Source organism: Amycolatopsis sp. NPDC049159 (assembly GCF_040648295.1).
In the GTDB taxonomy this organism is placed as follows: domain Bacteria; phylum Actinomycetota; class Actinomycetes; order Mycobacteriales; family Pseudonocardiaceae; genus Amycolatopsis; species Amycolatopsis pretoriensis_A.
Genome location: NZ_JBEZDL010000009.1, coordinates 169,818 through 225,964, shown reverse-complemented (window position 1 = coordinate 225,964; position 56,147 = coordinate 169,818). Strand labels below are relative to the sequence as shown.

At 71.9% G+C, this 56,147-nt stretch carries 54 protein-coding genes and 1 riboswitch (2 of these 55 cut by a window edge); of the genes, 33 read left to right on the top strand and 21 right to left on the bottom strand.

What is annotated here, in order from left to right:
* Both sufU and AB0B33_RS19115 read left to right on the top strand, forming a co-directional pair.
* Positions 1 to 29: the 3' portion of a Fe-S cluster assembly sulfur transfer protein SufU gene (gene sufU / locus AB0B33_RS19120; protein ID WP_360773288.1), read on the top strand. It extends 421 nt beyond the left edge of the window; only the last 29 of its 450 coding nucleotides appear in the window; its start codon lies off the left edge, out of view; it ends in the stop codon at positions 27 to 29.
* The gene (locus tag AB0B33_RS19115) at positions 26 to 427 is read left to right on the top strand and encodes a metal-sulfur cluster assembly factor (protein ID WP_013224702.1); all 402 of its coding nucleotides are present in this window, start codon (positions 26 to 28) and stop codon (positions 425 to 427) included. The genes sufU and AB0B33_RS19115 overlap by 4 nt, the downstream gene beginning before the upstream one ends.
* Here AB0B33_RS19115 and AB0B33_RS19110 read toward each other — a convergent pair.
* A complete protein-coding gene (locus AB0B33_RS19110; protein ID WP_360773285.1) occupies positions 417 to 1,199 on the bottom strand; it encodes a DUF4184 family protein in 783 nt (260 codons plus the stop codon). The genes AB0B33_RS19115 and AB0B33_RS19110 overlap by 11 nt on opposite strands.
* Before the next feature lie 17 nt (positions 1,200 to 1,216).
* On the opposite strand from AB0B33_RS19110, the gene AB0B33_RS19105 reads away from it, so the two are divergent.
* Positions 1,217 to 1,555: a YnfA family protein gene (locus AB0B33_RS19105; RefSeq protein ID WP_360773282.1), complete on the top strand. Its 339-nt coding sequence runs from the start codon at positions 1,217 to 1,219 to the stop codon at positions 1,553 to 1,555.
* On the opposite strand, the gene AB0B33_RS19100 is transcribed toward AB0B33_RS19105, so the two are convergent.
* Positions 1,544 to 3,472, bottom strand: a complete 1,929-nt coding sequence (locus AB0B33_RS19100) for an AarF/UbiB family protein (RefSeq protein ID WP_360773279.1) — start codon at positions 3,470 to 3,472, stop codon at positions 1,544 to 1,546. The genes AB0B33_RS19105 and AB0B33_RS19100 overlap by 12 nt on opposite strands.
* Positions 3,473 to 3,641: 169 nt before the next feature.
* Here AB0B33_RS19100 and AB0B33_RS19095 point away from each other — a divergent pair, with 169 nt between their 5' ends.
* Complete coding sequence (locus AB0B33_RS19095) at positions 3,642 to 4,175, top strand: snapalysin family zinc-dependent metalloprotease (protein WP_360773276.1); 534 nt, start codon at positions 3,642 to 3,644, stop codon at positions 4,173 to 4,175.
* Between the two features lie 6 nt (positions 4,176 to 4,181).
* Here the strand turns inward: AB0B33_RS19095 and AB0B33_RS19090 are convergent, their stop codons facing one another.
* Positions 4,182 to 4,511, bottom strand: coding sequence for a DUF2000 domain-containing protein (locus AB0B33_RS19090; RefSeq protein ID WP_360773274.1), 330 nt, complete (start codon positions 4,509 to 4,511; stop codon positions 4,182 to 4,184).
* A gap of 54 nt (positions 4,512 to 4,565) precedes the next feature.
* On the opposite strand from AB0B33_RS19090, the gene AB0B33_RS19085 reads away from it, so the two are divergent.
* Genes AB0B33_RS19085 through AB0B33_RS19070 form a run of 4 tightly spaced genes read left to right on the top strand, consistent with a single transcriptional unit; the run spans position 4,566 to position 7,263 of the window.
* Positions 4,566 to 4,763, top strand: a complete 198-nt coding sequence (locus AB0B33_RS19085) for a hypothetical protein (protein WP_360773271.1) — start codon at positions 4,566 to 4,568, stop codon at positions 4,761 to 4,763.
* 55 nt (positions 4,764 to 4,818) lie between these two features.
* Positions 4,819 to 6,042, top strand: a complete 1,224-nt coding sequence (locus AB0B33_RS19080; protein ID WP_360773268.1) for a histidine kinase — start codon at positions 4,819 to 4,821, stop codon at positions 6,040 to 6,042.
* On the top strand, positions 6,039 to 6,683 hold the full coding sequence (locus tag AB0B33_RS19075) for a response regulator transcription factor (protein ID WP_360773266.1): 645 nt from the start codon (positions 6,039 to 6,041) through the stop codon (positions 6,681 to 6,683). Before AB0B33_RS19080 ends, AB0B33_RS19075 begins: the two co-directional genes overlap by 4 nt.
* A gap of 4 nt (positions 6,684 to 6,687) precedes the next feature.
* Entirely contained in the window at positions 6,688 to 7,263 is a 576-nt protein-coding gene (locus tag AB0B33_RS19070; protein ID WP_360773263.1) for a hypothetical protein, read from the top strand.
* Between the two features lie 3 nt (positions 7,264 to 7,266).
* Here AB0B33_RS19070 and cysC read toward each other — a convergent pair whose 3' ends face one another.
* Positions 7,267 to 9,075, bottom strand: coding sequence for an adenylyl-sulfate kinase (gene cysC, locus AB0B33_RS19065; protein WP_360773261.1), 1,809 nt, complete (start codon positions 9,073 to 9,075; stop codon positions 7,267 to 7,269).
* The gene (gene cysD, locus AB0B33_RS19060; protein WP_360773258.1) at positions 9,075 to 10,007 is read right to left on the bottom strand and encodes a sulfate adenylyltransferase subunit CysD; all 933 of its coding nucleotides are present in this window, start codon (positions 10,005 to 10,007) and stop codon (positions 9,075 to 9,077) included. The genes cysC and cysD overlap by 1 nt, the downstream gene beginning before the upstream one ends.
* A 39-nt stretch (positions 10,008 to 10,046) precedes the next feature.
* Between cysD and AB0B33_RS19055 the strand changes: the two genes are divergently transcribed.
* From AB0B33_RS19055 to AB0B33_RS19040, 4 genes are read left to right on the top strand one after another with little or no spacing between them, the layout of a single operon-like run.
* Complete coding sequence (locus AB0B33_RS19055; protein ID WP_247011453.1) at positions 10,047 to 10,526, top strand: nuclear transport factor 2 family protein; 480 nt, start codon at positions 10,047 to 10,049, stop codon at positions 10,524 to 10,526.
* Positions 10,523 to 11,713: a hypothetical protein gene (locus AB0B33_RS19050; protein ID WP_360773256.1), complete on the top strand. Its 1,191-nt coding sequence runs from the start codon at positions 10,523 to 10,525 to the stop codon at positions 11,711 to 11,713. The genes AB0B33_RS19055 and AB0B33_RS19050 overlap by 4 nt, the downstream gene beginning before the upstream one ends.
* Positions 11,710 to 12,498: an SDR family oxidoreductase gene (locus AB0B33_RS19045; RefSeq protein ID WP_360773253.1), complete on the top strand. Its 789-nt coding sequence runs from the start codon at positions 11,710 to 11,712 to the stop codon at positions 12,496 to 12,498. The genes AB0B33_RS19050 and AB0B33_RS19045 overlap by 4 nt, the downstream gene beginning before the upstream one ends.
* 8 nt (positions 12,499 to 12,506) lie before the next feature.
* Positions 12,507 to 13,664, top strand: coding sequence for a sulfotransferase (locus tag AB0B33_RS19040; protein WP_360773251.1), 1,158 nt, complete (start codon positions 12,507 to 12,509; stop codon positions 13,662 to 13,664).
* On the opposite strand, the gene AB0B33_RS19035 is transcribed toward AB0B33_RS19040, so the two are convergent.
* Positions 13,655 to 14,239, bottom strand: a complete 585-nt coding sequence (locus AB0B33_RS19035) for an XRE family transcriptional regulator (protein ID WP_360773248.1) — start codon at positions 14,237 to 14,239, stop codon at positions 13,655 to 13,657. The two genes, AB0B33_RS19040 and AB0B33_RS19035, sit on opposite strands and share 10 nt — an antisense overlap.
* A 91-nt stretch (positions 14,240 to 14,330) precedes the next feature.
* Between AB0B33_RS19035 and AB0B33_RS19030 the strand changes: the two genes are divergently transcribed.
* Positions 14,331 to 14,918, top strand: a complete 588-nt coding sequence (locus AB0B33_RS19030) for a class I SAM-dependent methyltransferase (RefSeq protein WP_360773245.1) — start codon at positions 14,331 to 14,333, stop codon at positions 14,916 to 14,918.
* A complete protein-coding gene (locus AB0B33_RS19025; RefSeq protein WP_360773242.1) occupies positions 14,918 to 15,355 on the top strand; it encodes a DinB family protein in 438 nt (145 codons plus the stop codon). Before AB0B33_RS19030 ends, AB0B33_RS19025 begins: the two co-directional genes overlap by 1 nt.
* A 24-nt stretch (positions 15,356 to 15,379) precedes the next feature.
* Here AB0B33_RS19025 and AB0B33_RS19020 read toward each other — a convergent pair whose 3' ends face one another.
* The gene (locus AB0B33_RS19020) at positions 15,380 to 17,050 is read right to left on the bottom strand and encodes a GGDEF domain-containing protein (protein WP_360773239.1); all 1,671 of its coding nucleotides are present in this window, start codon (positions 17,048 to 17,050) and stop codon (positions 15,380 to 15,382) included.
* Between the two features lie 145 nt (positions 17,051 to 17,195).
* On the opposite strand from AB0B33_RS19020, the gene AB0B33_RS19015 reads away from it, so the two are divergent.
* Together AB0B33_RS19015 and AB0B33_RS19010 are read left to right on the top strand one after the other, a co-directional pair.
* On the top strand, positions 17,196 to 17,546 hold the full coding sequence (locus AB0B33_RS19015; protein ID WP_360773236.1) for a metalloregulator ArsR/SmtB family transcription factor: 351 nt from the start codon (positions 17,196 to 17,198) through the stop codon (positions 17,544 to 17,546).
* Positions 17,543 to 18,178, top strand: coding sequence for an SRPBCC family protein (locus AB0B33_RS19010; protein ID WP_360773234.1), 636 nt, complete (start codon positions 17,543 to 17,545; stop codon positions 18,176 to 18,178). Before AB0B33_RS19015 ends, AB0B33_RS19010 begins: the two co-directional genes overlap by 4 nt.
* Here the strand turns inward: AB0B33_RS19010 and AB0B33_RS19005 are convergent.
* Positions 18,175 to 18,531 (bottom strand): PASTA domain-containing protein, encoded by a 357-nt coding sequence (locus AB0B33_RS19005; RefSeq protein ID WP_360773231.1) that lies wholly within the window; start codon positions 18,529 to 18,531, stop codon positions 18,175 to 18,177. The genes AB0B33_RS19010 and AB0B33_RS19005 overlap by 4 nt on opposite strands.
* Positions 18,532 to 18,593: 62 nt before the next feature.
* On the opposite strand from AB0B33_RS19005, the gene dgt reads away from it, so the two are divergent.
* From dgt to AB0B33_RS18980, 5 genes are all read left to right on the top strand, one after another.
* The gene (gene dgt, locus AB0B33_RS19000) at positions 18,594 to 20,156 is read left to right on the top strand and encodes a dGTP triphosphohydrolase (RefSeq protein WP_247011432.1); all 1,563 of its coding nucleotides are present in this window, start codon (positions 18,594 to 18,596) and stop codon (positions 20,154 to 20,156) included.
* Positions 20,157 to 20,736: 580 nt separating this feature from the next.
* Positions 20,737 to 23,607, top strand: a complete 2,871-nt coding sequence (locus AB0B33_RS18995; protein ID WP_360773228.1) for a S8 family serine peptidase — start codon at positions 20,737 to 20,739, stop codon at positions 23,605 to 23,607.
* Positions 23,608 to 23,665: 58 nt separating this feature from the next.
* Positions 23,666 to 24,313: an acVLRF1 family peptidyl-tRNA hydrolase gene (locus tag AB0B33_RS18990; RefSeq protein ID WP_360773225.1), complete on the top strand. Its 648-nt coding sequence runs from the start codon at positions 23,666 to 23,668 to the stop codon at positions 24,311 to 24,313.
* Between the two features lie 135 nt (positions 24,314 to 24,448).
* Entirely contained in the window at positions 24,449 to 26,077 is a 1,629-nt protein-coding gene (locus tag AB0B33_RS18985) for an ABC-F family ATP-binding cassette domain-containing protein (protein WP_247011426.1), read from the top strand.
* A 177-nt stretch (positions 26,078 to 26,254) separates the two neighbouring features.
* Positions 26,255 to 26,464, top strand: coding sequence for a helix-turn-helix domain-containing protein (locus tag AB0B33_RS18980; RefSeq protein WP_003071237.1), 210 nt, complete (start codon positions 26,255 to 26,257; stop codon positions 26,462 to 26,464).
* Here AB0B33_RS18980 and AB0B33_RS18975 read toward each other — a convergent pair.
* A complete protein-coding gene (locus AB0B33_RS18975; RefSeq protein ID WP_360773221.1) occupies positions 26,451 to 27,791 on the bottom strand; it encodes a glycosyltransferase 87 family protein in 1,341 nt (446 codons plus the stop codon). The genes AB0B33_RS18980 and AB0B33_RS18975 overlap by 14 nt on opposite strands.
* 33 nt (positions 27,792 to 27,824) lie before the next feature.
* Positions 27,825 to 28,676 carry an LLM class flavin-dependent oxidoreductase gene (locus tag AB0B33_RS18970; RefSeq protein WP_360773217.1) on the bottom strand — a complete coding sequence of 284 codons (852 nt, stop codon included), beginning with the start codon at positions 28,674 to 28,676 and terminating at the stop codon, positions 27,825 to 27,827.
* A 71-nt stretch (positions 28,677 to 28,747) separates the two neighbouring features.
* Here AB0B33_RS18970 and AB0B33_RS18965 point away from each other — a divergent pair, with 71 nt between their 5' ends.
* A complete protein-coding gene (locus AB0B33_RS18965; RefSeq protein ID WP_360773214.1) occupies positions 28,748 to 29,188 on the top strand; it encodes a MarR family transcriptional regulator in 441 nt (146 codons plus the stop codon).
* 98 nt (positions 29,189 to 29,286) lie between these two features.
* A complete protein-coding gene (locus tag AB0B33_RS18960; protein ID WP_247011419.1) occupies positions 29,287 to 31,158 on the top strand; it encodes an ABC transporter ATP-binding protein in 1,872 nt (623 codons plus the stop codon).
* 515 nt (positions 31,159 to 31,673) lie between these two features.
* On the opposite strand, the gene AB0B33_RS18955 is transcribed toward AB0B33_RS18960, so the two are convergent.
* Both AB0B33_RS18955 and AB0B33_RS18950 read right to left on the bottom strand, forming a co-directional pair.
* Positions 31,674 to 32,840, bottom strand: coding sequence for a serine hydrolase domain-containing protein (locus AB0B33_RS18955; RefSeq protein ID WP_360773211.1), 1,167 nt, complete (start codon positions 32,838 to 32,840; stop codon positions 31,674 to 31,676).
* A 125-nt stretch (positions 32,841 to 32,965) separates the two neighbouring features.
* Entirely contained in the window at positions 32,966 to 33,694 is a 729-nt protein-coding gene (locus AB0B33_RS18950) for an SIS domain-containing protein (RefSeq protein WP_247011416.1), read from the bottom strand.
* Between the two features lie 116 nt (positions 33,695 to 33,810).
* Between AB0B33_RS18950 and AB0B33_RS18945 the strand changes: the two genes are divergently transcribed.
* The 5 genes from AB0B33_RS18945 (at position 33,811) to AB0B33_RS18925 (ending at position 37,908) form a co-directional block, all read left to right on the top strand.
* Positions 33,811 to 34,503 (top strand): alpha/beta fold hydrolase, encoded by a 693-nt coding sequence (locus AB0B33_RS18945; protein ID WP_247011415.1) that lies wholly within the window; start codon positions 33,811 to 33,813, stop codon positions 34,501 to 34,503.
* 89 nt (positions 34,504 to 34,592) lie between these two features.
* On the top strand, positions 34,593 to 35,846 hold the full coding sequence (locus AB0B33_RS18940; protein WP_360773206.1) for a cyclopropane-fatty-acyl-phospholipid synthase family protein: 1,254 nt from the start codon (positions 34,593 to 34,595) through the stop codon (positions 35,844 to 35,846).
* A gap of 96 nt (positions 35,847 to 35,942) precedes the next feature.
* The gene (locus AB0B33_RS18935) at positions 35,943 to 37,145 is read left to right on the top strand and encodes an LCP family protein (protein WP_247011413.1); all 1,203 of its coding nucleotides are present in this window, start codon (positions 35,943 to 35,945) and stop codon (positions 37,143 to 37,145) included.
* Between the two features lie 41 nt (positions 37,146 to 37,186).
* Positions 37,187 to 37,717: a GNAT family N-acetyltransferase gene (locus AB0B33_RS18930; protein WP_360773203.1), complete on the top strand. Its 531-nt coding sequence runs from the start codon at positions 37,187 to 37,189 to the stop codon at positions 37,715 to 37,717.
* Positions 37,714 to 37,908: a hypothetical protein gene (locus AB0B33_RS18925; protein WP_360773200.1), complete on the top strand. Its 195-nt coding sequence runs from the start codon at positions 37,714 to 37,716 to the stop codon at positions 37,906 to 37,908. The genes AB0B33_RS18930 and AB0B33_RS18925 overlap by 4 nt, the downstream gene beginning before the upstream one ends.
* 4 nt (positions 37,909 to 37,912) lie before the next feature.
* Here the strand turns inward: AB0B33_RS18925 and AB0B33_RS18920 are convergent, their stop codons facing one another.
* From AB0B33_RS18920 to AB0B33_RS18905, 4 genes are all read right to left on the bottom strand, one after another.
* Positions 37,913 to 38,374, bottom strand: coding sequence for a peroxiredoxin (locus AB0B33_RS18920; protein ID WP_247011409.1), 462 nt, complete (start codon positions 38,372 to 38,374; stop codon positions 37,913 to 37,915).
* A gap of 75 nt (positions 38,375 to 38,449) precedes the next feature.
* Complete coding sequence (locus AB0B33_RS18915; protein ID WP_360773545.1) at positions 38,450 to 40,264, bottom strand: diguanylate cyclase; 1,815 nt, start codon at positions 40,262 to 40,264, stop codon at positions 38,450 to 38,452.
* A gap of 237 nt (positions 40,265 to 40,501) precedes the next feature.
* Complete coding sequence (locus AB0B33_RS18910; RefSeq protein ID WP_360773196.1) at positions 40,502 to 41,962, bottom strand: cytochrome P450; 1,461 nt, start codon at positions 41,960 to 41,962, stop codon at positions 40,502 to 40,504.
* 17 nt (positions 41,963 to 41,979) lie between these two features.
* Entirely contained in the window at positions 41,980 to 42,954 is a 975-nt protein-coding gene (locus AB0B33_RS18905; protein WP_360773193.1) for an AraC family transcriptional regulator, read from the bottom strand.
* 74 nt (positions 42,955 to 43,028) lie between these two features.
* Between AB0B33_RS18905 and AB0B33_RS18900 the strand changes: the two genes are divergently transcribed.
* Positions 43,029 to 43,433 carry a pyridoxamine 5'-phosphate oxidase family protein gene (locus AB0B33_RS18900; protein WP_360773190.1) on the top strand — a complete coding sequence of 135 codons (405 nt, stop codon included), beginning with the start codon at positions 43,029 to 43,031 and terminating at the stop codon, positions 43,431 to 43,433.
* Positions 43,434 to 44,041: 608 nt separating this feature from the next.
* Here AB0B33_RS18900 and metE read toward each other — a convergent pair.
* The 5 genes from metE to AB0B33_RS18875 form a co-directional block, all read right to left on the bottom strand.
* Positions 44,042 to 46,282: a 5-methyltetrahydropteroyltriglutamate--homocysteine S-methyltransferase gene (gene metE, locus AB0B33_RS18895; RefSeq protein WP_360773187.1), complete on the bottom strand. Its 2,241-nt coding sequence runs from the start codon at positions 46,280 to 46,282 to the stop codon at positions 44,042 to 44,044.
* 97 nt (positions 46,283 to 46,379) lie between these two features.
* Positions 46,380 to 46,595: riboswitch (cobalamin riboswitch) on the bottom strand.
* A gap of 11 nt (positions 46,596 to 46,606) precedes the next feature.
* A complete protein-coding gene (locus tag AB0B33_RS18890; protein ID WP_247011401.1) occupies positions 46,607 to 47,680 on the bottom strand; it encodes a ribonucleotide-diphosphate reductase subunit beta in 1,074 nt (357 codons plus the stop codon).
* A 14-nt stretch (positions 47,681 to 47,694) separates the two neighbouring features.
* Entirely contained in the window at positions 47,695 to 50,592 is a 2,898-nt protein-coding gene (locus tag AB0B33_RS18885) for a ribonucleoside-diphosphate reductase subunit alpha (protein ID WP_360773184.1), read from the bottom strand.
* A gap of 267 nt (positions 50,593 to 50,859) precedes the next feature.
* Positions 50,860 to 51,465: an acetoacetate decarboxylase family protein gene (locus AB0B33_RS18880; protein ID WP_360773181.1), complete on the bottom strand. Its 606-nt coding sequence runs from the start codon at positions 51,463 to 51,465 to the stop codon at positions 50,860 to 50,862.
* Positions 51,462 to 52,301 carry an enoyl-CoA hydratase-related protein gene (locus AB0B33_RS18875; RefSeq protein WP_360773178.1) on the bottom strand — a complete coding sequence of 280 codons (840 nt, stop codon included), beginning with the start codon at positions 52,299 to 52,301 and terminating at the stop codon, positions 51,462 to 51,464. Before AB0B33_RS18875 ends, AB0B33_RS18880 begins: the two co-directional genes overlap by 4 nt.
* Positions 52,302 to 52,442: 141 nt before the next feature.
* Between AB0B33_RS18875 and AB0B33_RS18870 the strand changes: the two genes are divergently transcribed.
* The 4 genes in view from AB0B33_RS18870 to AB0B33_RS18855 are tightly spaced (each overlapping or abutting the next) and all read left to right on the top strand, a layout consistent with a single transcriptional unit that may run on beyond the window.
* Positions 52,443 to 53,234: a TIGR03084 family metal-binding protein gene (locus AB0B33_RS18870; RefSeq protein ID WP_360773175.1), complete on the top strand. Its 792-nt coding sequence runs from the start codon at positions 52,443 to 52,445 to the stop codon at positions 53,232 to 53,234.
* Entirely contained in the window at positions 53,231 to 54,919 is a 1,689-nt protein-coding gene (locus AB0B33_RS18865) for an acyclic terpene utilization AtuA family protein (RefSeq protein ID WP_360773172.1), read from the top strand. Before AB0B33_RS18870 ends, AB0B33_RS18865 begins: the two co-directional genes overlap by 4 nt.
* Complete coding sequence (locus AB0B33_RS18860) at positions 54,916 to 56,064, top strand: acyl-CoA dehydrogenase family protein (protein ID WP_360773169.1); 1,149 nt, start codon at positions 54,916 to 54,918, stop codon at positions 56,062 to 56,064. Before AB0B33_RS18865 ends, AB0B33_RS18860 begins: the two co-directional genes overlap by 4 nt.
* On the top strand, positions 56,061 to 56,147 hold the 5' portion of the coding sequence (locus AB0B33_RS18855; protein WP_360773166.1) for a carboxyl transferase domain-containing protein. The gene runs 1,512 nt beyond the window's last position; the window shows 87 of its 1,599 coding nt (coding positions 1-87); the start codon lies at positions 56,061 to 56,063; its stop codon lies off the right edge, out of view. The genes AB0B33_RS18860 and AB0B33_RS18855 overlap by 4 nt, the downstream gene beginning before the upstream one ends.

The window sequence follows — 56,147 nt, the reverse complement described above, 5'->3', positions numbered from 1 at the left end:
GGACCACCAACGGAGCTGAGAAAGCATGACCGAAGACACCGCCACCGACGCCCGCGAGGGACGGACGGCCGCCGACCTCGACGCCGAGACCACCGCGACGCAGGACCTCGACCTCGCCAAGCTCGAGGACGTCGAGGAAGCCATGCGCGACGTCGTCGACCCGGAGCTCGGCATCAACGTCGTCGACCTCGGCCTGGTGTACGACATCCGCGTCGAGCCGGACAACACGGCGACGATCGACATGACGCTGACGTCCGCGGCCTGCCCGCTGACCGACGTGATCGAAGACCAGACGTCGGCCGCGCTGACGTCCGGTGGGCTGGTCAAGGACTTCCGCATCAACTGGGTCTGGATGCCGCCGTGGGGCCCGGAGAAGATCACCGAGGACGGCCGCGAGCAGCTGCGCGCCCTCGGCTTCACCGTCTGAGTTCCGGTTCACCGAGCGGGTCACCCTCTGGGGTGGCCCGCTTTGTGTATAACGCCCTATACCAGGCGGCGTGGAGACCGAGCGCGATCAGGAACCCGCTGCCGGCGCCGGTGACCGCGAGGTAGGTCGCGTTGCCGGCGACGCCCGCACCCGTCATCGGGTCGTGGTGGGCGAGGAACGGCAGGACTTCGGCGGCCACGCCGGCCAGCGCGCCGGCGGCCAGGAACGCGAGCACGGGCTTGCGGTGCCGGGAGGCGTTCGGTGCCGGCGCGGTGGGCGCGGTGCGGTACCAGTTCCGCAGCCACCGGGCGAGCACCCCGGCGCCGGCGATCGTGCTGACCAGCTGGATCAGCCGGCCGACGTCGACCCCGGTGACCAGCGGGATCCGGAGGAACGGGAAGCCGCCGCTTTCGTGGGTGAAGGCGTCCCACCCGACGTGCGTGGCGGCGCCGAGCACCAGGGAGAGGGCGATCCACCCCGGCCGCTTCCAGCTGAAGTGCCGGGGCACCCGTTCGGCCAGCGATCGTGGAGCCAGCGCGAGCAGAGGCCGCTTCAGGAAGCCGTGGAAGACGGCCAGAATCATCAGGGCGAGGAGCGGGTCGAGCCAGAGGACCGAGGCGAACTCGTGGGTCTTCGTCAGCCCGATCCCGGGCAGCCGCGGCACGAACCAGAAGACGTCGGGCGCGACCGACCCGGCCACGAGCGCGGAGGCCACCAGCGGCCGTCTCGCCAGCGGCAGCACAGCGGCGGGATGACTCAGCGTGAACGGCACGCGGCTAGTATCCCGGGGTGCTCCTGCGCTCGATCCTCCTGTTCCTCGCCGCGGCGATCTGCGAAATCGGCGGCGCGTGGCTGATCTGGCAGGGCGTCCGCGAAAACCGCGGCTGGCTGTGGATCGGCGGGGGAATCGTGGCATTGGGCGTGTACGGCTTCGTGGCGACGCTCCAGCCGGACGCCCACTTCGGCCGCATCCTCGCCGCGTACGGCGGCGTGTTCGTGGCGGGCTCACTGACGTGGGGAGTACTGGCGGACGGCTACCGGCCGGACCGCTACGACGTCATCGGCGCACTGCTGTGCCTGGCGGGGGTCGCGGTGATCATGTACGCGCCGCGGGGTTCAGCGAGCTGACCGACGTCCGGAGCGCCGGAAGACCACGAACAGCAACCGCAACCCCACCAACGCGCTGATCACCAGCAGGTTGTAGCCGAACACCTGGTGCAGCGTCAGGTCCGGCAGGATCCTCGGCCCGCCGTTGCCGGCCAGCAGGAACACCGCCATCAAGCCCGTTGCCGCGCCCACGAAGGCCAGCAGGACCTCGTGGACCAGGCCCGTCACCACGTCGCGGTCGCGCTCGTCCGAAAACAGGCGGATGTTCACCGACAGCCTGCCCTCCTCCAGGGCCGCGCCGATGCGGTCGATGCGGCGGGGGAGGCGGCGCAGCACCGGGAGCAGGGCCATGACTTCGTTGACCGCCGTGCGGCGCAGGGACTCCGGGCGCAAGCCGGCGCCGACCTGCTCGACGGCGAACGCGCGGGACTCCGCCACCACGTCGAACGCGGGGTCGAGGGCGGCGAGCGTGCCCTCCACCGTCGCCAGGGCGCGGAACACCGCGGCCACCGGCGGGGGCACGCTCAGCCGGAAGTCCGCGACCACCCGGAACAGGCCGGTGAAGAGGTCGAGGCCCGGGGAGCGGCCGGGGCCGAAGTGGCGGGCGACCAGGGCGCCGAGCGCGCGTTCGAGGCGCTGTTCGTCGATGTCGTCGGTGCGGTCGACGATCTCCAGCAGCCCGTCGCGCAGGGCCGCCGGGTCGCCGCGGTCGAGGGCGAGCACCAGGTTCTGGAGGCCGCCGCGCAGGCTCGCGTCGAGGCGGCCGACCGAACCGAAGTCGAGCAGGCCGAGGCGGCCGTCGGGCAGGAGCATGAGGTTGCCCGGGTGCGGGTCGGCGTGGAAGACGCCGCCGATCATCACCTGGTCGAGCAGGCAGCGCAGCAACGACCGCGCGAGCCGCTTGCGGTCCGCCGGCGGTGCCGTCTCCACCGGACGGCCGGTCAGCCGGGACATGACGAGGACGCGCTCGGTGGACAGTGCTTTGTGGACGGTCGGCAGCACGACGTCCGAGCCGGAAGTGGCGGCCACGGCGGCGATGTTGCGGGCTTCGATGGTGAAGTCGAGTTCCTCGGCCAGTGCCGCGGCGAACCCCTCGGCCAGTTCGGCGACGCCGAGCGAGCGTGCCCAGTCCGCGCGTTCCTCGAGGGCCGCGGCGACGCGCCGGACGATGTCGATGTCGCGTTCGGCCTGCTCCCGCACCCCGGGGCGCTGGACCTTCACGACGACGTCCGCGCCGCCGCGCAGCTTCGCCCGGTAGACCTGCGCGACCGACGCCGCCGCCAGGGGTTCGGGGTCGAACTCGGCGAAGACGTCGTCGGGCGAGCCCCCGAGTTCGGCGGCCAGCAGGGCCCACACCGCTTCGGCGCGGGCGGGTGCGACCCGGTCCTGCAGCTTCGCGAGCTCCTCGACGAACGCCGGTGGCAGCAGGTCCGCGCGGGTCGAGAGCAGCTGGCCGAGCTTCACGAACGTCACGCCGCCCTCTTCCAGTGCCCGGCGCAGGGACCGGGCGAGCTTGGCGTGCCGTCCCGGCGCGAGATCGGGGTCGCGGCGGCCCGCGAGGTAGCGGCCGAGGCCGTGCTTGACGGCGATCCGGCTGATCTGCGAGTACCGGCGGGCGCGCGTGAGCTTGGCGCCCAGCGCGCGCACCCGGAGCCCGTCCGGCAGGGCCACCTCGGCGACGAGGAGGAAGATCAGCGTCGCGAGGAAAGCGCTGCCCGCCAACGGGATCACCAGCCCGAGCGCCGCGCCGCCGTTGCGCAGCAGGGAAACCGGGAACGCCTGCGCGATCCCGCCCGCGACGAGCCAGCCGAACGCGGCACCGCACAACGCCCGCACGGCGCCGATCCGGACGCCGAGCACCCGCCGCGACGCCACCACGAGCGGCCACAGCACCAGCGCGTACAGGGGAAGGGTCAGCAGGCCCACCAGGATGTCCACGCCGGAGAGCAGACCACGGCGGCGGGCCCGGACGGCTCACGCGGCGGCGGGACCCGGCTCCCTCCCGCGAGGGAACTACTTTCGGCCGTGGCCGCACCCGTCGGTGGACTTCTAACCTGATCGCTCGAACGACCGTTAAGTGTTCTCTGAATCGGACGAAGGAGACACGATGGACGCACGCGTGATCGGCCGGATCGCGGCACTGGCCCTGGCGGCCCCGCTGGGCCTCGGGCTCGCGGCCGCGCCCGCTTCGGCGGCCGCTGTCACGACGCTCTACTACAGCTCGTCGGGTGCGCCGGACTACCTCGCCCAGATCGACCAGGGCGCGGCGAACTGGAACGCCGCCGTCACCGACGTGAAGCTGGTCAAGCGGAACACGAGCGCGACGATCAAGTTCCACGAGATCCACAGCGGCGGTTCGTACACGAACACGAACGGCCACGGCCGCGGCGACATCTACCTGGACACGAGCCAGGTCGCCGAGGGCTACGACCCGACCCGGATCGCCGCGCACGAGCTCGGCCACAACCTCGGCCTGCCCGACCACTACAGCGGTCCGTGCACCGAGCTGATGTCGGGCCACGGCCCGGGCACGGCGTGCAAGAACGCGAAACCGGACGCGACCGAGACGGCGAAGGTCCAGTCCCTGTGGGTGAACGGCTTCGCGGCCGCCCGCACGGCGACCCGGGTCTCGGTCCGCTAGCCGCGATCAGCGCAGCAGGGGAAGGGATCCCACGAGCCGGTCGACGCGCTTCCGCGGGCCGTGCACGGCGACGCCCACGCTGTCGAGGTCCGCGGTGGCGGTGGCCGCCAGCCGGCCGGTGTACTCGTCGTAGGTCCGGCAGCTCTGGGCGAGCGCGCTGAAGGAGACGAAGAAGAGCTCGCCGTCCTCGGCCGCCGCCCGGACAACGGCGGCGACCTTCGCTCGCGGCGCCGCCAGGATCGGCAGCGGCGTGGCGATGATCCCGGGATGGGCGACGCCGTCGGCGTCCTCGACGTCGGCCCCGACCAGGCCGCCGACGCGGTGGCCCAAGGTCACCGACAGGACGCCGGCGGCGTTCGCCGCGAGCCCGGTGGGCAGCTTGATGCGGCCTTGCTGACCCCGCTCCAGGAAAACGCGAAGCAGACCAACAAGGAACTCGCCCGCCGCCTGCACATCGCGGTCGCCGGCAACGACGAACTGAGCGGGTTCGTCCTCGACCGGCCGACCCAGCGCACGGAGATCGTCGACGTGCGGACGTCGGTCATCTTCGACCACTTCCGCCGGGCGGTCGTGACGCCGGCGTCGTGACCGGCTCCATCGCGAGGGGGAGGCGCGCGCCGCGGCCGGCTGCGAAGATCGGCCGGTGCGCGTACTCCGCCCCCTGACGGGCAAGGCGACCTACCGCCGCTGGGTCTACCTCGTGCTCGGTGGCGCGATCAGCGTGCCCTACCTGCTGTTCTCCGCGATCGCCGTGCCGTCGGTGCTGCCGTTCGTCACGACGATCGAGCGGGCCACCGTGCTCGGCGGCGGGCTCACGCTGCTCGTCCTGGCCGGCACGGCGTTCCTGCCCGCGGTGCACGTGCTCGAATCCACCGCGGTCCGCGAGTTGCTGGACGACCCGGTGCCGGACGCCCCCGCGAAACCGCACACCCGGCGCGGCAAGCGGCAGGCCGCGGGGATGTTCGTGCTGCACGTCGTCGCCGGGTTCGTCGTCAGCCTCTTCAGCCTGCTCGCGCCGGTCGCGATCGGGCTTTCGGTCAGCGCGGTGTTCACCGGGCAGTTCGTCGAAACCAGCGACGGCGAGCTGACGGTGCCGGTGGGCTGGGCGTCGGCGTGGCTGCCCGCGGTGTTCGTGCTCGGCGGGGTGCTGCTGGTGTACGCGGTCTGGGCGATCGGCGGCCTGCTGCGCCGGGCCGCGACGGCGCTGCTCGGGATGAGCGCCGCCGACCGCATCGCCCGGCTGGAACGGCGGACCGGGCAGCTCGCCGAGCGCAATCGCCTGGCCAGGGAGCTGCACGATTCGGTGGGGCACGCGCTGAGCGTCGTCACGCTGCAGGCGGGCGCGGCCCGGCGGACGCTGCGCACCGACCCGGACTTCACCGAGCGGGCGCTGGGCGCGATCGAGGACTCCGCCCGGACGGCGCTCGACGACCTCGACCACGTGCTCGGCCTGCTGCGCGAGGAGGCAGCGGGGCGGGCGCCACAGCCGACGCTGACCGAGCTGCCGACGTTGCTGGAGACGACCCGGCTGGCGGGCACCCCGGTCACGGCCGAGATCACCGGCGAGCCGGCCGCGGTGCCGGCGGTCGTGTCGCGGGAGGTGTACCGGATCCTGCAGGAATGCCTGACGAACGCGGTGCGGCACGCCGGTAGGGTCCCGGTGGCGGTGGCCGTCGAGATCGCGGCGCACGAGCTGGTGGCGCGGGTGGCGAACCCGCTGTCGGTTTCCGTCGGCCGCGCCGGCGGGGGCCGGGGACTGCGGGGGATGGCCGAGCGGGCGGCGGTGCTCGGTGGCGAGCTGTCGGCGGGACGGGTGGACGAGCGGTGGGAGGTCGTGGTGCGGGTGCCGTGGGGGAGCGGGCGGTGAGCGTCGGCGTGCTGCTGGTCGACGACGAGCCGCTGATCCGGGCCGGGTTGCGGGCGATCGTCGACAGCGAGGACGGCCTCTCCGTGGTCGGCGAGGCCACCGACGGGGCCGAGGTGCCCGGGCTCGTGGCGCGGTCGCGGCCGGACGTCGTGCTGATGGACGTGCGGATGCCCGCCGTCGACGGGATCGCCGCCACCACGCACCTGATGTCCACTGTGGACCCGCCGAAGGTGGTCGTGGTGACCACCTTCGAGAACGACGACTACGTCTACGACGCCTTGCGCGCCGGCGCCAGCGGGTTCCTGCTCAAGCGGGCCCGGCCGGAGGAGATCGTGACGGCGATCCGGACCGTGGCGGCGGGGGAGTCCCTGCTGTTCCCGGCGGCGATCCGGCGCCTGGCCGCCAGCCACGCCCCGGCCGGCGACGGGCTGGTGAGCGTCAACCTGACCGAACGGGAACGCGAAGTCCTGCGCCTGATGGCCCTCGGACTGTCCAATGTGGAGATCGCGGGCGAGCTGTACCTGGGTGTTCAGACGGTGAAGACCCACGTGGGCAACGTACTGGCGAAGCTGGGCGCCCGCGACCGGACCCAGGCGGTGATCCGGGCCTACGACTCGGGGTTCGTGCTTCCGGCAGGATGAACGGATGACTGTGAGCTGGTGGGCGCTGGGCGTCTCTGTGTTTTCCTTGACTGTTGCCGTGATGTCGTTGGGATGGAATATCTACTCCTTTCGTCGTACTGGTCCAGTTGTGCAAGTTGAGTTGCACTTGGTCTCGGGTAGTGCAAACCAAAAGAAGAAGCCGCGTGTGTTGCAGGAGTGGCAGTACGCCGGTGTACGATTCGGGATGCACCAGGTCAAGTTCATTCAGCTGGAGATGGCGGTCTACAACAAGGGACGGTCGCCGGTCGATCTCGTCGAGGCCATGTTTGGGGTCAAGGGGCCTGCCGTTGACGTGGCTATGTCCAGCGCGAAGATGAACAAAAGGATTTCTCTCCGATTGGAGCACGGGTCCAAGGCGGTCTTCAAGATGGACATCGTCGATATTCTCGAAGATATCGAGAAGGACGAATTGACGAAACTCGAGTACTTCGTCGGGCAAGTCGAGCTTGGGAACGGGGATAGCGTGTTCTCCAGGAGATTGCCCTACGATAGTTGGCTTGATTCTCTCGCGAGGGCGAAGGAGAGCGTCGCCGAACTCAGGGTTGATGAACCCGACTAGGAATCAGCCGAGGTCGTCCAGCAGGGCCTGGATCGACGCCGCCATGGCCGCCGGGTCGCCGTCGGCCGGGTGGAGGATCAGGTCCGGCGACGACGGCCGCTCGTACGGCGCGTCGACGCCGGTGAACCCCTTGATCTCCCCGGCACGCGCCTTCGCGTACATGCCCTTCGGGTCGCGTGCCTCGCACACCTCCAGGGGCGTGTCCACGAAGACCTCCACGAACGGCAGGTCCGCGTGCACCTCCCGCGCGCGAGCCCGGTCCGATGCGTAAGGGCTGATCAGGGACGCGATCGCCACCACGCCCGCGTCCGCGAACAGGCGGGCCACCTCGGCCACCCGCCGGACGTTCTCCGCGCGGTCCTCCGGGCTGAAACCGAGGCCCGCGTTCAGTCCGTGGCGCAGGTTGTCGCCGTCCAGGAGGTACGCCGGGCGGCCGGCCGCGACCAGCCGGCGTTCGAGCTCCACCGCCACCGACGACTTGCCCGACGCCGAAAGGCCGGTGAGCCACACCGTCGCGCCCCGGGTCGGGCGGTCCTCGCGGCGGACCGCCGCGGTGTGCCAGACGACCGGGGACGCCGGGGCGCCGGTGATCATGCCCGCCGCGACCGTGTCGCCGGTGTGCTCGTCGACCAGCAGGAACCCGCCCGTGGCGCGGTTGCGGCGGTAGGGGTCGAACAGCAGCGGCGCCCGCGTGCGCAGCCGGATGCGGCCGATGTCGTTCAAGGACAACGATTCCGCGGAGTCGCGGTGCAGCGTCGTCACGTCGAGGCGGTACTCCAGCTTCTCCACCGTGCCCCGCGTCTCGGACGTCGTGTGCCGCACCGCGAACGTGGCGCCCGGCGTCAGCGACGACCGCGAGGAGAACCAGCACACCAGCGCGTCGACCTCGCGCGCGGTCTCCGCGCGGTTGCCCGGGCGGCAGAGCATCGCGCCGCGCCCCAGGTCCAGGTCGTCGGCCAGCTCGACCGTCACCGCCTGGCCGGTGAAGGCTTCCGCGAGCGGGGTCCCGCCGGGGCCCCACACGGCGCGGACGCGGGAGGTGAACCCCGACGGCAGCGCCACCACCTCGTCGCCCGGCTTGAACACCCCGCCCGCGATGGTGCCCGCGTAGCCGCGGAAGTCCGGCCGGCGGATGACGTACTGCACCGGGAACCGGGCGTCGATCAGGTTGCGGTCGGAGGCGACGTGCACCTCTTCGAGCTGGTGCAGCAGCGAAGTTCCTTCGTACCAGGGCATGCTCGCGCTGCGGTGGACGACGTTGTCGCCGTGCAGCGCCGAAACCGGCACGAACGTCAGGTCGGCGACGTCGAGCTTCATCGCGAACCGCCGGAACTCCTCGCGGATCTCCTCGAAGCGCGCCGGCGACCACCCGACGAGGTCCATCTTGTTCACGCACACCACGAGGTGCCCGATCCCGAGCAGCGACGCGAGGAACGCGTGCCGCCGTGACTGCTCCAGCACGCCCTTGCGCGCGTCCACCAGGACCAGCGCCAGGTCCGCCGTCGACGCGCCGGTCACCATGTTCCGCGTGTACTGCAGGTGCCCCGGGGTGTCGGCGATGATGAACTTCCGCTTGGGCGTGGCGAAGTAGCGGTGCGCGACGTCGATCGTGATGCCCTGCTCGCGCTCGGCGCGCAGGCCGTCGGTGAGCAGCGCGAGGTCCGGGTAGTCCTCGCCGCGTTCACGGCTGGCGCGTTCGACGGCGGCGAGCTGATCGGTGAAGATCGCCTTCGAGTCGAACAGCAGCCTGCCGATCAGCGTGGACTTCCCGTCGTCCACGCTGCCCGCCGTGGCGATCCTCAGCAGCTGCATCAGAAGTAGCCCTCCCGCTTGCGGTCTTCCATGCCTGCCTCGGAAATCCGGTCGTCCGCCCGCGTCGCGCCGCGTTCGGTGACGCGGGTGGCGGCCACCTCGGCGACCACTTCGGACGGTGTCGACGCCGACGATTCGACGCAGCCCGTGCAGGTGGCGTCGCCGACGGTCCGGAAGCGCACGGTCGCCTCGTACGGCGTCTCGCCGTCCACAAGGGACAGGAACCGGGTCGCCGCCAGCAGCATGCCGTCGCGCTGCACCACGGCACGCTGGTGCGCGTAGTACAGCGGCGGCAGCGCGATCCGTTCGTCCCGGACGTACTGCCAGATGTCGAGCTCGGTCCAGTTCGACAGCGGGAAGACGCGGATGTGCTCACCGCGCCGGTGCCGCCCGTTGTAGAGGTTCCACAGCTCCGGGCGCTGCGCCCGCGGGTCCCACTGGCCGTGCTCGTCGCGGAAGCTGAACACGCGTTCCTTCGCGCGGGCCTTCTCCTCGTCGCGGCGGGCCCCGCCGAACACGGCGTCGAACCCGCCCTCGCGGATCGCGCGCAGGAGCGTCACGGTCTGCAGCCGGTTGCGGCTGGTGCCCGGGCCGGTCTCCTCGACGACGCGGCCGGCGTCGATGTCGTCCTGCACGCTCGCGACCTCGAGGCGCAGGTTCAGCGCGGCGACGGTCTCGTCGCGGAAGCGCAGCACCTCGTCGAAGTTGTGGCCGGTGTCGACGTGCAGCACCGGGAAGGGGAGTGGCGCCGGCCAGAACGCCTTGGCGGCGGCGTGGAGCATCACCACGGAGTCCTTGCCGCCGGAGAACAGCAGGACCGGGCGCTCGAAGGTCGCCGCGACCTCGCGGAAGACGTGCACGGCCTCCGCTTCGAGCGCGGCCAGGTGCGAGAGCTCGTACGAGGTCACGGACACCGGAAAAAAGTAGAACATGTTCTTGTCATCGGTCAAGCGGTGCGGGACCCTAGGACGATGGACCTGGTCGTACTCGAAGAGATCCGCCGGCTGAAGTACCGCTACCTCCGCGCGGTCGACCTGAAGCAGTGGGACGAGGTGGCCGACACCTTCACCGCCGACGCCACGGCCGACTACGGGACCCGCGCGACCGGCGAGGACGGGAAGCACTTCGAAGGGCGCGACGCCATCGTCGCGTTCCTCACCGAGAGCCTCGGCAACGGCATCATCACCGTGCACCACGCAGGTCAGCCCGAGATCGAAGTCGACGGCGACACCGCGACCGGGCGGTGGTCGTTCACCGACAAGGTCATCGTGCCCGAGCACAAGGTGATCATCGAAGGTGCCGCGTTCTACGAGGACACCTACCGCCGCGAAGCCGACGGCGCCTGGCGCATGACGCACATCGGCTACGTCCGGACGTACGAGTCGATGCTCTCCTGGGCGGACACCCCGGGCTTCCGGCTGCTCGCGAACCGCTGGGCCGTGCCGGCATGATCGAGAACGAGTTCTCGTTGACCCGGCCGTTCGCCGACGCCATCGCCGAGGCCGAGAAGCTGATCGCCGGAGCGCCGCACGTGAAGACCGAGCAGGACCTCCTCGAGGGTTACGACTACCTCGCCGGCAGCATCCGCGCGTCGGTGCAGATGGCCTGGGCCTACCAGCGCGACTTCCCGTACTTCACCGCGTCCACCGGGCCGTACACGAAGATGGGCCTGGACAACCCGGACACCCTCTACTTCAACGCGAACATCCGCGACGACCGCGAATACCTGGTCACCGGCGTCCGCGGGACGACCGCCGACCTGAGCTTCCAGGTCCTCAACGGCGACTACTCGCCGGTCGTGGTGCCCGACAGCCTGACCGCGTTCGACGACCGCGCCATCGAAATCGGTGAAGACGGCCGGTTCGAACTGCGCTTCGGCCCGGCCCGCGAGAACCCGGGCCCGAACTACTTCACCCTCGGCAAGGGCTCGTCGATGCTCGTGGTCCGCGAGGTCCACAGCGACTGGGCGACCGAGCGGCGCGGCGAGATCCGGATCCGGTGCGTCGACACCGCCGGGCAGGCGCCACCGGTGCCCGACCGGACGGCGCTGGCCAAGCGCTACGGCGTCACCGGCAAGATGCTGCTGAGCCGGCTCAAGACGTTCCTCGCCTTCCCGAAGTGGTTCTACTACGACCTGCCGGTCAACACGATGACCGAGCCGCGGTCGACCCCCGGCGGCCTGACCACGCAGTTCTCCTCCGCCGGCCACTACGAGCTCGGCGACGAAGAGGCGCTGATCGTCACCGTGCCGCGCTGCGCGGACGCGCCCTACCAGGGCATCCAGCTCGGCAGCCTCTGGTACGTCTCGCTCGACTACATCAACCACCAGACGAGCCTCACCGCCGACCAGGCGCGCGTCGACCCCGACGGCAAGATCCGGTTCGTGATCAGCGAGCGCGACCCGGGGCTGGCCAACTGGCTGGAGCGCACCGGGCACGACCGCGGGTACGTCCAGATCCGCTGGCAGCGGCTCAACCGCGACCTCGATGCGGCCGACGGCCCGGTGGTCGAGGTGGTCAAGGTGGACGAGCTGCCGGACCGGCTGCCCTACCACGAGGAAGCACGCGTGACGCCGGCCGAGTGGACGGCGCGGATCGCGGCGCGGCAGGACGCCGTCGCCGCCCGGATGCTGGGGTGAGCGTGGCGGATCTGTTGCAGGGCAAGGTCGTCGTGGTCTCGGGCATCGGGCCGGGACTCGGCCGGTCGATCGCCGTGCGGAGCGCGGCGGCGGGCGCGGACGTCGTGCTCGCCGCGCGCACCGAGTCGCGGCTCACCGAGGTCGCCAAGGAGGTCACCGACCTCGGGCGCCGCGCCGTCGCGATCCGGACCGACATCGACGACGCCGGCTCCGCCGAGAACCTCGCCAACGAGGCACTGGAGGCGTTCGGCCGCGTCGACGCGTTGGTGCACAACGCCTTCGCCGTCCCGCCGCTGACCGATCTGGCCACTGTGGACCTCGACGCCGTCCGGAAGGGCTTCGAAACCGCGGCGATCTCGGTGCTCCGGCTGACCCGGCTGTTCCTGCCCGCGCTCAAGGAGAGCAAGGGCTCGCTGGTGATGATCAATTCGGCCGTGCTGCGGCATTCGCGGCGCACGTTCGGCGCGTACAAGATGGCGAAGTCCGCGCTGCTGTCGCTGTCGCAGAGCCTCGCCAGCGAGGTCGGCCCGGACGGCGTCCGCGTCAACACCGTCGCGCCCGGCTACATCTGGGCGCCGAACCTCAAGTGGTACTTCACTTACCTGGCCAAGGAACGCGGGATCACGCCCGAAGAGGTCTACGCCGAAACCGCGTCCACGATAGACCTGCGCAAGCTGCCCGAGCCCGACGAGATCGCCGACGCCGTGGTGTTCCTCGCCTCGCCGATGGCGCGCGCGATCACCGGGCAGTGCCTCGACGTCAACGGCGGCGAGTACCACCACTAGGAGGTTCGATGCTCCCCGGCCGCGAAGACGTCGGCACCGTCGAAGACCTGCACGCGTCGGCGTCGAAGCTCACCGGGCTCGACGACTTCGGCACCGGCGAATACCTCGAGGGCCTGCGCGTGCTGCTGGAGTCGTACGAGGCCGACGAGGACCTCACGCCGTTCGGCAACAAGGTGCACCGGGCGATGCTGCGCGGCGCGCTCGTGGCGCGGCTGCTGAGCGAGGCGTCCTGGAAGCAGAACCCGGATCACGCGGACGTCCGCGTCGAACGGCCGATCTTCGTCACCGGCCTGCCCCGCACCGGCACCACCGCGCTGCACCGGCTGCTCGTCGAGGACCCCGCGCACCAGGGTCTCGAAGTGTGGCTCGCGGAGGTCCCGCAGCCGCGGCCGCCGCGGGAGACGTGGGCGGAAAATCCCATTTTCCAAGGGATCCAGGCCGGGTACGAACGCCACCACGTCGAGCACCCGGAGTTCATGGGCGTGCACCACATGTCCGCCGACCAGGTGGAGGAGTGCTGGCAGCTGCTGCGCCAGTCGATGCGCTCGGTTTCGTTCGAGTGCCTCGCGCACCTCCCGCGCTACTCGCGCTGGCTGGCCAAGGAGGACTGGACGGACGCCTACGCCCGGCACCGGCGCAACCTGCAGCTGATCGGGCTGCCGGACGCGGGCAAGCGCTGGGTGCTCAAGAACCCGAGCCACCTGTTCGCGCTTGACGCGCTGATGGCGAACTACCCGGACGCGCTGGTGATCCAGACGCACCGGGCGCCGCGGACGATCATGGGCTCGATGTGCAGCCTCGCCGAAAAGGCCGCGGACGGCTGGTCGACGAAGTTCCGCGGCGAGGTGATCGGCCGCGGCCAGCTCGACCTGTGGGCCCGCGGCGCCGACGACTTCCTGCTGGCCCGAGGGCGCTACGACCCGGCGCAGTTCTGCGACGTGGCCTACGAAGACTTCGTCGCCGACCCGATCGGCACGGTGTCCACTGTGTACGACCACTTCGGACTCGAGCTCACCGGCGAGGCGCGGGCGGCCATGACCGCGGTGCACGGGCAAAGCCGGACGGGGGAACGGAAACCCGTGCACCGGTACAGCCTCGCGGACTTCGGCTTGACGCCCGAGGAAGTCGACGAGCGGTTCGCGGGCTACCGGGCGGCTCACGGCTGATCGTCGCGCGGCCGGACGTGCACGCGCTCGCCCTGCAGGCCGAACAGGATCAGCAGCTCGACCGCGCGGCCGTCGGCGGAGCCCAGCCAGTGCGGCGCGGTCGTGTCGAACTCCGCGGCCTCGCCCGGCGGCAGGTCGAGGTCGCGGTCGCCGACGACCAGCCGCAGCGTCCCGTTGAGGACGTAGAGCCACTCGTAGCCGCTGTGCGTCTGCGGTGTCGGCTTGGCGGGCTCGCCGGTGGCGGGGATCAGCATCTTGTACGCGTGCACGCCGCCGGGGCGGCGGGTGAGCGGCACGAAAGTCATGCCGTACCGGTGCACCGGGTGCAGGTGGACGCGCGGGTCGCCGGTGCGCGGGGCGCCGACGAGGTCGTCGAGCGGGACGTCGTAGGCGCGTGACAGCGGCAGCAGCAGTTCCAGGTTCGGCCGCCGCAGCCCGCTTTCCAGCCGCGACAGGGTGCTTTCCGAGATCCCGGTCTCGGCCGAGACCCCGGCCAGGGTGCTGCCGCGCAGCCGCCGCAGCGCGCGCAACCGCGGCCCGACCGCGTCCAGGACGGTGTCGATCTCCTCGCTCATGCCCCCAGTCTTGCCGGTCCGGCAAGTTTTCGTGCGCCGCCGAGGGCACGCGGGGCACGGTGAACGCCGTACCCCCGCACGAAGGAGAGTCATGGACGCCGTCCGCTTCTGGGACGACCACTACCGCGAGCCCCGCACCACCCGGGTGAACCCCCTGCTCGCCGAGATCGCCGCCGAACTGCCGCCGGGCACGGCGCTGGACCTGGGCTGCGGCGCCGGCGGCGACGCGCTTTGGCTGGCCGCGCGCGGCTGGCGGGTCACCGCGGCCGACATCTCGGCCAACGCCGTGGCCCGCCTGGCCGAGAACGCGCGCGGCCTGCCGGTGTCCGCGGTCCGGGCCGACCTGGCCGAGGAGTTCCCGGCGGGGGAGTTCGACCTGGTGTCCGCGCAGTACTTCCACACGCCGTTCGAGCTGCCGCGGGCCCGGGTCCTGCGCACCGCGGCGCACGCACTGCGTCCCGGCGGCCGGCTGGTGGTCGTCGACCACGGGTCGGCCGCGCCCTGGTCGTGGAACACCGAGGGCGACTTCCCCACGCCGGAGGCGGTGTTCGCCGAGCTGGAGCTGGACGCCGGCTGGCGGGCGGAGCGCGCGGACGCGCCGCGGCGGGTGGCGACCGGCCCGGCCGGGCAGACCGCGACGGTGACCGACCACGTGCTGGTCGTCCGGCGGGCCGCCTGATGGCGCGCCGGGACGCCGGCCCGCCGCGGACCGGCCCGGGGGAGCGGGAGGTGCTGCTGGGCTTCCTCGGTTACCTGCGTGCCGCGGTGATCGCGAAGGTCGACGGTGTCGCGGAGCCCGCGGTGCGGACGCCGGGGGTGCCGTCCGGGACGAACCTGCTCGGGCTGGTGAAGCACCTGACGCACGTCGAGCGCCATTGGGTCCTGGGCGAGCGGACCACTCGCTGGGCGGCGACCTTCCACGCCAAGCCGAGCGAAAGCGTGGAGGACGTCGTGGGCGCGTACCGCGAGACGGCGGCGAGGGTGGACGCGGCGGTGACGGCCGGCGACGTGGCGAGCCTGCGGTGGGCGCTGACCCACCTGATCGAGGAGACCGGCCGCCACGCCGGCCACATGGACATCCTGCGGGAGCTGATCGACGGCGCAACCGGCCGTTGACCCGCGAAGGTTCGCCGGTGGGTGTCAACCCGCGGCGGCCTGCAAGCCGCGGGTGCCGATGCCGCGCAGGACCTCGACGCGCTCCGCGCCCGGGCGGCCGAGGACCCAGCTCGACCCGGGGACCGCCTTCGCGCGCTTCTTCAACGGCGCCAGCAGCCGCGAAACCTCCTGGTACGAACGGATCGCGTCGCTCGCGCAGACCAGCGTCGCCAGCGACACCGTCACCGGGAGGCCGTCGGCCGACCAGTGGCGGTCCAGCAGGGCGCCGGCCACCGTGGCGATCTCGTCGACGTCGCAGACCACCAGGAAGTCGTCGCCGCCGACGTGGCTCACCCGCATGCGGCGCAGGCCGCCGCTCAGGTCGGTGAGGGCGCGGCCCAGCTCGCGGATCAGGTTGTCGCCCGCGGCGAACCCCGCCGTGTCGTTGACCGCCTTGAAGCTGTCGATGTCGAGCCACGCCGCCACGAACGGCTCGCCGATGGTGATGCGGCGGGCGACGTCGCGGGCGACCGTGTCGCTGCCCGGCAGCCGGGTCAGCGGGTTCAACGCCGCCGCGGCCTCGACCTTCGCCTCGGCCACCCCGCGCACCACCTCGGTCACCAGCACGACGCCGAGGCAGCGGCCGACCTCGTCGACCACGACGACGTCGTCGCCGGTGCGGCCCCAGTCGGCGTCGGTGACCAGCTCGAGGAACTCCATCGCGCCGGCGCGGGCCTCGATCGTGTGCGGGGTGTCGGCGAGCCGGGCCGCCGGGCGCTTCGCGTGCAGCGCGTGCCCGTACGGGCCGGTCACGGCGACCAGGAACCGCGTCCGGTCGACCGACCAGCGCGGCCGGTTCAGCTCGTCCACCCCGACCACGCCCGAAGGCGCGTCGGCCGCCGCGAGCACTTCGCGGACTTCGTCGCACGTCGCGGACTCCGGCAACGTCGTCGCCGGGCGCAGGAAGTCGCCGACGCACTTCGCCGGACCCGGTGCGACGGCCGCCCGCGGCCGCGTCAGCAGGGCCGGGGCCGGGCCTTCCGCCGTGGGCGGGGCCAGCAGGTTGCCCTGCGCGATCCGGACGCCGAGCCCGCGGACGGCCTCGAGCTGGGCGTCGGTCTCCAGCCCCGTCGCGACCAGCCGCGTGCCGGTGCGGTTCGTGAAGTGCAGCAACGCCTCGACGACGGCGACCGCGGCCGGGTCGTCCGGCAGGCCGCGCAGCACCGTGCGGTCGAGCTTGACGACGTCGACCGGCGCGTCGACGAGCAGGCCCAGCGGCAGGTCGCCGCGGCCGAGCCCGTCGAGGGCGAGCCGGAAGCCCAGCTCGGTCAGCGTCCGCATCCCGGACAGCGCGCGCTCGCCGGGCACCGCCGCGAACGGCGGCCCGATCTCGAGCACGACGTCCCGGGTACGGCGGCCGGCGTCGCCGAGCTCGGCCAGCAGGTCGTCGAACATCGCCGCGGGCGCGGCCAGCGTCCGGGCGGAGAGGTTCAGGTGCAGGGGGAGCGAGGTCGGCTCTTCGGCGTCCTGGCGGACGGCGGCGATGGCGAGCCCGAGGTCGGCCTCGGCGAGCCGGCCTTCGCGGCGGGCCTGCGCGAGGAGGTCGGGGACCGTTCCGTGGCCGGGCCTGGCCAGCGCTTCGTGCGCCACGACACCCCCGGTCTGGAGGCTGTACAGCGGCTGGAAGGCGAAGCGGACCGCGCGTGGCGACTTCACGATCCGATCCTCGCGGCTGGGCCGCGCGAGCGAAACGGATGTCGTCTGATGTTCACCGGCGTTACCCACATCGGAGTAACTGCGCGTGACAACCGCCACTAGTTCATCCTTGACTTATATAAGTGCGGACTTGTAGCTTGGCCGGGTGCACGCGTTCGACGTCCTCGGCGACCCGGTCCGCCGCCGGATCCTCGAGCTGCTGGCCGACGGCGAGCGGGCGGCCGGCGCGGTCACCGAGGTGATCCGGGCCGAGTTCGGCATCTCGCAACCCGCCGTGTCGCAGCACCTGAAGGTCCTGCGGGAGAGCGGCTTCGCGGTCGTCCGCCAGGACGGGACGAGGCGGCTCTACGCGGTCGGGCACGCGCCGCTGCGCGACGTCGATGTCTGGCTCGACCGGTTCCGCCGGTACTGGACACCGCCCCTGGACGCACTGGCCACCGAAATCGCCCGCGGCAAGCGCGCCCGGCGCCTCACCGAACAAGGAGACTCCCCGTGATCGAAGTCAGCCACCAGATCAGCGCCGTGCGCCGCACCCTCGGCGACCGGGTGCTCGAGGGGAAGCAGGCCCGGGTGCTCACGATCAGCCAGGTCTACGACACCGACGTCGACGACCTGTGGGACGCCTGCACGAACCCCGAGCGCATCCCGCGCTGGTTCCTGCCGGTGAAGGGCGAGCTGAAGGTCGGCGGCAGTTACCAGCTGGAGGGCAACGCGGGCGGCACGGTCCAGCGCTGCGACCCGCCGAAGAGCTTCGCGGCCACCTGGGAGTTCGGCGGCCAGGTGAGCTGGATCGAGGTGCGGCTGACCGCGGAGGGCCAGGGCACGCGGTTCGAGCTGGAGCACGTCGCCCACGTCGACGAGCGCTGGGACGAGTTCGGCCCGGGCGCGGTCGGCATCGGCTGGGACGGCGCGCTGGTCGGCCTGGTCCTGCACCTGGCCAACCGCGGTTCGGCGGTCGACCCGGAAGCGGCGATGGCCTGGATGATGTCGCCCGAGGGCATCCGCTTCATGACGGCGTCGAACGAGGCCTGGTACGAGGCGGACGTCGCGGCGGGTGCGGACCCGGCGAAGGCGCGCGCGGCCGCCGACCGCACGCTGAAGGCGTACACGACCCCGCCGGAGGCCTAGCGGTCGGTGTACTTCACCGCGGTCAGGGTGATCACCGCGTCCGCCCGGACCTCGGTGCCGGGCGCGGGGTCCTGGCCGGTCTGCACCCAGTTGCGGTCGATCACCAGCATCCGGCCCTGCCCGGAGCCGTCGACCTCCCGCAGGTTGTAGAGCCCGGCGCGCTGCATCGCGTCCTGGGCGTCCTGGTGGTTCATCCCGGACACGTCCGGGACCTTGACCAGCTGCGCGGGCGCCGAGGTCGCGGTCTTGACGACCGTCGACGGGCCGGGTGTGCCGGGTGCGCCGGGTGTGACGCCGCAGGCGACCGGGGCGAAGGCGAGGACCGCGAGTGCCGTGACCATCCGTCGGGACATGCCACCGGGGTACCCACGCGCCTGCCCGCCGTTCAGGTGAATCGCCGGATAGGGTCGGGCGCATGGATCAGGAGACCGACCCGCGGACGGCCCGGCGCGACCCCGCGGCCGGCGCCGGCGGGTTCACCGACCTGGCGACCAGCCCGTTCCGGATCGACCGCGACCGGATCGCCGCGTCGCCGTTCTTCGCGCGCCTCGGCGGGGTGACGCAGGTGGTCAGCGCCGGCGGGGCCGGGCTGCTGCACAACCGGCTCACCCACAGCCTGAAGGTCGCGCAGGTCGCCCGCGCCATCGCCGAGCGCATCACCGCCGGGCCCGACGCCGGCCTCGCCGACAAGCTGGGCGGCTGCGACCCCGACGTCGCCGAGGCCGCCGCGCTCGCCCACGACCTCGGGCACCCGCCGTTCGGGCACCTCGGCGAGCAGACGCTCGACCGGATCGCCCGGCACCGCTTCGGCCTCGCCGACGGCTTCGAAGGCAACGCGCAGACGTTCCGGATCATCACCACGACCGACGTGCGCGGGCCGTCGGCGGTCGGGCTCGACCTCACCACGGCGGTGCGCGCCGCCGTCCTCAAGTACCCGTGGCTGCGGCTGCACCACCCCGCGCCGCACCCGTCGGCGATGGCCGTGCCGCCGCGCGGGGCCGGCGAGCCCGGCGACCTGCCGGGCACCGGCGCGGCCAAGTTCTCCGCCTACGCCACCGAACTCGACGACTTCGAGCACGCGCGCGCGGCGTTCGCGGGCCGCGTCGAAGGCTGGCAGCAGACCGTCGAGGCGTCCGTGATGGACACCGCCGACGACATCGCCTACGCCATCCACGACCTCCAGGACTTCCACCGCATCGGGGTGCTGCAGCACGCGCCGGTCGCCGCGGAGCTGGGGGAGTGGCTCGAGCACGCGGCCGAACTGGCGGCGCTGGACGACGAGGCGCTGCACGCGGACCTGCGCCGCCCGGGCCGTTCGCTGGAACGGCTGCGCCGCCGCATGCAGGCCAAGGACGCGTGGATCGTCGACGACGACGCGTTCGCCGCGGCCGTCGCGCGGGTGCGCGCGGAGCTGGTCGACGGGCTCTTGGCCGGGGAGTTCGACGGCTCGATCGAGGCCGAGCAGGCGACGGCGGCGTTCTCGGCGAACTGGACGGCCCGGCTGGTCGACGGCGTGGTCGTGCTCGCGTCGCCGTCCACCCGCACCGGGCACGTCTCGCTGCGGCCCGCCCAGTGGCACGAGGTCCAGGTGCTCAAGTTCGTGCACCGCCGGTTCGTGCTGCTGCGCCCCGACCTGGCGCTGCACCAGCGCGGCCAGGCCGGGCTGGTGACGAGCCTGGTCGACGCGCTCGACGCCTGGCTGCTCGACCGCGACGAGGTGTCGCGCCTCCCGCGCCGGCTGCACGACCTGGTCGAGCTGGCCCGAGCCGAGTACGACGGCTTGGCGCGGACGGCGCCGGAGCTGCTGGTCGGCGCGACGGGCGAGCCGGTGACCGGCGCGGACGCGGTGCGGGGGCTGGCCCGGGGCCGTGCGGTGGTGGACTTCGTGGCTTCGCTGACGGACAAGCAGGCGGTGACCCTTTTGGACGCGCTGTCGGGGCGGGCTTCGCAACCGTGGTCGGATTCGTTCGTGCTCTGAGCGTGCGGAGGCGGGCCGTCGGCAGCGGGCCGCCCGCTGCCCGCGCCGGCGGTGGGCCCGCCGAGGCGGTGCGGTCCGTGCGTTCCGGGCGGGTCGCCGCGCCGCCGGACCGCTGTTCGCTCGCGAGGTAAGGGTGAGCGCTGGCCGGTGGAGCGCCCGCGGAGGTGGGCGGGGCGGGCGGTCGCCGGATTCCGGTGGCGCACCGGCGTGCCGTGGCGGCAGGACTCGTTCGTGCTCTGAGCGCGGTAACGGCTTTCCCCTGCCGGCCGCGCGGTTGCACGCGCCCGCGGTGGTGATTGTGGACGTCCCAGCCGGTGGTCGCCCCTTGCGGTGGGGTCGTTGTCCCGCCCTTGTCCGGTGGGAAGTTCACCGTTGCGCTGAACGGCCTACGACATCCGGCTCGTTCCGGAAATTACCCGTCCTTTGTCACTCGAACGGCGGGTTCTTACGTAGTACACACCGTACTTAGCTTGATCCTGCCGGTGATCACCGGCGGTCGGTCAGCGTGAGTCGGGGCACGCGCCTGGAGATTCGGAGGGCGCCCGTGCGTCGTACCCGTTCCAACAGATCGAGATCCACTGTGCTCACCGCCGGAGCCGCGGCCCTGCTCGCCGCGCTCGGCTTGGTTTCCCCACCCGCGGCGGGGGCCGCCGCCGCGTCCACACCGGACGCCTTCACCGAGACCGCCCAGCAGCAGATCGCCGCGCTGCAGGCGGTCAAGGCGGGCCGCACCGCCGTCGAGTCCAAAGTGGACAGCAGGCTGCTCGTCGCCGAAAAGGGCGTCACCAAGCAGCTGAACGCGCTCCAGTCCGGCGTCTCCGCGGCGGGGACCGTCCTGGTCGACGTCCGCGCGAGCAAGGTCTCGCCGGACCTGATCGCCGGGCTCACCAAGGCCGGCGCGGGCATCCGCGCGGTGTCCGACCGCTACGGCAGCGTCCGGGCCGAAGTCCCGGTGGCGAAGGTCAGCGAGATCGCCGCCCGCGGTGACGTCCAGCGCGTCGAGCAGGCCGACGGGGCGATGACCGCCCGCGAGCTGGCCACCCCCGCGACGACCCCCGGCAAGACGGAAACCAAGCAGCAGAAGGCCGACCGCATCGCCGGCGAGCTGCAGAAGGCCGTCAGCGCCAAGTCCCAGCGCAGCGCCGCCGCGGCCGCGACCCTCACCAGCGAGGGCGACCGCGCGCACAACGCCGACATCGCGCGCCAGCAGTTCGGCGTCACCGGCGTCGGCGTCAAGGCGTGCGCCCTGTCCGACGGCGTCGACTCCCTGGCCGCTTCGGTGGCCAAGGGCGAACTGCCGCCCGACGTCGACGTCATCGCCGGCCAGGAGGGCGACGGCGACGAGGGCACCGCGATGCTCGAGATCATCCACGACCTCGCGCCCAACGCGAAGCTGGGCTTCGCCTCCGCGTTCAACTCCGACGCCAGCTTCGCGGACAACATCCGCAAGCTGCGCTTCGAGTCGCACTGCGACGTCATCGTCGACGACGTCATCTACTTCAAGGAATCGCCGTTCCAGGACTGGATCATCGCCCAGGCCGTGAACGACGTGACCGCCGACGGCGCGCTGTACTTCTCCTCGGCCGGCAACGAGGGCAACGTCGCCAGCGGCACCGCCGGGCACTGGGAAGGCGACTTCGTCGACTCGGGCAAGTCGGTCGGCAAGTTCGCCGGCACCGCGCACAACTTCGCCGGCGCGGCGGGCAACCAGATCTTCGAGCCGATCTCGGACGCCTCTTCGGCGGGCGTCCCGGTGACGCTGCACTGGTCCGACCCGATCGGGCACTCGGCCAACGACTACGACCTCTACCTGCTCAACTCCGCGGGTGCCGTGGTCAGCTTCAGCCAGAACGTCCAGGACGGCACCCAGGACCCGTTCGAGATCCTGCAGACGCCGGCCTTCGGCGGCACCGGGCTGCGCCTGGCCGTCGTGAAGTTCTCCGGGGCGAACCGCTACCTGTCGCTGTCCGCGCTGCGCGGCCGGTTCTCCGACTCGGCGGACGGCCTCAAGGCCTTCAACACCCCGGGCGTGACGGTCGGCCACTCGGCCGCGCGGGACGCCTTCAGCGTCGCGGCGGCCCCGGCGGCCAAGGCGTTCGGCCGGCTCCTGGAGCCCGGTGACCCGGCCAACCCGGCCGGCCCGTACCCGGGCGCGTTCAGCGGCGCCACCAAGGCCGAGCGGTTCACCTCCGACGGCCCGCGCCGCGTGTTCTACCAGGCCGACGGCACGCCCATCACCCCGGGCAACGTGTCTTCGACCGGCGGCGAGGTCCGGAACAAGCCGGAGATCACCGCGGCCGACGGCGTCACCACCAGCGTGACCGGCTTCAACCCGTTCTTCGGCACTTCGGCCGCCGCACCGCACGCGGCCGCCATCGCCTCGCTCGTGCTGTCCGGCAACCCCGGGCTGCCCCCGTCCGAGGTCCGCGAAGCGCTGATCAACACCGCGATCGACATCGAAACCCCGGGCCGCGACAACTTCACCGGGTCCGGCGTCATCCTCGCGGACAAGGTGCTGGCCTACACCGGCGCCAGCCCGCAGCCGCTCGCGGTGGCCAAGCAGCCGACGGTCACCCCGGCCGACGGCGGCTCGGCGCTCGACCCGGGCGACACCGCCAAGGTGACGCTGCCGGTGACCAACGACGGTGACGGCACCGCGGTGTCCACCAGCGTCGTGCTCACCAGCCCGACCCCGGGTGTCACGGTGGCGCCGCGGTCCAAGTCCTACGGCACCATCAGCCCGGGACAGACCGGCGTCAACGACTTCACCATCACCGTCCCGGCGAGCCAGCAGCTCGGCGTGCCGGTGGTGCTGAACGCCCGCGTCACCTTCGCCGGCGCGCACTCGCCGACGACGCAGACGTTCTCGCTCCCGGTCGGCACCCCGTCGCCGGTCGCGCAGGACTTCGCCTACACCGGCGCGCCGGTGGCGATCCCGGACAACAGCCCGGTCGGCGCGTCGGTGACCATCCCGGTCACCGGGGTCGGCCGCGCGTCCAAGGTGACGTTCTCCGTGGACGGCACCACGTGCAGCACCGACCCGGCCTCGACGACGGTGGGCCTGAACCACTCCTACGTCGGTGACCTGGTCGGCACGCTGACCGCGCCCTCGGGTGCGAAGGCGACGGTGTTCCAGCGCAACGGCAGCTCGGGCAAGAACCTGTGCAAGGTCGTCTTCGCCGACAACGCGGCGGCCGCGTTCAGCACGGTGACCTCGGCGAACGCGCCGTTCACCGGCACCTGGCGGCCGACGCAGTCCCTGACCGGCGGCCTGACCGGCGCGGCCGCGGACGGCACGTGGACGTTCGGCGTGGTGGACGCGGCGGGCGGCGACGCCGGCTTCATCCGCTCGGTCGCGCTGCACATCAACGGGTTCGTGCAGCCCCCGGCGGCCGGCGCGCCGTCGAACGTGCGGGGCGTGACGAACAACGGCCCGGTGCACCCGCTGTAAGCAGTTTCCCGACGCGGGGCCGTCGCGAAGTTCGCGGCGGCCCCGTACCGTTTTCCCCGTGAAACCCCAGGAAGTCGCGGGCGGCGGCCGCGCGGTCGAGGTACCGGCCGAGCGGCTCGAGGGCTTCTTCGCGCGGTTCGCGGAACGGCACGGCGGGATCGCCGCCACCGAGGCCGGGCCGGACGAGGTCCGGGTGACCGCGGCCGACGGGTCCACCGCCACCGCGACCGTCCCTTTCGGACCGCTCGACGAACCCTCCCTCGACGCGCTGCTCGCGCACGTGCTCCTGCCGCGGCGGATCGCGCTGCTGCTCGTGCGGCTCGGCAGCCACAGCGCCGGGATCGCGCGGGCCGGGCGGGTCGAGGTCTCGCGCACCGACCGGCACCTCGTGCAGAGCCGCTCGGCCGCGGGCGGCTGGTCGCAGCAGCGCTTCGCCCGGCGTCGCGCGGGACAGGCGCGCCACGCGCTCCAGGACGCGGCGAAGGACGCCGTCGAGGTGCTCGTGCCGCGGTTGTCCGAAGTGGACGCCGTGGTGCTCGGCGGCGACCGCCGCGCTCTCGACGAACTCCGCGGGGACCGCCGGCTGGCGCCGCTGTTCGCCCGCGCGGAGCCCCGCGTGCTGGAGGTCGGCGAGCCGAGCTTCGCCGTTCTCCAAGAGGCGGCCGTGCGCGCGACGTCGGTGCAGGTCACGCTGCGCGACGGGTGAGACCGCACACGTCCGGAAAAACCCGTGGGCCCCGCCCCGTACACTGGTCTCCGTGGATATCCAGCTGGAGTGACGCCGCGGCCCGAGTGGCCGCCTGTCGCTGTCCTCCGTTCACCCCCGTCCACGGGAGTTCCCTTGATCACGGCCACCGGCCTTGAGCTGCGCGCGGGTTCGCGCATCCTGCTCAACGGCGTCACCGTCCGCATCCAGTCCGGCGACCGCATCGGCCTCGTCGGCCGCAACGGCGCGGGCAAGACCACCTCGCTGAAGGTCCTCGCCGGCGAGGGCGAGCCGCACGCGGGTGAGGTCCGCCGCAGCGGCGAGCTCGGCTACCTGCCACAGGACCCGCGCGAAGGTGATCTTTCGGTCACCGCGAAGGACCGCGTGCTCTCCGCGCGCGGCCTCGACAAGCTGATGCGCGACATGGAGAAGGCGCAGGCCTCCATGGCCGAGCTCGTCGACGAAGCCGCGCGCGACAAGGCCATCAACCGCTACGCCCGGCTCGAAGAGCGCTTCGCGTCCCTCGGCGGGTACGCGGCGGAGAGCGAAGCCGCGCGGATCTGCTCGAACCTCGGGCTCGCCGACCGGATCCTCGCGCAGACGCTGCAGACGCTCTCCGGTGGTCAGCGCCGCCGCGTCGAGCTGGCCCGGATCCTGTTCGCCGCGGCCGAAGCGGGCGCCGGCGGCAAGTCCGAGACGATCCTGCTGCTCGACGAGCCGACCAACCACCTCGACGCCGACTCCATCAACTGGCTGCGCGGCTTCCTCAAGCAGCACGACGGCGGCCTGGTCGTGATCAGCCACGACGTCGAGCTGCTCGGCGACGTCGTCAACAAGGTCTGGTTCCTCGACGCCACCCGCGCCGAGCTCGACCTGTACAACATGGGCTGGCAGCGCTACCTCGACGCGCGCGCCACCGACGAGAAGCGCCGCCGCCGCGAGCGCGCCAACGCCGAGAAGAAGGCGTCGGCGCTGCAGCAGCAGGCCGCGAAGCTCGGCGCGAAGGCGACGAAGGCCGTGGCGGCCAAGAACATGGCGCGCCGCGCCGAGCAGATGCTGTCCTCGCTCGACGAGACCCGGGTGGCCGACAAGGTCGCCCGGATCAAGTTCCCGGACCCGGCGCCCTGCGGCCGCACGCCGCTGACCGCCGAGGGCCTGTCGAAGTCGTACGGCTCACTGGAAATCTTCACCGGTGTCGACCTCGCGATCGACCGCGGTTCGAAGGTGGTCGTGCTCGGCCTGAACGGTGCGGGAAAGACCACTTTGCTCCGGCTGCTCGGCGGAATGGAAACCCCGGACACCGGCGAGATCCTGCCGGGTCACGGAATGCGTTTGGGCTATTACGCACAGGAACACGAAACTCTTGATCATGATGCGTCGGTGTGGGAAAACATCCGACATCTCTCTCCGGACACCGGAGCGCAGGAGTTGCGGAACCTGCTGGGTTCGTTCCTCTTCACCGGCGAACAACTCGACCAGCCCGCCGGCACGCTTTCCGGCGGCGAGAAGACCCGGCTCGCGCTGGCCGGCCTGGTCTCCAGCGCTGCCAACGTCTTGCTGCTCGACGAGCCGACGAACAACCTCGACCCGGCCAGCCGCGCGCAGGTCCTGGATGCCTTGCGCAGCTTCTCCGGCGCCGTCGTCCTGGTGACCCACGACCCGGGCGCGGTCGAGGCCCTGGAGCCGGAGCGGGTCATCCTGCTGCCCGACGGGACCGAGGACCACTGGTCGGCGGACTACCTGGAACTCGTCCAGCTCGCCTGAGGGTGCGTCCATTCGGGTGCAAGATCACTCCCGGTGAGGCACTGGAATGGCCCAATGTGATCGCAATTTCGGTCGTTTTACGGCTGTCGTCTGGCAATCCGGCGCTCAGTGTTCGATCATTGCCCCGGCAGGGGCCGATATGTGGCCCAGAACACTCTCGGCGGGAAGGCGATCGACGTGGCTGATCTCAAGAAAGGCGCGCGGATCACCGGCAACACGCGCGACAAGCTGGCCGCTGACCTGAAGAAGAAATACGAGAAGGGCTCGAGCATCCGGGCCCTCGCGGAGTCGACGGGCCGGTCCTACGGGTTCGTGCACCGGGTGCTGTCGGAGTCCGGAGTCCAGCTGCGGGGGCGCGGCGGGGCCACCAGGGTCAAGAAGAAGTAGTCGCGGACTGCTGCGCGGGGGGCGCAGCGGGATCTTCGGCCACGCGGAACACCAGGTGGGCCCCGAGCAGGACCAGCGGGTACACCAGGTAGCCGTAGCGGGTGGCCGGGGTCAGCAGGATCAACGCGCCGAGTCCGACGGCGACGCGCAGGAGCGCGTCGGAGCCGTTCGCGGGGGGCCGGCGCACCAGCCAGACCAGCACGGCCACGGCGGCGGCGCCCACCAGCACGAACGCCGTCACCTGGCCCACCACGCCGAGACCGGCGATCAGGTGGCCCGGCAACGGGCTCGCCGCGGGCGACCGCACGGCGCCCATCCCGAGGGGGAACCGGAAGACGTGTTCGACGAACGCGGCCGGGTCCACGAGGTACACGGGCAGGTGCAGCGCGGCCGTCGTCGCGACCAGCGCGGCGAGGAACCGGGCCAACGCGGGCTTTCCCCGGCGTACCAGCACGAACACCGCCAGCACCGCGGCCGCGGGCGCGACGATGAGCTTCGCGCTGATCACCAGCGCCAGCACGAGTCCCGACCAGGCGACCCGCCCGGTGGCGGCGAGCGCGCAGGCCAGCACCAGCAGGCCGACGATCGCGAGATCCGGGCCGGCGACGGCCCAGGTGAGCGCGGTGAGCGGGCAGGCGAGCGCGAGCTGCGCGGCCCCGACCGGCACCTTCGGCCACTTCAGCAGCTTGAGCGTGCCCAGCACGCAGGCGCAGGCGGCCAGGGCGAACACCCAGCGGGCGTCGGTGAGCGCGTCCGCCACCGGGGAGCCGCCGAACACCGCCCGCGGCAGGCCGAACAGCGCCATCACCGGACCGTAGGGCGTGTAATCGTTTACCTCGGGGGGCCGGCCGAGCGCGGTGACGTCGACGTACGGGGTTCCGTGGTGCAGCAGCAGATCCGCGGACCGCTCGATCACCCAGACCTCGGGCTGCGCGGCCCACGAGAACGGCGTGATCAGCCAGTCCACTCCGGTCAGGCGGCGAATCACCAGAAGCGCCAACGGAAGGATCATGGCCAACAAGCCGACGGCGGCGATGCCGCACCAGCGTGAACCGAGCACGCCGCGCGGTGCGCGGCCCCGGTGCGCGGACCACAGCAGCCACCCGCTGTGCAGCACGCCGAAGCCGTACGCGACCGTCGCGAAGTTGCCCCAGACGCGGTAGCCGTAGAACTCGGACTTGAGCGCGGTCGGCAGTGCGAAAGCCAGGCAGACGAGGTAGAACCCCAGGTCCCAGCGCACCGCGGCGACGTCGAGCGTGCGCGCCGGTGCGGTGAAGAGCCGTGCCGCGCGCCGCCATGCGGGCGCCCGGCCCACCTCCGTTCCCACCCGGTCAGGCTACCGAGGGGCCCGCCGCCCGGTTCAGCCGACGTCTCGCAGGCGGGGGAGGAGCTTCGCCGCCGTTTCGCAGGCCGCGACGACGCCGTCCGGTCCGCCGGGCATCAGGACCAGCTCGGTGAAGCCCGCCTCGACGTAGTCCCGCGCCAGCCGCAGCGCCGCGTCCGCGTCGGCGGGCAGCCGGAACTGCACGGCACGGCGGATCGTCGCGGGGTCGCGGCCGACGGCGGCGCAGTGCTCGTCGAGGACCCGGGAAAGCCGGTGCAGCTCGGCGATCGCGGTGCCGGGCAGGGCCGCGTTGAGCCAGACGTCGGCGTGCTCGGCGACCACCCGCAGCCCGCGCTTCTCGCCGCTGCTGCCCAGCCACAGCGGCGGTTTCGCTTGGCACGGCTTCGGATCGCTCACCGCGCCGGTCAGCGTGTAGTGGCGGCCGGGGAAGTCCGTCGACGGCAGAGTCCACAGCAGACGGAGGATTTCGCAGGCCTCGGCGAGTCTTTCGACGCGTTCGACAGCCGTCGGGGTCGGTGTGCCCATCATCGCGTCGGTGCGGGTGTCGCCGCCCGCGCCGAGCCCGACGTCGAGGCGGCCGCCGGAGAGGTGGTCGACGGTGGCCGCGATCTTCGCGAACGTGCCCGGGTGCCGGTTGGTGTTCCCGGCCACCAGACATCCGATGCGCACGCGTTCCGTCGCTTCGGCCATCGCGGCCAGGAGGCTCCAGCCGTCGAAGACGTCGCCGGTGCGGTCCGGGCCCATCGGGGCGAGGTGGTCGAACACCCAGCAGCCGTCGAAGCCGGCGTCGTCGGCGATCGCCCAGGTCTCGCGGAGCTCTTGGATGCCGAGGTGCTGCTGGGGTGGCTTCAGTCCGATCGTGGTCACGGGCTCTCCTGATTATCAGTACTACAAATCGTCAGTAAAACTGACGATCAGCGTAGGGGTAGAGTCTTCCCGTGTCCAGCGACCTCGAAGCACCCCCGGCCGTCACCCGGCGGCTCGGTTACCTGCTCAAGCGCGCCCAGGCGCGGCTCGCCGAGCTGGCCGAGCCGCTGTACGAGCCGCTCGGCGTCACCGGGCGGCAGCTCGCGCTGCTGGCCCTCTTCGGCGACGGGCCGGGTCAGTCGCAACAGGACGGTGCGGCGCGGCTCGGCGTCGACCGGACGACGATGGTCGCGCTCGTCGACGAGCTCGAGGCCAAGGGCCTGGTCCGGCGCGAGGTCGCGCCGGGTGACCGCCGCAAGCGCCTGGTGACGCTGACGGGTGACGGGGAGCGGGTCCGCGAAGCGGGAGAAGAGGCCACGCGGCGGGCTGAGGCACTGTTGCTGGCACCGTTGGCCGCCGAGGACGCCGAAGGGCTGCGGAGCGCGCTGGAGCGGGTTGTTCGCGCGGAGTGAACGGCCACGGGAAGGAAACGGGCGATGGTGGCGTTGTCCAGGTCATATCCGGAGAAAACCTCAGCTAAGGTAGAGGTTTAGAGACTGGGGGTTTTCCCATGGACAACATGTGGGGACTGTGGAGTTCGGCGATGCGCGCCGACGACGTGCCGAAGGGGCTCAGCCGCGGCACGCTCAAGCGCATCGCGCGGTTCGCCCGGCCGCATTGGCGGCGCCTGCTGGCGTTCCTGGTCCTGACGGTCGTCTCGGCCGTCCTGGCCGTGACGACGCCGGTGCTGGCGGGCAAGGTGGTCGACGCGATCGTCGGCGGCCACGACCTGCCGGTGGTCGTCTGGCTCGCCGTCGTCATCGCCGCGCTGGCGATCGCGGACGCCGGGTTCGGCCTGATCGAGCGGTGGCAGTCCGCGCGCATCGGCGAGGGCATCATCTTCGACCTGCGCCGCGCGGTGTTCGAGCACGTGCAGCGGATGCCGGTCGCGTTCTTCACCCGCACCCGCACGGGCGCGCTCGTTTCGCGGCTCAACAACGACGTCATCGGCGCGCAGCGCACGTTCACCGCGACGCTGTCCGGGCTGGTCACCAACACCATCCAGCTGGCGCTGTCGCTGGCGGTGATGCTCACGCTGTCCTGGCAGGTCACGGTGATCGCGCTGGTGCTGCTGCCGATCTTCGTCATCCCCGCGCGCCGGCTCGGCCGCCGGATGGCCGGGTTGCAGCGGGAGGCCGCGAACCTCAACGCCGGCATGACCACGCAGATGACCGAGCGCTTCTCCGCGCCGGGCGCGACGCTGGTGAAGCTCTTCGGCCGCCCGGTGCAGGAGGCGGACGACTTCGGGGTGCGGGCCGGGCGCGTGCGCGACATCGGCGTGCGCACCGCGATGCTGACCCGCTGGTTCATGACGAGCCTGACCCTGGTGTCGGCGCTGGCGCAGGCGCTGGTCTACGGCCTCGGCGGCTACCTCGCGCTGACCGGCAAGCTCGCGCCGGGCACGGTGGTCGCGCTGGCGCTGCTGCTGACCAGGTTGTACGCGCCGCTGACCGCGCTGGCCAACGTGCGCGTCGACGTCATGACCGCGCTGGTGTCGTTCGAGCGCGTCTTCGAGGTCCTCGACCTCGAGCCGATGATCAAGGAGAAGCCGTCGGCGCGCGCGTTGCCGCCGTCCGACGGGGTCGCGGTCGAGTTCGCCGACGTCCGCTTCGGCTACCCGGCGGCGGACCGGTATTCGCTGGCGTCGCTGGAAGACGTCGCGACGCTCGACCACCGCGGTGGCGAGGAGGTGCTGCACGGCATCTCGTTCCGCGCCGAGCCGGGCCAGATGGTCGCGCTGGTCGGGTCGTCCGGGGCGGGGAAGTCGACGATCGCGTCGCTGCTGCCGCGCCTGTACGACGTCGACTCGGGTGCGGTGCGGCTGTCCGATGTGGACGTTCGCGACCTGAGTTTCGCTTCGCTGCGGCAAACCGTGGGCGTGGTGACCCAGGACGGGCACCTCTTCCACGACACGATCCGCGCGAACCTGGCTTACGCGCGGCCGGGCGTCACCGACGACGAGATCTGGGAAGCGCTGGACCGGGCCCGGCTGGGCGAGCTGGTCCATTCGCTGCCGGACGGCCTCGAGACGACGGTGGGCGAGCGCGGTTACCGCCTGTCGGGCGGCGAACGCCAGCGGCTGACGATCGCGCGGCTGCTGCTGGCCCAGCCCAAGGTGGTGATCCTCGACGAGGCGACGGCCCACCTGGACTCGGAGTCCGAGGCGGCGGTCGGCGAGGCGTTGACCCACGCACTGGCCGGCCGGACGGCGCTGGTGATCGCGCACCGGCTGTCGACGGTCCGGGCGGCGGACCAGATCCTGGTGCTGGAGCACGGCGAGATCGTCGAACGCGGCACGCACGACGAGCTGCTGGCCCGCGGCGGCCGGTACGCGACGTTGCACGCGACGCAGTTCGCGGACGAGGAGCCGGCGGCGGTGTGAGCCGAGGGCCGGCGCGCGGGGCTGCCCGCGCACCGGGTCCGGTGGATGCTGCGGCTGACCTGCGGCCGCCGACCCGTGCGCTCTGGCCGCCGCTGGTGGCACGGCCTTCCCGCGCTGGACCCCGGTGCGTGCTGCGGGTGGTCTGGCTTCGCCCGCCGGGCCGGGCGGGTGTCGAGGCCCGCCGCGCCGGCTCCGCGGGAGGCATGGCTCGAACCTCGTGCCCTGGCTCTCCGGTGTCTGGTGGCTGGATCCGCGCAATCGGCTTGCCCCCTCGTGCCGGTGCCGAGGCGGCCTGCGCTGGGGCAGCCGCGCCTGGTCGATTGGCTTGTTGGTGCTGGGCCGCTCTTCCCGGTTCCGAGGCGGCCTGGCCCGGCCTCGCCCGCCGGGGCAGCCGCGCCTGGCCGAGAGGCTTGTCCGAGCTGCGCCGCTCTTCCCGATCACGCTGCGGTCGTCGCGGCCCGGCCCGCGTGCTCGGCCAGCCCACCTGGCCGCGGGTGGGGTGCCGGCCCCGCGCGTCAGGCGTTCTGGCCGTCCAGGCTCGCGTACACCGCCTGGACCAGGGCCATCTTGCGGGGATCGTCGCGGATCAGCGGCCCGAGCTGGTTGAGCGTGTAGCCGAACGAAATGCCGTTCTCCGGGTCGGCGCCGCCGGTCGAACCGCCGAGGCCGTCGTGGCCGAAGGCCGTCGGGTTCGGGCCGAAGCCGTGGGCGTCGCTGCCCAGGTAGAAGCCCAGGCCCCACTCGTTCGGCAGGCCCAGGACCGCGTCGATCTCCTTGCCCTGGCTCTCGCGGGCCTTCGCCAGCGCCGGCGCGGACAGCAGCCCGCCGGTGGCCAGTGCGCCGTAGATCGTCGCGATCGCGCGGGCCGTGCCGTGGCCGTTCAGCGCCGGCATGACCGCTCGGCGGAAGGCCGGCTCGTTCGCGTCGTGGCCGGACAGGCGCGGGTTGGCCAGCGCGGCCTGCGCGACCGGCCCGGCGCTCGCGAACGCGGCGGCCAGCGCGTTCGCCACCTCCTCGGTCAGCACCGGATCCACGAGGGTCGCGCACCGGGCCAGGTCGGCGTCGTCGGCCAGGCCGATCGAGAAGTCGGCGCCGAGCGGGGTGGCGACCTGCTCGGCGAAGAACTCCCGGATGCCCTGCCCGGCGACCCGGCGCACGACCTCGCCGACGAGCCACCCGTACGCCAGCGCGTGGTAGCCGCCCGCGGAACCGGGCTCGCAGAGCGGTTCCTGGGCCGCCAGCAGCGACGTCATCAGGTCCCAGTCGTACAGCTCGTCGACCCGGACGGGCCGGTCGAGGCCGATGCCGGGCACGCCGGAGCGGTGCGAGAGCAGCCACCGCACCGGCACCTCGGCCTTGCCCGCCGCGGCGAACTCCGGCCAGTACTTCGCGACCGGGGCGTCGATGTCCAGCTCGCCGGCGTCGGCGAGCCGGTGCGCGCAGAGCGCGGTCATGCCCTTGGTCGTCGACCACACGTTGGCGAGCGTGTCCGGCCGCCAGGGTGCGTCGCGCTCCGGCCCGGTCCAGCCGCCCCACAGGTCGGCCACGACCTCGCCGTGCCGGGTGGCGGTGAACGCCGCGCCCAGCTCGCCGCGGGAGCGGAAGTTCTCCTCGAAGGCCTCGCGCACCGGTTCGAAACCGGGCGCGCACTCGCCGTGCACGGTCGCCGTGGCGCTGTCCATCGGACCTCCTCGGGGCGCGACCGATCCACACCGACCAGTCGGTATGTCGAAGCTAAAGCGGCCGGGCACGCCCGTCAAGACGTGCCCGGCCGGTGCTTTTTCACGGACTGGGGCGGACGTCCGGGCTAGCGCAGCCGGGGGACGATCGCGCTGTACTTCTCCAGCAGGGCCGCGTTCGCCTCGTCGCCGCCCTCCACATTGGAGCTGCGCCACAGCGGGACGTCGAGACCCTCGGCCGCGCCGCGGTCGTAGACCTGCGCGAGCACCAGGTTCCACAGGAACGCGTTGACCACAGTGGACAGCGGCGCGGTGCGCGGGGCGTCCGGCGGGTAGCTCGCGTCGCCGGGGATGACCAGCGAGTCCAGCACCACCGTGCCCTGCTCGACCAGGTTGCTCGACGACCGCTTCGGCGCCGCCGCCACGCACGCCCGAGACGTCACCGCGATGACCGCCGCGCCGCGCTCGCGCGCTTCGATGCACAGCTCGACCGGGTACGGGTTCGAGCCGGACGTCGAGAAGACCACCAGCACGTCGGCCGGGCCCGGGGCGCGCTCGGCCAGCACCTCCGCGGCCAGCCCGGTGCGCCGCTCGGTCTGCGTGCTGCTCACCGCGCCGTGCAGCGGCAGCAGGTCCGGGTGGTAGAGCGGGTAGACGCACGCCAGCCCGCCGGCCCGGTAGAACGTCTCGGCGACGGCGGCCAGCGAGTGCCCGGCGCCCGCGGTGTAGACCAGTGCGTCGGCCCGGATCACCCCCAGGACCAGTTCCGCCGCTTCGCGCACTGCCTCGGCGTTGGCCTGCTCGACGTCCGCCAGTTGCTTGGCGACACTGCCGGAGATGTCCGTGGCGCTCACCACACCCACCCTTCCGTCGGGGATCGGGCGCCGAATCTACCGCGAAGATGGTGGTGCGCGGGGGAACAGCCGGGTGGACGATCGAGTTGACCCGAATGCGGGCGACGAGGAGGACGCGGGTGAGCGAGGCGGAACCGGCGGTGTCCGTGCGGCCGGCGCGCGGGCGGACCGAGGCGGTGGTGCTCGTGCTGCACGGCGGCGCGGAACGCGGCCTGGGCGCGGTGCCGCCCTGGAAGCTCGCCTACCTGAGGATGGTCCCGATCGCGCGCGCCCTGCACCGGGCCGGCCGGCGCCGCGGCGTCGAGGTGCGGCTGCTGCGCAACCGCCGCTACGGCTGGAACGCGCCCGCCATGCACCCCCTCGACGACGCCCGCTGGGCCCTCGAGCGGATCCGCGCCGACCACCCCGGCGTCCCGGTCGTGCTCGTCGGGCACTCCATGGGCGGCCGGGTGGCGCTGCGCGTCGCCGACGACCCCGCCGTGCGCGGGATCTGCGCGCTGGCGCCGTGGACGCCGCGCGGCGAGCCGGTCGGGGCCGTCGCCGGGCGGTCCGTGCTCATCGTGCACGGCACCCGCGACCGGATGACCAGCCCGGCGGAGTCGCACGCCTTCGCCGAACGCGCCGAGGGCGTCGCCGCCCGCGTCGCGCGGTTCGAGATCGCCAACGAGGGCCACGCGATGCTGCGCCGCTCGTCCGTGTGGACCCGGCTGACGATTGCTTTCACACTGGAAGTGCTCGCCGGGGACGTCGGTGACGAGTTGCGCGGCGCGTGGGCCGCACCGGGGCCCGAGCGGCTCCGAATACCCGTGTGAGACCGCCCCGAACAGGGCATTCGGCGAAGCGCCCTGCGGGGTGCGCGATTAAGATCGATCACCGGCGATGCCGGCCGGAGGGAGCGACCGTGACGACTTCGAGCGTTGACCGGGTATCGGCGGAGGACGTGCCTGAGGAGTCCCGCTGGCCGGGCCTGGCCAGCCCGCCGCACTCACCGGTGCGCGCGCGCATCGCCGCCGCGCTGTTCCGCCGCGCGGTCCGCCCGCTCGACGTGCGGGTGACGTTCCCGGACGGCACGGTGCTCGGCGCCGGCGGCCCGGGTTCACCCGAAATGCGGATTCTGCGCCCCGAATCCTTCTTCCACCGCCTCGGCGCCGACGCCAAGATCGGCTTCGGCGAGTCCTACATGGCCGGTGACTGGACCGCGTCCGACCTGGCCGAGGTGCTGACGCCGTTCGCCGAGCGGATGGGCACCCTGGTCCCGCCGGCGCTGCAGAAGTTCCGGCGGATCGCCGAGCGCACGCAGCCGCCGTCGGAGGAGAACAGCCTCGAAGGCGCGCGGGCCAACATCCACCGGCACTACGACCTGTCGAACGACCTGTTCGGGGCCTTCCTCGACGGGTCGATGATGTACTCCTCGGCGCTGTTCGGCCCCGGCGACGACCTCACCGCGGCCCAGCACCGCAAGATCGACAGCGTCCTCGACTACGCGGGCGTGCGCGACGGCAGCGAAGTCCTCGAAATCGGTACCGGATGGGGTGAACTCGCCATCCGCGCCGCCGACCGCGGCGCGCGCGTGACGTCACTGACCATCTCGGAAGAACAACGCGCGCTGGCGACCGAGCGGATCGCGGCGGCCGGGTTCTCCGACCGCGTCGAGGTGAAGCTGTGCGACTACCGGGAGTCGAGCGGCCAGTACGACGCCGTGGTCAGCGTCGAGATGATCGAGGCCGTCGGCGCGTCCTACTGGCCGGCGTTCTACGAGACGATCGGCGAGCGGCTGCGCCCCGGCGGGCGCTTCGGCCTGCAGGCCATCACCATGGACCACGACCGGATGCTGGCGTCGTCGCGCGCCTACACCTGGATCCACAAGTACATCTTCCCGGGCGGCATCATCCCGTCGGTGCGCTCGATCGAGGAGGGCGTCAAGGCGAACACCCGGCTCAAGCTGGCCGGGATGCGCGAGTTCGGCCAGGACTACGCGCGCACGTTACGGTTGTGGCGCGAACGGTTCCTGCACCGCTGGACCGACATCGCCGGGTTCGGGTTCGACGACGTCTTCCGCCGGATGTGGGAGTTCTACCTGGCCTATTCGGAGGCCGGGTTCCGCTCCGGGTACCTCAAGGTCCACCAGTTCGGCTACGAGGCGACCGGCGAGTAGCCCCGCGTCGCAACCCCACCCCGGTGCCGGACGTCCTCCTAGCGGACGTGTGCGGTGTACTGACGAAGACAGGTTTGTCCGGATCGGGATTGGGTGATGGCGATGACGTACCGAGGCGACGACGGCGGGCGCCGGATGCCGCCGCCCCGGCCGCCCGCCGGGCGCTCCCGGGAGCACCAGCGCGCGCAGATGATGCCGCTGCCCGGGCGCGGCCGGAGCCCGTACGACGAGCGCACCCGCCCGATGGGGGAGCCCGAGCCCCAGTACGCGCCGCCCCCGCCGCCGCGCCGCGAGCCCCCGCGCCCGGCCGACGACTACCCGCCGTCCCGCCCGCCGCGGCGGCGCCGGTGGAGCTTCGGCAAGGTCCTGGGCACGCTGGTGCTGGTCTTCGTCGTCTTCCTCGCCGGCATCTGGGTCTACCTGGAGTTCTCGATCAAGCGCGTCGACGCGCTCGCCGACTACTCCGGCCGCCCGGTCGCCGAGTCCGGCACCAACTGGCTGATCGTCGGCTCGGACAGCCGCGAAGGCCTCACGGCCGAGGACGAGGAGCGGCTGGCCACCGGCGACGTCGCCGCGGCGGGCGGCGGGCAGCGCACCGACACGATCATGGTCGCGCACATCCCGGACAACGACACGAAGCCGACGCTGCTGTCGCTGCCGCGCGACTCCCAGGTGAAGATCCCGGGCCACGGCACGAACAAGATCAACGCGGCCTTCTCCCTCGGCGGCCCGAAGCTGCTCGCGCAGACCGTCGAAGGCGCCACCGGCCTGCACCTCGACCACTACGCGGAGATCGGCTTCGGCGGCTTCGCCAAGATCGTCGATGCGATCGGCGGCGTCGACATGTGCATCGACAAGGACATGAACGACACGATGACCGGCATCAGCATCAAGGCCGGCTGCCAGTCCCTCGACGGCCGCTCCGCGCTGGGCTTCGTCCGCATGCGCCACAGCGACGCGACCCCGCGCTCGGACCTCGACCGCGTCGCCAACCAGCGCAAGTTCATCGGCGCGCTGGTCAGCCAGATCGCGAGCCCGGGCACGCTGCTCAACCCGTTCGACTTCTTCCCCCTGCTGTCCTCGGCCCCGGACGCGCTGACGATGGATTCGAGCGACCACGTCCACAACCTGGCGGGCCTGGCGATCGCGATGCGCGGCATCTCTTCGGGCGGCGTGGTGACGACGACGGTGCCGGTGACGAGCGGGTCGGCGGAGAACTGGGACAAGAACAAGTCGAAGCAGCTGTTCGACGCGCTGAAGAACGACTCGGCGGTGCCGGACAGCGTCATCGTCAATTAATTCGGGCGCGCTCGATCCTCGGCCGGGGCACCATGGGAGCCATGGAGACCCCGGCTGAGTCGTATCGCGTGGACGAATTCACCTTGGCCCGCTGGCAGTTCGCCGACGGGCCGGAGCTCACCGCGGTCGTCGGCGGGTCCCTCGCGCGCATCGGGGCGTGGATGATCTGGGCGAGTGACGGGTACTCCGCCGATGACTCCGCCGAGTTCCTGCGGCGCACCAGGGAAAACTGGGAGACCGGCGAAACCCACGACTTCGCGATCCGCGTCGGCGGTGCGATCGCGGGCGCCATCGGCACGATGGCCCGGGACGGCGGCGTCGAGATCGGCTACTGGCTCGCGGACGGCTACACCGGCCGCGGCCTGATCACCCGGGCCGCCGGTTTCCTGACGGCGGAAGCGTTCCGGCTCGGCGCGGGCTACGTCGAGATCAAGCACGACGAGCTGAACGTCCGAAGTGGAGCGGTGCCCGAGCGCCTCGGGTTCACCAAGGTGCGCGAGGAACCCGTCGAGCAGCCGCTCGCTCCGTCGTGCGCGGGCACCAACCACGTCTGGCGGAGGGAGAGGCCGTGAACTGGGGATATGTGAGCGATCGGTGGCTGTGCGAGCGCCGCGAGGTCGCGAGCCGGGCCGAGCGGCGCGGGAACCGGGCCGACGCCCACGAGTACGCGCTCCGGCGGCGCCGGCGCGACCGGCCGCGGGGGTGGCCGGCGGCCGGGGTGTGCCGGCCACCGGGCTGGCCGCCGCGCGGGTGGCGCCGCTGACCGCTCAGGACACCTTGTTCCGCTCCCGCAGCACCTTGAGCGCCTGGTCGGCGTGGACCGTGAAGTTCAGCTCACTCTTGATCTTCTCGAGCACCTTCCGGTCCTCGCCGATCACGAACGTGGCGCGTTTGGCGTGCAGCGGCAGGAGTTTCCGCCAGACGCCGAACTGCTTCGCGACTTCGCCGTCCACATCGGACAGCAGCGGGTAGTCGAAGCCGTTGGCTTCGGAGAACTGCCGCTGCTTGGTGACGCCGTCCGGGCTGATCCCGATCCGGTGCGCGCCCACCTCGGCGAACTCGGCGGCGAGGTCGCGGAAGTGGCAGCTCTCGGCGGTGCAGCCCCCGGTCATGGCGGCGGGGTAGAAGAACAGCACGACCGGCCCGGTGGCCAGGAAGTCCGACAGCGTGCGGTCGGCCCCCCGGTCATCGGGCAGGGTGAAGTCGGGGGCGAGGTCTCCGGCGTCCATGGACGTCCTTTCGTCGGCGGCACAACCATCCTGCCGGTCCTTCGGAGCCGGCCCGCCATCGGCTTGGTCGCCGGCTCAGCCCGGGTGCCGCGCGATCAGCTCGTCGACCTCGTCGCCCGTCGCCGAATCCGTCACGAACGGGCCCCTCGCCGCCAGGACGCCCAGCTGCCGCAGCCGGGCCGCCTGCTCGTGCGTGCGGACGCCCTCCGCGCCGACGCGCAGCTCCAGCTCGCGGGCGCGGGTGATCAGCTGGGTCAGGTGGCGGACGTCCGCTTCCGCCGGCTCCGGGGCGTCGAGCGCGTCGATCACCGGGCCGGACAGGATCACGTGGCGGATCGGGAGGTCGTGCTGGGGGATCAGCTCCAGGTCCGCCGAGCCCGAAATCGTCAGGACCAGCTGGGCGCCGAGGTCGGACAGCACCGCGAACGACTCCAGGACCTCGCCGCCCGGGTCGAGGACCGAGTCGCGGTCGGTGCACAGGCGCAGGGCCTTCGCCGGCAGCTCGTGCTTGTCCAGCTGCTCCTTCACCAGCAGGACCAGGTCCGGGTCGATGGCCAGGCGCGCCGGGAGGCGGACGCAGACGTCGGGCGCCGCCTCGCCGAAGCGGGTGCGCCAGCGGGCCGTCGCCGCCAGGGACTCGGCCAGGAGCCAGCGGCCGAGCGGCACCGTCATGCCCGTCGTCTGGGCCAGCGGGTAGAACTCGTCGGAGCTCAGCTCGCCCTTCTCCGGGTGGTTCCACCGCAGCCCGGCGTTGACGGCGGCCAGCTCGGCCGGGCGGGCGAGCCGGACCGTCGGCTGGTAGACGAGCGAGAACTCGCCGTTCTCCAGCGCGCCCGCGATCACCGCACCGAGCTGGTAGCGGCCGCGGTCGCGGGCGTCCAGCTCCGGGTCGAACAGCATCCACTGCGCCTTGCCGGCCTCCTTGGCGCGGTGCAGCGCGATTTCCGCCGCCCGCAGCAGCTCCGCCGCGCCGCCCTCGACGGCCGCGCGCACCACGATGCCCGCGCTCGCGCTGACGCCGATGCCGTGCCCGCCCAGGTAGATCGGCTCGTTGAGGTCCTCCAGCGCGCGCTCGACCAGCTCGACGACCTCGGTGGCCGAGAGCTCGCCGCGCAGCAGCACCGCGAAGCCGTCGCCGGACAGCCGCGCGACGAAGCCGTCGTGGTGGCCGGTGAAGACCGCCGACAGCTTGCCCGCCACCCCGCGCAGCACCTGGTCGCCGACGCCGGCGCCGAGGCCGTCGTTGATCACCTTGAAGCCGTCGACGTCGAGGTAGATCAGCGCGATGTCGTCGTGCGCGCCGGCGCCGAGCGCCGCTTCCAGCGTGGTGGTGAACGACGACGCGTTCGGCAGCCCGGTCAGCGGGTCGTGCACGTTCTGGTGCAGCAGCCGTTCCTGCAGCAGGTGCAGCTCGTTCGCGTCGGAGACCATCAGCACCGGGTACACCGACCCCGGCCGGTCGCCGGGCAGCCGGGCGAGCGTGACGTCGGTCCAGAGCTGCCCGTCCTCGGCGTGGTCGAGCAGCATCCGCTCCTGGTACCGCTCGCGCGCGGTGCGCACGTGCTCGAGCCCGGCCTTGAGCCGCGAGACGTCGTGGTCGGTCGAGCCGAGGTCGGTGAGGTGCTTGCCGCGCAGCTTCTCCGGCGAGCAGCCGAGCAGCTGGCCGAGCGCGAGGTTGGCCTCCACGATGTCGCCGTCCGGGTCGGCCAGCGCGATCCCCATCGGTGACGCGGCGTAGAGCGCGGAGAACCGCTGCAGCGCGCCGTCGTGGCGCGAGCCGGCGTGGTCGGCCGCCTCGGTCGCGACCTCGAGCAGGAGGGGTTCGAGCTCCTCCGGGGGAAGTGTTACTCCTTTGGTGTCGGCCAACGTCGCCGCCCACCGGCGGGCCACGTCCAGCAGTCCTGGCGCGGCTCCGGGTTCAGGCACACTCCACCTCTTCACGCACAGGTCAGGCCAGTTCAGACGGGGTGTCGGCGGGCATGGGGAAACACTGGGTACCCCTCGCCCGCGACCGATGCCACGCCATCATGCGGGTCACGGGGTGTCTACCGGCTGAACGAGTGAACGAGTGTCCACATGAGGTGACATCTTGTCACGGCCTGTATGCCGTGGTAGACGGCGGCCGCGTCAGCGAGGCGTCAGCCGGACCGGCAGACCGTCGGCCGGGACCGGCAACGAGACGTAATCCCACTTCGCGGTGTAACTCTCCGGAACCGACCAGCGGTAGGCGCGCAGCATTTCGTGCATCAGCAACTTCACCTCGAGCCCGCCGAAGTGGAGCCCGATGCACTTGTGCGCGCCGCCGCCGAAGGGCATCCACGCCATCCGGTGCGACTTGTCCTCGCGGCGCGGCTCGGCGAACCGCTCGGGGTCGAACGCGAAGGGGTTCGTCCAGCACTCCGGCGTGAAGTGGTTGATCGTGGGCGAGACGCCGACCAGCGTGCCCGCCGGGATGTAGTGCCCGAGCACCTCGGTGTCCTTGACGGTCTGGCGGGTCAGCGACGGCACCGGCGCGACCAGCCGCAGCGCCTCCTTCATGACCAGGTCGAGCGTCTCCAGCTTGTCGACGGCGTCGATGTCGAGGACGTCGTCGCCCAGCGCGAGCGACTCCGCGCGGGCGCGCTCCTGCCACTCCGGGTGCTTGGCCAGGTAGTACGCCATGGCGCTGCTGGTGATGGTCGTCGTGTCGTGCGCGGCCATCATCAGGAAGATCATGTGGTTGACGATGTCGGTGTCGCTGAACCGGTCGCCGTCCTCGGTGGTGGCGTGGCAGAGCGCGGAGAACAGGTCGTCGCCGTCGGAAGCCCGCTTGGCCGGGAGGTTCTCGCCGAAGTAGCGCTCGAGGATGCGCCGCCCGTGCAGGCCGGCCGCCCAGCGCCCGCCCGGCACCGGGAAGCGCACGAACGCGGTGCCGGCGCGCACGGAGTCGACGAACGCGCGGTTGATCCGGTGCGCGTCGGCGCCGCTGCGCATGCCCATGAACACGCGCGTCGCGACGTCGAGGGTCAGCTGCTTGAGCGACCAGTACAGCCGCGGCCGCCCGTTCGACTCCCAGCTCGCGACGCCTTCGCGCAGCGCGGGGCCCATCTCGTTGACGTAGCCGGTCAGCCGCTGCCGGGTGAACGCCTCCTGCATGATCCGGCGGTGCAGGTGGTGCTCGCCGAAGTCCATCAGCATCAGGCCGCGCTCGAAGAACTTCTCGATGAAGAACTTCCAGCCCTCCTGCGAGAACGCCTTGTCCTTGTTGACGAGCGCGATCTGCGTGGCTTCCGGCCCGGACAGCGCGACGATCCGCCGCCCGAAGCCGGCGGTCCACGACACCGGGCCGTAGAGCTCGTGGCGGCGGAGGCCGAACGCGGGGCCGAAGCGCATCATCTCGAGCATGTGCCCGACCACCGGCGGGCCTTCGTCGCCGAGCACGGGCTTGAGGCCGCTGCCCGCGGGCGGTGCCGCGAGTTCCTTGACCGGCCAGCGCGACAGCAGCCAGCGCTCGTCGACCCCGCGGGGGAGGGGGAGCGCCGTCAAGGGCGGCACGCGTTCACGCAGTGCTTCGGCGGCTCGGCTCACGGTGCCCGGCAAAGTGACCATCTCCCCGCTGAGATCGGCTACCCCTCCACGATGCACCCTTGTTGACGGTCTGACAACACCTGGATCGCCGTCTTTTCGGGTGGTCGGTGCTTCCGGAACCCGCTCGGGTTGACCCCGCGGACGCGCTTGAAGGCGGCGCTGAACGCGAAGGGGTCGGCGTACCCGACTTCGCGCGCGACCGTCGCCACGCTGGCGCCGTCGAGGAGGCGGTCGGCGGCGAGCGTCATCCGGCGGCGGGTGAGGTAGGTCAGCGGCGGTTCGCCCACGAGGTCGGCGAAGCGCTTGGCCAGCGTCGACCGCGACACGCCGGCCCGGCCGGCCAGCGCGCCCACCGTCCACGGCGCCGCGGGCTCGTCGTGCAGCAGCCGCAGCGCGTGGCCGACGACGGGGTCGCGCTGGGCGGTCCACCAGGCCGGGGGCTCGCCGCCGGGCCGGTCGAACCACTCGCGCAGCGTGCAGACGAGCATCCAGTCGAGCAGCCGGTCGAGGACGACCTGCTGCCCCGGCGTGTCGGCGGCGACTTCGGCGGCGAGGTGGTCGAGCACGGCGTCCCCGGTGCCCCCGCCGGCCACGCGCAGCACGACGGGCAGGGCGTCCAGCAGCGGGCGGCTGAGCTCCCCGCCGACGGGGTAGGCCCCGACGATCAGGGTCGTGGCGCCGGTCCCGGGGTCGTACCACCCCCGCCGGTGCCGGGTCCCGCCCTGGTCCGGTTCGGCGCAGAATTCCCCGCAGGCAACGGTTTCGGCGCGGGTGCCGGGGTCATCGACGAACCGGAAGGTCCCGGGCCCGCGCACGACGACGGTCTCGTAGGCACGCAGCGGCACCGGCGGGCCGTCTTCGGGCACGATCCAGCCCGCGCCGTCGAGGACGGTGCAGAGGGTGAGCGGCGCCCCGTCGACGAAGTGCAGCGACCAGGGCGGGGAGAGGGCGGAGCTGCCGAAGAGCGAGCCGTGCGCCCGCACGTCGCGGAAGAGGTCACCCAGAACGTCCATGCTTGGACGATCGCACAGGTAGTCCGGTTTTTCACCCATGGGATCGTCCGAGCCGGGCGGGTTGAATCAGGGGCATGGACACCTTGACCCCTTCGGACCTCGAGTTCCTCGACCGCCCGCTGCACGGTTTTCTGACGGTGGCGGGAGGACAGCCGCGCCCGGTCTGGTTCGAGGCCACGGCGGAGGGCACGCTGCAGTTGTTTTCGGAGCCGGACGCGCCCAAGGTCCGCCGCCTCCACCGCGACCCGCACGCGTCGATCGTGGTGGCGGCCCCGGTGGGCGAGCGCGAACGCTGGATTTCGGTCTCGGGCGGGGTTTCGTTCGAGACCGACGGCGCCCACGACCTCGCGGAGCGCCTGGCGGCCCGCTACTGGGACCTGTCCGACCCTGCCCGGGCGGCGGACCTGAAGGAGATCCTGGCCGCGGAGCAGCTCCGGCTGGTGCTGCACCCGGAGCAGGTGCGCCGCTACGAGTACTGACCCCGGAAGGGCCGAAATCGCGGTTTTCGGGAGCTGTTCCCACGTTTCTTCCCACGCGGAGCCGTTCCGGCCCGGCCGGCGGAGACCGCACCCCGTCGCGTCGCGGGTCGCAGGAGCTTTCTCCGCCGGGCCGCGTGGGAAATGTTCCCCGACCGGCTCCGCGGCCAGGCGACCGCCCGAGCCCCTGACCTGCGGCTGGCCCGTCCACCGCGGGGTCCGGCTCACGACCTGCCCGTAAGCCACCTTGAGGAACGCGAAGTCCGCCGCGGTCTTCCAGGCGGCTCCGGACCTCTGGGCACTGGTTCGGCGACGCCCGCGCAAGGCCTGGTCGAGCGCGGCCGTCTCGGGTGGCTGGCTCAGCCGCGTGCGGCGGCCGAGTCTTGTGTGGTCGCGGCCGAGGGCCAGATCGGACGGCTCAGCCGCGGTCCTCCAGACGGGCTCGGACCGCCGCCGAGCAGGCGCCGACCGCCGCGGCCTGGGTTCCGTGGGCCGAAAGCGGTGAAGGCCACCTTGAGGAACCCGAAGTTCCCCAAGGTGGCATCCACGGCTTCCGGCACCGGGAACTGTCGGACCCCGCGGCTAAACTGGAGACCGGGGGGCGCAGCCCGTCACGCCAGCTCCGCCCGCACCTCCGCCGCCGCGGTGACCAGGTTGCGCAGGGCCGGTTCCACCTCCGCGTAGCCGCGTGTCTTCAGGCCGCAGTCCGGGTTCACCCACACCCGCGAAGCCGGCACCGCGCCCACCGCCGTCCGCAGCGACTCCGCCACCTCGGACACCGGTGGCACCCGCGGCGAGTGGATGTCGTACACCCCCGGGCCCACGCCGCGGGCGAAGCCGGCCGTGGCGAGGTCGGCCAGCACCTCCATCTTCGAGCGGGCCGCCTCGATCGACGTGACGTCCGCGTCCAGCGCGTCGATCGCCGGCAGGACCTCGCCGAACTCCGAATAGCACATGTGGGTGTGGATCTGGGTCGTGTCGGCGATCCCCGACGTCGCCAGCCGGAACGCCGAAACCGCCCACCCGAAGTACTCCGCGTGCGCGGAACGCCGCAGCGGCAGCAGTTCCCGCAGCGCCGGCTCGTCGACCTGGACGATCCGGATGCCCGCCGCCTCCAGGTCGCGGACCTCGTCGCGGATCGCCAGCGCCACTTGCCTTGCGGTCTCGGCCAGTGGCTGGTCGTCGCGGACGAACGACCACGCCAGGATCGTCACCGGGCCGGTCAGCATCCCCTTGACCGGCTTGCGCGTCAGGCCCTGCGCGTACCGGGCCCACGCCACGGTCATCGGCGCCGGCCGCGAGACGTCGCCGTAGAGGATCGGCGGGCGGACGCAGCGCGAGCCGTACGACTGCACCCAGCCGTGCGCCGTCGCGGCGAACCCGCCCAGCTGCTCGGCGAAGTACTGCACCATGTCGTTGCGCTCCGGCTCGCCGTGCACCAGCACGTCCAGCCCGAGCTCCTCCTGCAGCCGGACGACCCGCTCGACTTCGTGGCGCATCGCGGCGTCGTAACCGGCGTCGTCGAGCGTCCCGGCCCGGTGCGCCGCCCGCGCCCGGCGCACCTCGGCGGTCTGCGGGAACGAGCCGATCGTCGTGGTCGGCAGCGGCGGCAGCCCGAGCGCGGCCTGCTGGGTGGCGGCGCGCTGCTCGTAAGGCGCCCGGACGTCCTCCTCGAGCGCGGCCAGCCGGGCCCGGACGCCCGGATCGGCCAGCTCGGCCGCCGAAGCCCGGTCCGCGACCGCCGCCCGTGCCGCGGCCAGGTCCGGCGAGCCGCCCCGCAGCGCGCGCCCGAGCAGCACGACCTCGTCGACCTTCTGCCGCGCGAACGCGAGCCAGCTCTTCAGCCGCGGGTGCAGGTCTTCGCGCGAGACGTCGTAGGGCACGTGCAGCAGCGAGCACGACGTCGAGACGCTCACGGACTTCGCGACGCCGAGCAGCGTCGCGGCCTTGCTCAGCGCCCGGTGCGGGTCGGTCCGCCAGACGTTGCGCCCATCGACGACCCCGGCCACGACCTCCTTGTCCCGCAAGGCGGGCTCGGCCGCGACAGCGTCCACAAAGGACTCATCGCTGACGAGGTCGACGGCCAGCGCGTCGATGGGCGCGCGGGCCAGCACGCCGAGCCCGCGGCCCAGTCCGCCGAAGTAGCCGGCCACCAGCAGCTTCGGCCGGGCCGTCGCCTTCCCGAGCCAGTGGTACGCGCGGATCAGCGCGTTCAGCTCGGCCTCGGTGCGGTCGGCGGCGAACGCGGGTTCGTCGAGCTGGACCCACTCCGCGCCCTCGTCGTGCAGCTTCGCGAGCAGGTCGGCGTAGCGGGGGAGCAGCGCGTCGAGCAGTTCCAGCGGGGCGAACCCGCCGGTTCCCTTGCTCAGCAGCAGGAACGTGACCGGGCCGACGAGCACCGGCCGCGTCTCGATCCCGAGGGCGCGGGCCTCCCGGTACTCGTCGAGGGGTTTGGTGCCGGCGAGCGTGAACTCGGTGTCCGGGCCCAGTTCGGGGACGAGGTAGTGGTAGTTCGTGTCGAACCACTTCGTCATTTCCAGCGCCGGCGCGTCCTGCACACCCCGCGCCGCGGCGAAGTAGGTGTCGAGCGGCGAAAGCCCCGGCCGGGCGGGCAGCGCACCGAACAGTTCGGCGGTGTCGAGCACGTGGTCGTAGTGCGAGAACGTGTTGGACGGGATCGAGTCCAGCCCGGCGTCGCGCAGTTCGCGCCAGGTGCGTTCGCGCAGGTCCCGGCCGGTGGCGAGCAACGCGGCCGCGTCGATCCCGCCCGCCCAGTAGCGCTCGAGGGCGCGTTTGAGCTCCCGGTCCGGGCCGATCCGGGGGTAGCCGAGCACAGTGGTGCCGATGGTCACAGCTCTCTCCTCGCGAGCTAGTCCGAAGAGCCCGGACGCGCGCGAAGGCGAGCGTTTCGGTCGTGCCCATCCCGCGAGGCCCGGACTCGCGCACGCCGTCGGCGTCCGCACCACGGGCAGGTCTTCGGACTCGTGGGCGCACTGCGCAGTCCTACCGGCCGTCGCTTCCCAAGCTCACGCTCAGTGCTTCATGACGGCTTTCGTTCCCACTCACCGCTGCGGGGCAGTCCCGGATTCGCACCGGGTTCCCTGTTGCCTCCCCCACGACGCAGCTCGGCCACGCCCTGGGGGAACCAGTGGCGTGGCCGAGCCTAGCGGGAGAGGTCAGTCCCAGTCGAGAGCGCCGCCCGACTGGTACTCGATGACGCGGGTCTCGAAGAAGTTCTTCTCCTTCTTCAGGTCCATCGCCTCGGACATCCACGGGAACGGGTTCTCGGTCTCACCGAAGATCGGGGCGAGCCCGATCTGCTGCGCGCGGCGGTCGGTGATGAAGTGCATGTACTGCTCGCACAGCTGCGCCGACAGGCCGAGCATGCCGCGCGGCATCGTGTCGCGGGCGTACTTGACCTCGAGCTCGCACGCCTCCTTCAGCATGCCGCGGATCTCTTCCTGGAACTCGGGGGTCCACAGGTGCGGGTTCTCGATCTTGATCTGGTTGATGCAGTCGATGCCGAAGTTCAGGTGGATCGACTCGTCGCGCAGGATGTACTGGTACTGCTCGGCGATGCCGACCATCTTGTTGCGGCGGCCCAGCGACAGGATCTGCGCGAAACCGGTGTAGAACCACATGCCCTCGAAGATCACGTAGAACGCCACGAGGTCACGCAGGAACGCCGTGTCGGCCTCCGGCGTGCCGGTCTCGAAGTCCGGGTCCTCGAGGTGCTGCGTGTACTTCAGCGCCCACGCGTCCTTGTCCGAAATGGACGGGACTTCGCGGTACATGTTGAACAGCTCGCCCTCGACCAGGCCGAGGCTTTCGCAGATGTACTGGAAGGTGTGCGTGTGCACGGCTTCCTCGAACGCCTGGCGCAGCAGGTACTGGCGGCACTCGGGGTTGGTGATCTGGCGGTACACCGCGAGCACGATGTTGTTGGCCACCAGGGACTCCGCGGTCGCGAAGAAGCCCAGGTTGCGCTTGAGCATCTGCCGCTCGTCCTCGGTGAGGCCGTCCTTCGACTTCCACAGCGCGATGTCCGCCTGCATGGCGACCTCGGTCGGCATCCAGTGGTTGTTGCAGCCGGCCAGGTACTTCTCCCAGGCCCACGTGTACTTCATCGGCAGCAGCTGGTTGACGTCGGCGCGCGCGTTGATCATGCGCTTGTCGTCGACGTTGATCCGGGCGGCGCCGACCTCGATCTCCCCGAGGCCGGTGGCGCCCGTCGTCTCCACGTTGGTCATGTTCTTCGGGTTCCTTACTGGCAGGATTCGCAGTCGGGGTCGTCGATGCGGCAGGCGGCGCCGTCGGTGGCGACGAAGTCGACGTCGGGCTCCGGCTTGGGCGCCGGGGCCGGGGCGGGCGTCGGGACCGGGGCGGGGGCCGGGGTGGCCGCCGCGGGGGCCGGGGTGGCCGAGACGGCGTTCAGCTTGCCGTCGGTGCCGCGCAGGGTGCTCTTCTCCACGTGCGTCGCCGACTGCGCGCGCAGGTAGTACGTGGTCTTCAGGCCCTTGTGCCACGCGTAGCGGTACAGCTGGTCGAGCTTGCGGCCGCTCGGCGCCGCGATGTAGAGGTTCAGCGACTGCGCCTGGTCGATCCACTTCTGGCGCACCGAACCGGCGTCGACGATCCACTTCGACTCGATCTCGAACGCCGTGGCGTACAACGCCTTCAGGTCGTCCGGCACGCGGTCGATCTGGCCGAGGCTGCCGTCGAAGTACTTCAGGTCCGACACCATGACCTCGTCCCACAGCCCGCGCTGCTTGAGCGAGCGGACCAGGTGCGGGTTGACCACGGTGAAGTCGCCGGACATGTTCGACTTGACGAACAGGTTCTGGAACAGCGGCTCGATCGACTGCCCGACGCCGGAGATGTTGGAGATCGTCGCGGTCGGCGCGATCGCCATCACGTTGGAGTTGCGCATGCCGACGGTCTTGACGCGCTCGCGCAGCGGCGCCCAGTCCAAAGTGGACGAGGTGTCGACGTCGAGGGCGTCACCCTGGCGCGCGTCGATGAGCAGCTGCAGCGAGTCGATCGGCAGGATGCCCTTGCTCCACAGCGATCCCTCGAACGACTGGTACTGGCCGCGCTCCTCGGCGAGGTCGGTCGACGCCGAGATCGCGTAGTAGGACAGGTGCTCCATCGAGACGTCGGCGAACTTCACGGCCTCGTCCGAGGCGAACGGGACGCCGATCTCGAACAGCGCGTCCTGGAAGCCCATGATGCCCAGGCCGACCGGGCGGTGGCGCAGGTTGGAGCGGCGCGCCTCCGGGATCGTGTAGAAGTTGATGTCGATCACGTTGTCCAGCATGCGGACGGCCGTGCGCACGGTCTTCTCGAGGCGCTCGGTGTCCAGACCGGACGGGGTGACGTGCTTGAGCAGGTTCACCGAGCCGAGGTTGCAGACCGCGACCTCTTCGCTGTTGGTGTTCAGCGTGATCTCGGTGCACAGGTTGGACGAGTGCACGACGCCGACGTGCTGCTGCGGCGAGCGCAGGTTGCACGGGTCCTTGAACGTGATCCACGGGTGGCCGGTCTCGAACAGCATGGTCAGCATGCGGCGCCACAGCTCCACCGCGCGGATCTTGCGGAAGACCTTGATCTCGCCGCGCTCGGCCTTCGCCTCGTACTCGCGGTAGCGGGCGGCGAACTCGTTGCCGTAGAGGTCGTGCAGGTCCGGCGTCTCGTTCGGCGAGAACAGCGTCCACTCGGCGTTGGCCTCGACGCGGCGGAGGAACTCGTCGGGCACCCAGTTCGCGGTGTTCATGTCGTGGGTGCGGCGGCGGTCGTCACCGGTGTTCTTGCGCAGGTCGAGGAACTCCTCGATGTCCACGTGCCACGTCTCGAGGTACGCGCACGCCGCGCCCTTGCGCTTGCCGCCCTGGTTGACCGCGACGGCGGTGTCGTTGGCGATCTTGAGGAACGGCACGACACCCTGGGACTGGCCGTTGGTGCCCTTGATGTGCGCGCCGAGGCCGCGGACCGGGGTCCAGTCGTTGCCGAGGCCGCCCGAGTACTTCGCCAGCAGCGCGTTGTTCTTGTACGCCTGGAAGATCGAGTCCAGGTCGTCGTCCACCGTGGTCAGGAAGCAGGACGACAGCTGCGGGCGCGTGGTGCCCGAGTTGAACAGCGTCGGCGTGGACGCCATGAAGTGGAAGCTCGAGAGCAGCTCGTAGAACTCGATCGCGCGGGCTTCCTTGTCGGCCTCGCGGATGGCCAGGCCCATCGCGACGCGCATGAAGAACGCCTGCGGCAGCTCGAAGCGGGTGCCCTCGTGGTGCTGGAAGTACCGGTCGTACAGCGTCTGCAGGCCGAGGAAGCCGAAGTCGAGGTCGCGCTCGGGCCGGATCGCGGCGGTGATCTTGTCCAGGTCGAAGCGCAGCAGCTCGGCGTCGACCAGCTCCAGCTCGACCGCGCGGCGCAGGTAGGCGCGGAAGTACGGCGCGTACTCGGTCGTCATCTCGTCCTGGCTGGCCTGGCGCGGCTTCTTCGCCAGGTAGCTCAGCGCCTCGCCGCGCAGCTTGTCCAGCAGCAGGCGGGCGGAGACGAAGGAGTAGTTCGGCTCCTGCTCGACCAGCACGCGGGCGGCCAGGACCTGGGCCAGGGCCAGCTCGTCGGCGCTGATGCCGTCGTAGAGGTTGCGCTTGGCCTCGGCCAGCACCGGCTCGGCGGAGACGTCTTCGAGGCCGGCGACGGCTTCGCCCACGACGTGGGACACGCGCGCCCAGTCGAGCGGGCGCAGGACGCCGTCGGCGCCCTTGACGTTCAGCGCGGCTTCGGTGGTGGCGGGCTTGGCGGCCTCGCGGGCCTTGCTGCGCTCGTCGCGGTAGAGGACGTAGGCGCGGGCGACCTTGTGGTGCTCGCCGCGCATGAGGGCGAGCTCGACGATGTCCTGGATCTGCTCGATGTGCAGGGCGGTCTCGGGGCCGGCGTGGCGCAGCAGGGTGGCCTCCACCTGCTGGGTCAGCTCCGCGACGACGTGGTGCACGCGGGAGGACGCGGCGGCGTCGCCACCCTCGACCGCGAGGAACGCCTTCGTCAGCGCGACCGAGATCTTCCCGGCGTCGAACGGCGACACGCTGCCGTCCCGCCGGATGACCCGGATCGCGGTGGGCGTGTCGGCGGCGGCAGGCCGCTGACCGGTTTCGACTGACATGCGTGTCTCCAAATTTGGGCGCGTTGGATCGCCACACGGCCTCACGAGGCCGTGCGCAGGTCTTTCTCCAGGCTGCTTGGCAGGTCTTGCGCAGCGGTCTCCCCGTCGCTGGGGCCTGCCGGTTCTCAGAGACTACATGTAGGGGTGCCTGCCCGCACGGGCCCCCAGATGGCGTGTCGCGAGTTCACTCTGACGGGATTGCGTGATCACCCAGAGAAGCACTTCACCGCGCGATCGCGGGGTCTCGCGGGTAGGTTTCTCAGCCGTTCAGGCGCCGAAGCGCAACGTCGAAGAAGGAAGTTCGAGGCTCGCCACCGGGCGGCGGCCGTCGAGGTAGCCGAGCGGGCCGTCCGGGTTGAAGCTCCAGTCCGCCGACGCCGGGCGCGGGCGGACCTTCGCGCCCACCGGGGTCCGCAGCAGGCCGTCGCGCTCCTGGACGACCTCGAACGACGTCGGCAGCCTGACCGGCAGCGCGGGGCGGTGCTTGAAGGCCGCCGTCGCGATCCAGTGCTCGGCCGTCGCCGCGGTGGCGGTGAAGGTGGGGCCGCTCGTGAAGTCCAGGGTGGCCAGGCCCTTCGGGATGGCCCACAGCTCGCGGCCGCCGGCCATCGAGGCTTCGCTGTCGACCCAGATCCCGGTGATCGAGCAGGAGACCCGGCGCGCCTTGACCGACACCGCGGCCAGCAGTTCGTGGTACGCCAGCTGCCCGGGCGGGGTGTAGTCGATCCACGCCGTGAACACCGACGCCCGCCCGGCGACCAGCAGCGGTTCGGCACCCGCGGGCAGGGCCGGGAGTGCGGCGGGCGGCACGCGCCAGATCGAGACGCGCGCGTCGGCGGTCAGGTGCCAGGGCTGCGGCGGGTAGAGGCTCATGCGTCCAACCAGGGGAGGTACGGGGGCAGGTCTTTCTCGACGCGCATGCCGAACTCCGGCGGGCGCTTCTGCAGGAACGACATGACGCCTTCGACGGCGTCGGGGCTCGCGCCGAGCCCGCCGATCAGCTTCGAGTCGAGTGCGTGCACGGGGAACGGCGACTCGGCGCCCGCCATCCGGTAGAGCAGCTGACGGGTCACCGCGACCGACACCGGCGCCGTCGTCGAGACGATCTCGCGGGCCAGCGCGTACGCCTCGTCGAGCACGGTGCCGGCCGGGAAGACCTTGTGCACCAGGCCTTTTTCGAGGGCTTCGGCGGCGGTGAACACCCGGCCGCTGATCATCCAGTCGAGTGCGGTGCCCATGCCGACGAGCCGGGGGAGGAACCACGCGGACGCGCCTTCGGGGTAGATCCCGCGGCGCGTGAACACGAAGCCGAAGCGCGAGTCCTCGGCGGCGAGCCGGTAGTCGCACGACAGCGTGATCGTGACGCCGCCGCCGACCGCGGCGCCGTGCAGGGCGGCGATCACCGGCTTGTTCATCGTGAAGATCCGCTTCGAGCACCGGCCGGCGGGCTCCTGCCACGCCGCGTCGGGGCCGGTCGACGGGTCGAAGTCGAAGCCGCCCTGGGAGAGGTCGGCGCCCACGCAGAAGTCCTTGCCGGCGCCGGTGAGCACGACCACGCGGACGTCCTCGTCGCGGTCGGCGCGGTCCATCGCCGCACCGAGCTCGTCGGCCATCCGGATCGTGTAGCCGTTGCGCGCTTCGGGGCGGTTCAGCGTCACGGTCGCGATCCGGTCCGCGACGGCGTAGGTGATCTCGGCGTAGTCGGCCATGGCGACGAACGTATTGCAGGCCGACGCTACTGGCAAGATGTCAATAGTGTATCCGCAGCGTGCCGCGCGAAACAATCAGGCGTGCTTGATTTTTCCGCCGGCCGGTGCGACGCTGGGCGCCAGGACGCAAGGAGGCGGCTGATGGCGGATCTCGGCGTGATCCTCGGGGATCTCGACGCGGAGACACGGACGATCGACGACGTGGTGGCGGACCTGCCGGCGGCGGACTGGGCGCGGGCGACCCCGGCGGCGGGGTGGACCGTCGCGCACCAGATCGCGCACCTGGCCTGGACCGATCGCAAGGCCCTCATCGCGGCGGCGCACCCGGAGAACTGGCAGGCCGAGGTCGAGGAGCTGCTCAAGGCGGGGGAGACCTACGTCGACGACGGCGCCGCGGCGGGGGCCGAACGGCCGCCCCGGGAGGTCCTCGAAGACTGGCGGGCCGGGCGCGCGGCGCTGGCCGAGGCGCTCGCCGCGGTGCCGGCAGGGCAGAAGGTGCCCTGGTACGGGCCGCCGATGAGCGCCGCCTCGATGGCGACCGCGCGGCTGATGGAGACCTGGGCGCACGGGCAGGACGTCTTCGACGCGCTCGGGCTGGTCCGCGAGCCGACCGCGCGGCTGTGGCACATCGCCCGCTTCGGCACCCGCACCCGCGACTTCGCCTACAAGGTCCACTCGCTCGCGCCGCCGGCCGAGGAGTTCCGCGTCGAACTGAGCGCGCCCGACGGCACGACCTGGGCGTTCGGCCCGGAGGACGCCGAGCAGAAGCTGACCGGCAGCGCGCTGGACTTCTGCCTGGTCGTCACGCAGCGTCGGCACCCGGCCGACACCGATCTCGTGGCCCACGGCGCCGGCGTCGAAGAGTGGCTGACCATCGCGCAGGCCTTCGCCGGGCCTCCTGGCGAAGGGCGGAAGCCGGGGCAGTTCGCATGACCTACCGCATCGGCAACGCGTCGGGGTTCTACGGCGACCGGTTCTCCGCGGTCCGCGAAATGCTCACCGGCGGGCCCCTCGACGTCCTCACCGGCGACTACCTGGCCGAGCTGACCATGCTCATCCTCGGCCGCGACCGGATGAAGGACGCCCATCGCGGCTACGCCAAGACGTTCCTGCGCCAGATGGAGGAAAACCTCGGCCTGGCGCGGGAAAAGGGCGTCAAGATCGTCGCCAACGCCGGCGGGCTCAACCCCGCCGGGCTCGCGGACGCCCTGCGTGAGCTGGCCGCGAAGCTGGGCCTCGACGTCCGGATCGCGCACGTCGAAGGTGACGACCTGGTGGCCCGCGCGGACGAGCTGGACCTCGGGAAACCGCTGACCGCCAACGCCTACCTCGGCGCGTGGGGCATCGTCGAGTGCCTGAACGCGGGCGCCGACGTCGTCGTCACCGGGCGCGTCACCGACGCCTCCGTCATCGTCGGCCCGGCCGCCGCGCACTACGGCTGGGCGCGCGACGACTTCGACGCCCTCGCCGGCGCGGTCGCCGCCGGGCACGTCATCGAATGCGGCGCCCAGGCCACCGGCGGCAACTACGCCTTCTTCACCGAGCACACCCTGGGCGTGCCGGGCTTCCCGATCGCCGAGATCGAGGCCGACGGCACCAGTGTCATCACCAAGCACCCCGGCACCGGGGGCGTGGTGAACACCGGGACGGTCAAAGCGCAGCTGCTGTACGAAATCACCGGTGCGCGGTACGCCGGCCCGGACGTCACGACCCGCTTCGACAAGCTGTCGCTGACCGAAGACGGCCCCGACCGCGTACGCATCTCCGGCGTCCTCGGGGAAGCTCCGCCGCCGACGCTCAAGGTCGCGCTGAACACCCTGGGCGGGTTCCGCAACGAGACGACGTTCGTCCTCACCGGACTCGACATCGAGGCGAAAGCCGCGCTGGTGCGAGAACAGCTCGAAGCGTCCTTGAAGGACCGGCCGCCCGCCGACGTCCGCTGGACCCTCGCGCGCACCGACCACGCCGACGCCGACACCGAGCAGACCGCGAGCGCGCTGCTGCACGTGGCCGTGAAGGACGCCGACCCGAAGGTGGCCGGCCGCGCGTTCACCGGCGCCGCGGTCGAGCTGGCGCTGGCCAGCTACCCGGGCTTCCACGTCACCGCGCCGCCTTCGGACGCCTCGCCCTTCGGGGTCTACACCGCGGCTTACGTGCCCGCGGACCAGGTGCCCCACGTCGCCGTGCTGCCGGACGGGATGCGGGTCGACATCGCGCCCGCGCTGTCCACTCAGGACCTGTCCGAAGTGGACGAGCCCGCGCTGCCCGAGCCCTTGGCCCACGGACCGGTGCGGCGCGTGCCGCTGGGCACGATCGCCGGGGCCCGCAGCGGGGACAAGGGCGGCAACGCCAACCTCGGGGTCTGGGTGCGCTCCGAAGCGGCGTGGCGCTGGCTCGTGCACCGGCTGACCGTCACGGAGTTCAAGCTGCTGCTGCCCGAGACCGCCGACCTGCCCGTGACCCGCTACCTCCTGCCGAACCTGTGGGCGATGAACTTCGTCGTCGAGGGCATCCTCGGGCAGGGGGTCGCGTCGCAGGCGCGGTTCGACCCGCAGGCCAAGGCGTTCGGCGAATGGCTGCGCTCCCGCGAGATCGACGTTCCCGAGGTGCTCCTGTGACCGACCCGTTCCGGACCCCCGAGCGGTCCGAGCTGCGCAAGACCGTCCGCAAGTTCGTCGAGCAGGAGGTCCTGCCGCACCTCGACGACTGGGAGCGCGCCGGCGAACTGCCCCGCGACCTGCACCGCAAGGCCGGTGCGCTGGGCCTGCTCGGCGTCGCCTTCCCCGAGGAGATCGGCGGCGGCGACGGCAACTACCTCGACGCGCTGGTCGTCGCCGAGGAGATGCACTACGCGGGCGGCTCCGGCGGCCTCTTCGCGTCGCTGTTCACCTGCGGCATCGCCGTCCCGCACATCGCCGAGGCCGCCGATCCCGTGCAGCTCGAACGCTGGGTCCGCCCGACCCTGGCCGGCGACAAGATCGGCTCGCTGGCCGTCACCGAGCCGGACGGCGGGTCGGACGTCGCCGGGATCCGGACCACCGCCGTGCGCGAGGGCGACGAATACGTCGTCAACGGCGCCAAGACCTACATCACCTCCGGCTGCCGCGCGGACTTCGTCACGACGGTCGTGCGCACCGGCGGCGACGGCGCGCACGGGCTGTCGCTGATCGTCGTCGAGCGCGGGACGCCCGGGTTCACCGTGTCCCGCAAGCTCGAAAAGATGGGCTGGCTCTGCTCCGACACCGCCGAACTGTCCTACGTGGACGTCCGGGTGCCGGTGGAGAACCTGGTGGGCACCGAGAACAGCGGGTTCGCGCAGGTGGCCACCCAGTTCGTCACCGAGCGGCTTTCGCTGGCCGTGCAGGCGTACGCGCACGCCCAGCGGGCCCTCGACCTGACGCTGGACTGGTGCCGGCTGCGCGAGACGTTCGGCCGCCCGCTCGTTTCGCGGCAGGTCGTGCAGCACAAGCTCACCGAGATGGCGCGCAAGGTCGACGTCGCCCGGACCTACACCCGGCAGGCCGCGATCCGGCACGTCTCGGGCGAAGAGGTCATCGCCGAGGCCTGTTTCGCCAAGAACACCGCCGTCGAGGCCGCCGAATGGGTGGTCAACGAAGCCGTCCAGCTGCACGGCGGGCTCGGCTACATGCGCGAGGCCGAGGTGGAACGGCACTACCGCGACGTCCGGATCCTCGGCATCGGCGGCGGTACCAACGAGATCCTCACCGGCCTGGCCGCGAAGCGATTGGGATACACCTCGTGACTACCTTGAGGTCCACTGTGGACACGCGGGCCGCCGAGTTCGGCGCCAACCGCGAGGCGATGCTGGAGAAGCTCGCCGAGATC

Excerpts from the sequence above, each read along its gene's own strand:
- AB0B33_RS19115 (WP_013224702.1), top strand. The coding sequence starts at position 26 with ATGACCGAAGACACCGCCACCGACGCCCGCGAGGGACGGACGGCCGCC.
- AB0B33_RS19095 (WP_360773276.1), top strand. The coding sequence starts at position 3,642 with ATGGACGCACGCGTGATCGGCCGGATCGCGGCACTGGCCCTGGCGGCC.
- AB0B33_RS19070 (WP_360773263.1), top strand. The coding sequence starts at position 6,688 with ATGACTGTGAGCTGGTGGGCGCTGGGCGTCTCTGTGTTTTCCTTGACT.
- cysC (WP_360773261.1), bottom strand. The coding sequence starts at position 9,075 with ATGCAGCTGCTGAGGATCGCCACGGCGGGCAGCGTGGACGACGGGAAG.
- cysD (WP_360773258.1), bottom strand. The coding sequence starts at position 10,007 with ATGTTCTACTTTTTTCCGGTGTCCGTGACCTCGTACGAGCTCTCGCAC.
- AB0B33_RS19055 (WP_247011453.1), top strand. The coding sequence starts at position 10,047 with ATGGACCTGGTCGTACTCGAAGAGATCCGCCGGCTGAAGTACCGCTAC.
- AB0B33_RS19050 (WP_360773256.1), top strand. The coding sequence starts at position 10,523 with ATGATCGAGAACGAGTTCTCGTTGACCCGGCCGTTCGCCGACGCCATC.
- AB0B33_RS19040 (WP_360773251.1), top strand. The coding sequence starts at position 12,507 with ATGCTCCCCGGCCGCGAAGACGTCGGCACCGTCGAAGACCTGCACGCG.
- AB0B33_RS19035 (WP_360773248.1), bottom strand. The coding sequence starts at position 14,239 with ATGAGCGAGGAGATCGACACCGTCCTGGACGCGGTCGGGCCGCGGTTG.
- AB0B33_RS19030 (WP_360773245.1), top strand. The coding sequence starts at position 14,331 with ATGGACGCCGTCCGCTTCTGGGACGACCACTACCGCGAGCCCCGCACC.
- AB0B33_RS19025 (WP_360773242.1), top strand. The coding sequence starts at position 14,918 with ATGGCGCGCCGGGACGCCGGCCCGCCGCGGACCGGCCCGGGGGAGCGG.
- AB0B33_RS19005 (WP_360773231.1), bottom strand. The coding sequence starts at position 18,531 with ATGTCCCGACGGATGGTCACGGCACTCGCGGTCCTCGCCTTCGCCCCG.
- dgt (WP_247011432.1), top strand. The coding sequence starts at position 18,594 with ATGGATCAGGAGACCGACCCGCGGACGGCCCGGCGCGACCCCGCGGCC.
- AB0B33_RS18960 (WP_247011419.1), top strand. The coding sequence starts at position 29,287 with ATGGACAACATGTGGGGACTGTGGAGTTCGGCGATGCGCGCCGACGAC.
- AB0B33_RS18955 (WP_360773211.1), bottom strand. The coding sequence starts at position 32,840 with ATGGACAGCGCCACGGCGACCGTGCACGGCGAGTGCGCGCCCGGTTTC.
- AB0B33_RS18935 (WP_247011413.1), top strand. The coding sequence starts at position 35,943 with ATGGCGATGACGTACCGAGGCGACGACGGCGGGCGCCGGATGCCGCCG.
- AB0B33_RS18930 (WP_360773203.1), top strand. The coding sequence starts at position 37,187 with ATGGAGACCCCGGCTGAGTCGTATCGCGTGGACGAATTCACCTTGGCC.
- AB0B33_RS18920 (WP_247011409.1), bottom strand. The coding sequence starts at position 38,374 with ATGGACGCCGGAGACCTCGCCCCCGACTTCACCCTGCCCGATGACCGG.
- AB0B33_RS18910 (WP_360773196.1), bottom strand. The coding sequence starts at position 41,962 with ATGGTCACTTTGCCGGGCACCGTGAGCCGAGCCGCCGAAGCACTGCGT.
- AB0B33_RS18905 (WP_360773193.1), bottom strand. The coding sequence starts at position 42,954 with ATGGACGTTCTGGGTGACCTCTTCCGCGACGTGCGGGCGCACGGCTCG.
- AB0B33_RS18900 (WP_360773190.1), top strand. The coding sequence starts at position 43,029 with ATGGACACCTTGACCCCTTCGGACCTCGAGTTCCTCGACCGCCCGCTG.
- AB0B33_RS18890 (WP_247011401.1), bottom strand. The coding sequence starts at position 47,680 with ATGACCAACGTGGAGACGACGGGCGCCACCGGCCTCGGGGAGATCGAG.
- AB0B33_RS18885 (WP_360773184.1), bottom strand. The coding sequence starts at position 50,592 with ATGTCAGTCGAAACCGGTCAGCGGCCTGCCGCCGCCGACACGCCCACC.
- AB0B33_RS18880 (WP_360773181.1), bottom strand. The coding sequence starts at position 51,465 with ATGAGCCTCTACCCGCCGCAGCCCTGGCACCTGACCGCCGACGCGCGC.
- AB0B33_RS18875 (WP_360773178.1), bottom strand. The coding sequence starts at position 52,301 with ATGGCCGACTACGCCGAGATCACCTACGCCGTCGCGGACCGGATCGCG.
- AB0B33_RS18870 (WP_360773175.1), top strand. The coding sequence starts at position 52,443 with ATGGCGGATCTCGGCGTGATCCTCGGGGATCTCGACGCGGAGACACGG.
- AB0B33_RS18865 (WP_360773172.1), top strand. The coding sequence starts at position 53,231 with ATGACCTACCGCATCGGCAACGCGTCGGGGTTCTACGGCGACCGGTTC.